We start from the raw sequence: 57,671 nt of genomic DNA, 5'->3' as shown, positions 1-57,671 counted from the left end.
CCACGAAATGCGTCCCATGCCGCTTTTTGCGATAATTCCGCGCCGGCCGGCGGCGGTCAAAATGAGCGCGCGGCCAGGAGCCACGCGGGTGATCACTGCCTGGGGCCCCGTGGTTGGCGGAGGCGGCGCTGATGAATAAAACCGCCGGCGCCACCGTCAACTGAAACGCTTCAGCTAGAATAATCAAAATTAGATAGCAGCGGAATAATTTTGCCAAATATGTGACGCAGATCCGTTTCCGCCGGTTAAAACGGTGTTTTTTTGTGCATTTGTCGGGGAAAAATTCAGATATTGACGATAAGGAACATCCACGTAATAATCGTTCGCACAGTTGCCCGCATGGCGCTGTCGTAGGCGTTACCGTCATCCAACGCGTCCTTTGCCGAGAGGATCCCAGCAGGGAGTGTCTCGGGGTCACTAAAGGCGCTTTATCATGACATCATCCCCTTTTTTCGCATTCGTCCGCCTGTCTCGTACCGCTGTCTTGCCGGGGCATTCCCCCGCGATTACCCTGGCTCTGGCCTTTCCGGCGTTACTTGCCGTCACCGCCCCTTATTTCGCCCGATCGCCCGCGGTGCGTCATGATTTTATATTTGTTCCGGACAGTCGTGCTCAGTCCCTGGCCGCGCGGGCAACCCGCCATCACGCGGGGACGCGTTTGCGCCCCGGCCGTTCTCCTCCTCGCCATTTGCAGGGTGAGTCGGGAGGCGGTCAGACCATAAGCATACGATCACAATACAATACAGGAGCGACGAATGATGAAAATGACCGGCAACACTATCCTTATCACCGGCGGCACCAGCGGCATCGGCCGCGGGCTGGCCGATGCCTTCCACGACCTGGGCAATAAGGTCGTCGTCACGGGGCGCCGGCAGGCCCTGCTTGATGAAATCACGGCGGGCAGGCCCGGCATGGTCGGGATGTCCCTCGATCTTAACGATCCGGCCTCCTTGTCCCGCCTCGCCGGCGACGTGCGCGCGCGCTTTCCTGAGCTCAACGTGCTTATCGCCAACGCCGGTATCTCGCGGGCGGAGGACATGACCGCGGCCGGCTGGGATGTTTCCGACGCCCGGGACATCGTGGAAACCAATATCATGGGCGTGCTGCGCGTTACCGCCGCGTTTCTGCCGGTGCTGCAAGGGCGGCCGGACGCGGTCATCATGGCCACCAGTTCCAACCTAGCCTTCGTACCCCGCGCCGATTTCCCGACGTATTGCGCCAGCAAGGCCTTCCTGCACTCCTGGTTACAATCGCTGCGCCATCAGTTGCGCCATATTCCCATCGATGTGCTGGAACTGGCGCCGCCCTACGTACAGACCGGGCTCACGGGCGATCGGCAGGCTCGCGACCCGCGCGCGGTTCCGCTCGCGGCTTATGTAGCGGAGGTCATGCAATTGCTGGCCTCGGGAGATCACCCCCGGGGCGAAGTGTTGGTCGAGCGCGACAGGGCCCGGCGCTGGGCCGAGCGGGAGGGTCGCTACGACGCCACCTTTGCCGCCATGAACCCGGGCTGAGGCCAGCGGGATAGCGGCGTGCCGGCGGGGGCTTAGCGCGCCCGCCGGCGCGCCAATAAAAAAAGGCACCCGCAGGTGCCTTTAAGCGTCGTGACGAGGAGGCCAGCAGGCTACGCCAGCAGCGTGCGCGCCTTGTCCAGCACGTTTTCGGCGGTGAAGCCGAACAGGGTAAACAGCTCCTCCGCCGGCGCGGATTCGCCAAAGCTGGTCATGCCGACGACGGCGCCGTTCAGGCCCACATACTTGTACCAGTAATCGGCAATGCCGGCCTCGATGGCCAGCCGCGCGCTCACCGCCTTCGGCAGCACCGCTTCGCGGTATGCCGCGTCCTGCAGATCGAATACCTCCGGCGACGGCAGCGACACCACCCGCACCCGGCGGCCTTCGGCGCTGAGCGTTTCCCACGCCGACACGGCCAGCGACACTTCCGAACCGGTGGCGATAATCAGCAGCTCAGGCGTGCCGTCGCAGTGTTTCAGCACATAACCGCCGCGGGCGATATCGGCCAACTGCTGCGCGCTGCGCGGCTGCTGCGTCAGGTTCTGGCGCGAGAACACCAGGGTGCTCGGACCGGTGGCATGCTCCACCGCCTGCTGCCAGGCCACGGCGGATTCCACCTGATCGCACGGGCGCCAGGTGCGCATGTTCGGCGTCAGCCGCAGGCTCGCCAACTGCTCCACCGGCTGATGCGTCGGGCCATCTTCGCCCAGCCCGATGGAGTCATGGGTATACACGTAGATGGAGCGGATTTTCATCAGCGCCGCCATGCGCACCGCGTTGCGGGCATACTCCACGAACATCAGGAAGGTGGCGGTGTAGGGCACGAAGCCGCCGTGCACCGCGAGGCCGTTGGCGATCGCCGTCATGCCGAACTCGCGTACGCCGTAGTGAATATAATTACCCGCCTTATCGTCGCCCAGGGAGACGGATTTCGCCCAGAGCGTCAGGTTGCTCGGCGCCAGGTCGGCCGAACCACCCAGCAGTTCCGGCAGATCCGGGCCAAAGGCGTCCAGGGCGTTCTGCGAGGCTTTACGGCTGGCGATATTGGCCGGGTTGGCCTGCAGTTTTTCGATATACGCCCGGCTCTTCGCCTGCCAGTCGGCGGGCAGGCGGCCTTCGGTGCGGCGGATGAACTCCGCCGCCAGCGCCGGGAACGCGCTGCGGTAGGCGGCGAACTTATCGTTCCAGGCGGCTTCTTTGGCCGCGCCGGCTTCTTTGGCATCCCATTGGGCGTAGATATCCTGCGGGATCTCGAACGCCGGAGAGTTCCAGCCCAGCTGCACGCGCGTGGCGGCCACTTCCGCCTCGCCCAGCGGCGCGCCGTGCGCTTCATGGGAGCCGGCCTTGTTCGGCGAGCCAAAACCAATCACCGTCTTGCACATCAGCAGCGACGGCCGGTCGGTTACCGCGCGCGCCTCATCAATCGCCGCTTTCAACGCCGCGCTGTCGTGGCCGTCGACGCCGCGCACCACATGCCAGCCATAGGCTTCGAAACGCGAGGCGGTGTCGTCGCTGAACCAGCCTTCCACATGCCCGTCGATGGAAATGCCGTTGTCGTCGTAGAACGCCGTCAGCTTGCCGAGCTTCATGGTGCCGGCCAGCGAGCAGACCTCGTGGGAGATGCCTTCCATCATGCAGCCGTCGCCCATAAACACATAGGTATGGTGGTCGACGATGTCATGGCCCGGACGGTTAAACTGCGCCGCCAGGGTGCGCTCGGCTATCGCCATGCCCACCGCGTTGGCGATGCCTTGTCCCAGCGGCCCGGTGGTGGTCTCCACGCCGGCGGTATAACCGTATTCCGGGTGGCCCGGGGTCTTGGAATGCAGCTGGCGGAAGTTCTTCAGCTCCTCGATGGGCAGGTTATAGCCGGTCAGGTGCAGCAGGCTGTAAAGCAGCATGGAGCCATGGCCGTTGGAGAGGATAAAGCGGTCGCGGTCGGCCCATTTGGGATTGGCGGGATTATGGTTGAGGTAGTCGCGCCACAGCACTTCGGCGATATCCGCCATGCCCATCGGGGCGCCGGGGTGGCCGGATTTGGCTTTTTGCACCGCGTCCATGCTTAACGCGCGGATGGCGTTAGCCAGCTCTTTTCGGGATGTCATGAATTACTCCGTTTCGGATTGAATAGTGTCTCGTTGCCCAAGCCATCATAAAATCAATCACTTAACTTCAGAGACTGTGAAAATATCGATAAATGTACCCTAAAAAGGTCATAATTGTATATGCAGGAATGCGCGATAAATAGGGGATAATCCCCTGATCGTACGGCACGACGATGCGATGGAAAAAACATCATCATTCATGCCGTAAAATCTGTTAACAGACTCACAATTTTTCTTAATATCTTATGGGAAAACAAAATAATGACCCTCTCTGTACTGCCCTGGGCCGGCTTAAGCATTATCGCCATCACGCTGCTGAGCGGTTGTGAAAATCTCGACCAGAACACCCTGATGCAATCGGGCGGCCAGGCGTTTGTGGCGGCCACCCTGAGCGATAGCCAGGTCAAGGCGCTGAGCGCCGAATCCTGCGCGCAAATGGACCAGAAGGCGCAAATCGCCCCCGCCGGCAGCCCCTACGCCCAGCGCCTGGCGACCGTTGCCGCCGCGCTGGGGGATAATATCGCCGGCACCCCGGCCGACTATAAGGTTTACCTGACCAAGGACGTCAACGCCTGGGCCATGGCCAATGGCTGCATCCGCGTCTACAGCGGCCTGATGGATCTGATGACGGATAATGAAGTCGAGGCGGTGGTCGGCCATGAAATGGGCCACGTCGCGCTCGGGCACAGCCGCAAGGCCATGCAGCTGGCCTATGCCACCACCGCGGCGCGCACCGCCGCGGCCTCTGTGGGCGGGGTCACGGCGGCGTTATCGCAATCGCAGCTGGGCGAGCTTGGGCAGGCGTTGATCGGCGCGCAGTTTTCCCAGCGCCAGGAAAGCGAAGCGGACGACTATTCCTTTGATTTGCTGAAAAAACGTCATATCGACCCGCAGGGGCTGGTGACCAGCTTTGAAAAGCTGGCCAGCATGGAAAAGGGGCAAGGCGGCAGTATGTTTGATTCCCATCCGACGTCGCAGGCGCGGGCGCAGCATATCCGCGATCGCATCGCGGCGGACAAATAAAGGGCGGGATGGCCGCCCGGTCCGGCGCACCCCGGGGAGGGCGCGCCCGTCAGCGCGGAGTTACCGCGGTTTTTTGGCCGCCTGGATATAGAGCATTTCCAGCGCCAGCGTGGCCGCCGCCAGGGCGGTGATTTGCGAATGATCGTAGGCCGGCGCCACTTCCACCAGATCCATGCCGACGATATTCAGGGGCTGCAGGCCGCGCAGCAGCTTCAGCGCCCGATCGGTGCTCAGGCCGCCGATCACCGGCGTGCCGGTGCCGGGCGCGAACGCCGGATCCAGGCAGTCGATATCAAAGGTCAGGTAAACCGGCAAATCGCCGACAATCTGTATGACCTGGGCCAGGATATCGTCGACGCTGCGATCGTTGACCTGCCCCGCGTCCAGCACCGTAAAGCCGTTATCGCGATCGTATTCGGTACGGATGCCGATCTGCACCGACCGGGTGGGATCGATCAGGCCTTCGTTGGGCGCATGGTAGAACATGGTGCCGTGATCGAACTTGCTGCCGTTGCTGTAGGTATCGGTATGGGCGTCGAAATGCACCAGCGCCATTTTGCCGAAATGCTTATGATGCGCGCGCAGCAAAGGCAGCGTGACGTAATGATCGCCGCCAAACGAGAGCAGGCGTTTGCCCGCCGCCAGTAAACGCTCCGCGTGCTGCTGGAGCTTATCGCTCAGATCCTGCGCATCGCCGAAATCAAACACCACGTCGCCGCAGTCGACCACCTTTAAACGCTGGCGCACGTCGAAGTCCCACGGCCAGCGGCAGCCTTCCCAGGCCAGGTTGGTGGAAACCTGGCGGATCGCCGCCGGGCCGTGACGGCCGCCGGAGCGGCCCGAGGTGGCCATATCGAAGGGAATGCCGGTAATCACCCAATCGGCATCGGCGTCATAGGGGTTGAATTCCAACGGCAAACGCAAAAAGCCAAAGGCATTGGAAACCAGGGAATTATCGTATTGATGGCCCAGGGTGCTCATAGTCCGTCCTTTCTTATTCATCTTCCAGGTAAGTGTAGCCATACAGGCCGGCCTCGAACTCTTCGAGGAACTCCGCCTGCAGCGCGCCGTCCAGATCGGTCTCTTTCACCTGATCGCGGAAACGGGTCAACAGTACCGCCGGATCCAACTGCACATACTGCAGCATATCGGCTACTGAATCGCCTTCATCGGACTCATTAAGCTCCACGCTGCCGTCTTTAAACACAAAGACGTCCACCGCGGCGGTGTCGCCGAATAGGTTATGCATATTGCCGAGGATTTCCTGATAGGCGCCGACCATGAAAAAGCCCAGCAGCGGCGGGTTATCCACATCGTACGGCGGCATCGGCATGGTGGTGGCGATGCCGTCGCCATCGATATAGTGATCGATGGTGCCGTCGGAGTCGCAGGTAATATCCAGCAGCACGGCGCGGCCTTCAGGCGGTTTATCCAGCCCCTCCAGCGGCAGCACCGGGAACAGCTGATCGATGCCCCAGGCGTCCGGCATCGACTGGAACAGCGAGAAGTTAACGTACAGCTTGTCGGCCATGCGCTCCTGCAGTTCATCGATAATCGGCCGGTGCGCGCGGTTGCTCGGATCGAGCTGCGTCTGGATCATGCGGCAAATATTCAGATAGAGCTGCTCGGCCCAGGCGCGCTGGCTCAAATCCAGCATGCCGTGGGTATATTGGGTATGGACGTCGTGCAGGTCCATCTGGCTGTCGTGCAGCCATTCGCGCAGCGAGCGGCGGTTTTGCGGTTCCTGCATTTCCTGCCAGGTCTGCCACATGCTTTCCAGCGGGCGCGGCGCGTCCTCGGCGGGCGGCAGCGGTTCGCTGAACTCGTTGCGCTCCACGCCGATAACGTTCGACACCAGCACCGTATGGTGGGCGGTGACGGCGCGGCCGGACTCGGTAATCACCGTCGGATGCGGCAGGTCATATTCGTTGCAGGCATCGCCGATACCCCAAATCACATTGTTGGCGTATTCGTTCAGGCCGTAGTTGGCCGAACAATCGGACTGAGAACGGGTGCCTTCGTAATCGACCCCCAGGCCGCCGCCGACATCAAAGCATTCGATATTCACGCCCAGGCGGTGCAGTTCCACATAAAAGCGCGCCGATTCCCGTACGCCGGAGGCGATATCGCGGATATTGGACAATTGGGAACCCAAATGGAAATGCAGCAGTTGCAGGCTGTCGAGCCGTCCTTTGCTGCGCAGCAGTTCCACCAGTTGCAGCACCTGGACCGCCGCCAGCCCGAATTTGGATTTTTCGCCGCCGCTGGACTGCCACTTGCCCGAGCCCTGCGAGGCGAGACGGGCGCGCACGCCCAGGCGGGGCACCACGTTCAGGCGCTCGGCTTCTTCCAGCACCAGCTTGATTTCGGTAAGTTTTTCAATGACCAGGTAAACCTTATGGCCCAGCTTTTCGCCGATCAGCGCCAGGCGGATATATTCGCGGTCTTTATAGCCATTGCAGACAATCACGGTGCGCGTCATGCCGGCATGCGCCAGCACCGCCATCAGTTCCGCCTTGGAGCCGGCTTCCAGCCCCAGCGGCTCGCCGGAATTCACCAGGGATTCAATCACCCGGCGATGTTGGTTAACCTTGATGGGATAAACCAGGAAATAGTCGCCCCGATAGCCAAAGGATTCGCGGGCGCGCTTAAACGCCCCGTTAATGGAACGCAGGCGGTGTTGCAGGATCTGCGGAAAGCAGAACAGGGCCGGCAGCCGCTGCCCGTCATTCTGCCGTTCCTTCACCAGCTCCGCCAGGTCGACCCGCGCCTCGGGGAAATCGGGATCGGGGCAAACGCTGATATGGCCAAGCTCATTGACATCAAAATAATTATTGCCCCAATACGCGACATTGTAGGTACTCATCATTTTGCTGGCATCGCTGTCATTCATGGCTACCTCCTGCATGGAACGCAAGTTTTCATGGGGTGCGGACCGGTGGGACCCTTGGTGCTTATGATCATCAGACATGACGTAACTCTCTCCCGGGGTTCCAGTTGGCGTTCCCGTTCATCAATGTTGGAGCGTGGACACCACCGTCGGTGGCATAGTTGTTGTGCGTAAACCCGCAGCCCGCCAACGGCAATAAGCGCCGCCGGACGCAATCGGCATCCGGTACATCAGTACAGTAATTGTAAAACACCTTGATGAACTCCGTGAGACGGGGTGGTGGATCGCCCAAAAAATAGGGTCCGCATGAAAGACCGCATGGCCCGGGTCCGGTAATGAGCAACCGTCAACCGGCCCTGGAATCCTGGGAAGCGCCCGCATGTCGGCGGCCTGGCGGGCAACATCGGCCATAACAGAGCGGAAATGCTGGAAAAACAGGGTGCGCCGGACAAGCCGGGCGAGCGGAAGCGTGGTCGGGGTTGACCGGAAAATAACGAATCATTAACTGTGCCACCTCCCGCAAATGCCGGCCATCGGCGGCTTACGCCGTGCCGGGACAGATAAAAAGTTACCGGATGTAAATGAAAGACATTCACCTTACCGTTGCTTATGCGCGCGAATTTATACAGCCTGCCCCGCGAAAAAGCAAAATTTAAATCAGCCCCGGGCGCGATTACCGCACGATCGGGCGCCGCCGCGGCCTGCGCGGAGGCGCCAGGGCGAAAAAATCGCTGGTAATTCGCCAAGCGGGTGTCCTAGAATAGCCATCCAGAAGTTAATCCATCTAAACTGGATAGCTTACTTATACTATTACTTACTGTGAGTACTTACTGCTAACGACGTTATCCGCGGGACGTTGCAGGACGCGTAACGCCATCATCGGAAAATCGCTTTTCCCTTATGGCTGAATCCCAGCGCTACGCAGTCATTCCTAACCCGTATGTTAAGGTAAAGAGACCGATGGCTAAACACCTATTTACGTCCGAATCCGTTTCAGAAGGACATCCTGATAAAATCGCGGATCAGATTTCCGATGCCGTGCTTGACGCGATCCTGGCCCAGGATCCCAAGGCGCGCGTGGCCTGCGAAACATTTGTCAAAACCGGTATGGTGCTGGTTGGCGGTGAAATCACCACCAGCGCATGGGTGGATATAGAAGAACTGACGCGCAGCACCATTCGCGATATCGGCTATATCAATTCGGATATGGGTTTCGACGCCAATTCCTGCGCCGTCCTCAGCGCCATCGGCAAGCAATCGCCCGATATCAACCAGGGCGTGGATCGCAGCGACCCGCTCGAACAGGGCGCCGGCGACCAGGGGCTGATGTTCGGTTACGCCACCAACGAAACCGAAGTATTGATGCCGGCGCCGATCACCTACGCCCATCGCCTGGTGGCGCGCCAGTCCCAGGTGCGCAAAAGCGGCACCCTGCCCTGGCTGCGTCCGGATGCCAAAAGCCAGATCACCTTTGCGTATGACAACGATAAAATCGTCGGCATCGACGCGGTCGTGCTCTCTACCCAGCATTCAGAAGACGTCTCCCTGCGCGATTTGCAGGAAGCGGTCATGGAAGAGATCATCAAGCCGGTCCTGCCCGCCGAATGGCTGTCGTCCAGCACCAAATATTTTATCAACCCCACCGGCCGGTTTGTTATCGGCGGCCCCATGGGCGACTGCGGCCTGACCGGGCGTAAAATCATCGTCGACACCTACGGCGGCATGGCCCGTCACGGCGGCGGCGCGTTTTCGGGCAAAGATCCCTCCAAGGTCGACCGTTCCGCGGCCTACGCCGCCCGCTACGTGGCAAAAAATATCGTCGCCGCCGGCCTGGCCGATCGCTGTGAAATCCAGGTTTCCTACGCCATCGGCGTGGCGGAACCCACGTCCATCAGCATCGAAACCTTCGGCACAGGCAAAGTCTCCATTGAAAAACTGACCCAACTGGTACGCGAGTTCTTCGACCTGCGTCCCCACGGCCTTATCACCATGCTGGATCTACTGCAGCCGATTTATCGCGAAACGGCGGCCTATGGTCACTTCGGCCGCGAGCATTTCCCCTGGGAAAAAACCGATAAGGCCGCGCTGCTGCGCGATGCCGCCGGTTTATAAGCGGGATAAGATAAGTCGTACCGCCGGAGATTTCTTCGACTACACTACTTAACGGTGATCTGATGATCGCCGTTTTTTTTTAGCCTTTCTGAAAGCGATTACAGAACAATAAAATCAATTTTATCATCAAGTTAATTGGGATTAAATTTTCGATTTTTTTTTGCTACCGCTTCATTTTCAGCTATATGTTATATATCAACCGGACCGACGCGAAAGTTGTTTCTAAAACATCATTTTAGATTGATAAGCGGCATGGCCCTGGCTTTTAGTGCTGTTAATTCAGGATAAGTCTGTGTAAACGATTACATAGTTGTGATCTGGCGCACACTATATCCGCATACGTTTATTTAACATTCATAATTAATAATTGTGTAGTTTTAGGGAGGTACTATGAGTACTGCCAATGTGAGTACTGCCAAACCCCGGTCAGGCAGATCTCATGCCCGCATCACCTTTTTCGTCTGCTTTATGGCGGCGCTTGCCGGACTGCTGTTCGGCCTGGATATCGGCGTTATTGCCGGGGCATTGCCGTTCCTGTCCGATGAGCTGCAAATTACCGCGCATCAGCAGGAATGGGTGGTCAGTTCCATGATGTTCGGCGCCGCGGTCGGCGCGGTAGGTTCGGGCTGGCTGTCAGCCAAGCTCGGGCGTAAATACAGTTTGCTGATCGGCGCGTTATTATTCGTCATCGGCTCGTTATGCTCGGCGTTTTCCCCCAATGTTGAACTGCTGGTGGTTGCCAGGATCATCCTCGGGCTGGCCGTCGGCGTCGCTTCTTATACCGCCCCTTTATATCTGTCGGAAATCGCGCCGGAAAAAATTCGCGGCAGCATGATTTCCATGTACCAGCTGATGATCACCATCGGCATCCTGGCGGCTTACCTGTCGGATACCGCGTTCAGCTATAGCGGTTCCTGGCGCTGGATGCTGGGCATCATCACCATCCCGGCGGTTTTGTTGTTTATCGGCGTATTGTTCCTGCCCGGCAGCCCGCGCTGGCTGGCGGCGAAAGGCCGCTACATCGAGGCGCAGAAGGTGCTGAACATGCTGCGCGACACGTCCGAGCAGGCCAAGAAAGAGCTGGAAGAGATTCGCGAAAGCCTGAAGGTAAAACAAAGCGGCTGGGCGCTGTTTACCAATAACGGCAATTTCCGCCGTGTGGTGTATCTCGGCATTCTGCTGCAGGTGATGCAGCAGTTCACCGGGATGAACGTCATCATGTACTACGCGCCGAAGATCTTCGGCATCGCCGGTTTCTCCAGCACCACGGATCAAATGTGGGGCACGGTGATAGTCGGCCTGGTCAACGTTCTGGCCACCTTTATCGCCATCGGCCTGGTTGACCGCTGGGGCCGCAAGCCGACCCTCAAGCTGGGCTTCCTGGTGATGGCGGTGGGTATGGGCGTATTGGGCGCGTTGCTGCATATCGGCGTTGAAACCGACTTCCGCAAATACTTCGCCATCATTATGCTGATGATGTTTATCGTGGGTTTTGCGATGAGCGCCGGTCCGCTGATTTGGGTACTGTGTTCCGAAATCCAGCCGCTGAAGGGCCGGGATTTTGGTATCACCGTTTCCACGGCCACCAACTGGATCGCCAATATGATCGTCGGCGCCACCTTCCTGACCATGCTTGATGTACTGGGGAACGCCAATACGTTCTGGGTTTACGGCGGGCTGAACGTGCTGTTTATTCTCCTGACATTCTGGCTGATTCCGGAAACCAAGAATATTTCGCTGGAACATATCGAGCGCAACCTGATGACCGGCAAACGCCTGCGCGAAATCGGCGATAAATAATCGTCGGTTCGTCCAGCCGGTGAACGAGCCGGCTGGCGGCGGCGGAGCAGCGCAAGCCGCCCCGGCGCCGGCGGCAATCCGCCATACCTCCGCGCCGTGCCCGGCTTTCCCGCGGCATGGCGCCAGCGTCCATCCCGGCTAAACCCAGCCTTTCCCAACCTATTGCGTCGCTTGCATCTGTTAACCGCGCCGGTTAATCTTGCCGTTATGAAACCGAACCGCATCCCCATCGCCCTTCACCAGGCCGTTATGTCATGTCTGCGTGCCAAGCTGCGCCAGGCAGGGGACTATTTCAACACCACCTTCCCGGAGCCGCTGTTGAATTACCAGCAGCGCGGCACCTCGGCGGGCACCGCGTGGCTGGATAAATGGGAAATCCGGCTCAACCCGGTATTGCTGCTGGCCAACCAGGACAGCTTTATCGACGAGGTGATTCCCCACGAGCTCGCCCATCTGCTGGTGTTTCGCCAGTTCGGCCGCGTGGCGCCCCACGGCAGCGAGTGGCGCTGGATGATGGCAAGCGTGCTGCATACCGAGCCCCGCCGCACCCACGGTTTCGACCTGGCGACGGTGCGCACCAATACCTACCGCTACCAGTGCGGATGCCAGCGCCACGAACTGACGGTGCGCCGCCATAACCGCATCGTACGCGGCGAGTCGGTGTACCGCTGCCGCCAATGCGGCGCTGTGCTGCGCTTTGCCGGCGATAACGATGCCGAAAACGTGATGGAATAACAGCGGCGCCGGGCTCAGCCGGCGCTAAAGAACCCCTCCAGCTCGCGGGCCACCGCTTCAGGCTGCTCTTCCGGCAGGAAATGCCCGCAGTGGGGCACCACCACCCCTTGCACATTATCGGCAAAGGCCCGCAGGGGGGCGGCCATATCGATGATGGACCCCTGATCGGCGCTCAGCGCCAGTACCGGCATCGCCAGCCCGCCGTTCCCGCTCAGGCGCCGGTTCTGCGCCGCGGACAGCGCCGCCTCCCGGTAATAGGCCAGGCCGGCGCGCAGCCCGCCGTCTTGCTTAAAGGCGCGCAGGTACTCATCGATATCCTCCTCGGTAAAAGACTGTGGATTGGCGGTCTTGCGCCGCAAGAACCAGTCCAGGTATTCCCGCTCGCGTCCGGCAATCAAAACTTCCGGCAGGTCCGCAATGGCGTGAAAGGCAAAATGCCAGGTGCGCCAGGCCCGGTCCGGCGCCGTGGGCAGCGCGTCGGGCAGGGTGATGCCCGGGATGCCGGCATCAAGCAGCGCCAGACGCCGCACCTCGTCGCCAAACATCAGCGCGTAGGGATAAGCCACCCAGGCGCCGATATCGTGGCCGGCCAGGAAATAGCGCCGGATACCCAGCTGGCGCAGCAAGCCGTGCACGGCGTTCGCCAGGCTTTCAGTGTCATAGCCGGCCTGCGGGCGATCCGAATCCCCCTGCCCCGGCAGGTCCGGGACAATCACGCGATAGCCCCGCGCCAGCAGCGGCATGACTTTTCGCCAGGCGTACCCGCTTTCGGGAAACCCCGCCAACAGCACCGCCACGGGGCGCGGATCGGCGGCGGACGTTTCCGCGCGCGTCTTTACCGCGTCGCCGCCCGTGCCCTCGGGCAATGCTGTATCGCTCGTATCCCCGCCGGCGCTATGGCCGTTATCGACATAGTGGATCCTTACCCCCGCCACGGTGGCGAAGCGATGGACAAATCCGGCCAGATCCGCGTCCGGACGCGACGCGGCGACGGCGGCCGCTATTCTGAAGCCAGGTTTCAGGGACGGTGATGGTATAGAGTCAGTCATAACATCTTCCTATAGGGTTGCAGGCAGGCTCCCAATATAGGAAACGATCATTTCCAAATCAAGCGATATCGATTGGCAGCGGCGCGGAAAACCGCGCCGGCAGGATTTTTTTGCCGCTTCGATTTGCCTGCAACCCCGGGATTGGTTAACCTGCGTTTTTCCTTTTAATGAATCCGAAGATGCAACACAGAATTGTTTGGTTCCTTTGTTTTTCCCTGTTGCCGATCGCCGGCGGCGTCCTGGCGCAAAACATCAATAACTTCAGCCAGGCGAAAGCGGCGGCGGTAAAAATCAACCAGGATGCGCCGGGTTCCTTTTATTGCGGCTGCAAAATCGACTGGCAGGGAAAAAAGGGCACCCCGGATCTGGCATCATGCGGTTACCAGGTGCGCAAAAGCGCCCTGCGCGCCAACCGGATCGAATGGGAACACGTGGTGCCGGCCTGGGAATTCGGCCACCAGCACAGGTGCTGGCAGGAAGGCGGGCGCAAAAACTGCGCCAAAGATGCTGACTATCGGCAAATGGAAAACGACCTGCACAACCTGCAGCCGGCGATCGGCGAAGTCAACGGCGATCGGGGCAATTTCCAGTACAGCCAATGGCGCGGCGGCGAGGGACAGTACGGCCAGTGCGCCATGAAAATCGATTTCAAGAATAAACAGGCCGAACCGCCGGCGCGTGCGCGCGGCGCCATTGCGCGCACCTATTTTTATATGCGCGACCGTTATCATCTGAATATCTCGCGCCAGCAAACCCAGCTGTTCGAGGTCTGGGATCGGCAATATCCCGTCACCGCCTGGGAATGCGAACGCAACCGGCGCATCGAAAAGGTACAGGGCAACGCCAATCCCTATATTCAGCGGGCTTGCCAGTCGTAACACTGCTGCCTACTATGTGATGACGCGCGCCGCGCACCAACCAGGACGAAAACGATACCAGCATGCGAATACCGCGTATTTACCATCCCGGGCCGCTCCCGGCCAAGGGCACCGTGGCGCTCGATGAAGACGCCGCGCACCACCTGACGCGCGTACTGCGCATGTCCGAAGGACAATTACTGCATCTGTTCGACGGCAGCAATCATATCTTCGAAGCGGAGATTGCCGCGGCGGGCAAGAAAAACGTCACGGCCACCATCATCGCCTCTCGTCCGGCCAATTTCGAGTCCCCGTTGCAACTGCATTTAGGACAAGTCATGTCCCGGGGCGAGAAGATGGAATTTACCATCCAAAAATCCATCGAACTCGGCGTCAATGTGATTACGCCATTGTTTTCCGAGCGCTGCGGGGTCAAGCTGGATGACGACCGCATGGCGAAAAAAATCCAGCAATGGCGGAAAATCGCCATCGGCGCCTGCGAGCAGTGCGGCCGTAACAGTCTGCCGCTGATCCGGGAAGCCATGGACCTGGAGGCGTGGTGCGCCGAGCGGGATGAAGGATTAAAACTCAACCTGCACCCGCGCGCCGCGCACAGTATTAATACGCTGCCGCTGCCGGTCGATAAGGTACGGCTGCTGATTGGCCCGGAGGGCGGCCTGTCCCCGGAAGAAATAGCCATGACCTCACGCCATGGATTTACCGAAATCCAGCTGGGGCCCCGTGTTTTGCGCACAGAAACCACAGCGCTCACCGTCATTACCGCACTGCAGGTGCGTTTCGGCGATCTGGGGTAAAGGAGAAACAAATGTTAAAGCTCGGCATCGTGATGGATCCCATATCCTCCATCAATATCAAGAAAGACACCAGTTTCGCCATGCTGCTCGAAGCGCAACGCCGCGGCTGGCAGATCCATTACATGGAAATGAGCTCGCTGTACCTGCGCGGCGGCGAGGCGCGCGCCACCACGCGCCTGCTGGCGGTAAAACAGGATTATGACCAATGGTATAGTTTCCACGGCGAGCAGGATATCGAGCTTGGCGATCTCGACGTGATCCTGATGCGTAAAGATCCGCCGTTCGATACCGAATTCATTTACGCCACTTATATACTTGAACGGGCGGAAGATAAAGGCGCGCTTATCGTCAACAAACCGCGCAGCCTGCGCGATTGCAACGAAAAGCTGTTTACCGCCTGGTTCGCCCACCATACGCCGGATACCCTGGTCAGCCGCCGCGACGATCATATCCGCGCGTTCTGGCAGGAACACGGCGACATCATCCTCAAACCGCTGGACGGCATGGGCGGCACCTCGATATTCCGGGTAAAAAAAGAAGACCCCAACCTGTCGGTCATCATTGAAACCCTGACCGGCTACGGCCAGCACTTTTGCATGGCGCAAAACTTCCTGCCGGAAATCAAGGACGGCGACAAGCGGGTGCTGGTCGTGGACGGCGAACCGGTGCCCTATTGCCTGGCGCGCATTCCCAAAACGGGTGAAACGCGCGGCAACCTGGCTGCCGGCGGACGCGGCGAGGCGCGGCCGTTGACGGAAAGCGATTGGAAAATCGCCCGTGACGTCGGCCCGATCCTGAAAGAAAAGGGGCTGATTTTTGTCGGCCTGGATATTATCGGCGATAAGCTGACGGAGATTAACGTCACCAGTCCGACCTGCGTGCGCGAAATCGAAGCCGCGTTCCCGATTTCCATTACCGGTATGCTGATGGACGCCATCGAAAAACGCCTGGGCAAAAACTGATTTTATGCCGGCTGCGGGCGGATTTCGCTTGCGGCCAGTGACTTATCCCTGATTTAGCCGCATACTGCTGTTCGACTATTTATTAAACTACTCACCCTAAAAAGACAGAATGAATTTACAGCATCACTTTCTTATCGCCATGCCCTCTTTGCAAGACCCTATGTTCAAACGCGCGGTGATCTATATCTGCGAGCATAACGACGACGGGGCCATGGGACTCGTCATTAATAAACCCGTCGAGCAGTTCACCGTCGAGAGCGTGCTGCACAAACTCAAGATCATGCCGGCCGAGCGCGATCCGGCGATCCGCCTGGATAAACCGGTGTTTGCTGGCGGCCCGCTGGCGGACGATCGCGGGTTTATCCTGCATACCCCCTGCGAGGGATTCGGCTCCAGCATCGGCATCTCCGCTGAAACCATGATTACCACGTCCAAGGATGTGCTGGAAACCCTCGGCACCGCGCAGCAGCCGCAGGATGTGTTGGTGGCGCTGGGCTACGCCGGCTGGGACAAGGGGCAGTTGGAGCAGGAATTATTGGAAAACGCCTGGCTGACCATCCCGGCCGACAGCGATATCCTGTTTCGCACGCCCATCGCGTCGCGCTGGCGCGATGCGGCCAGGAAGCTGGGTATCGATATTCATAATATCGCCAACGAAGCGGGCCACGCCTGATGACCAACCGGACCATGATGGCTTTTGATTTCGGCACCAAAAGCATTGGTGTTGCCATTGGCCAGGAAGTCACCTGCACCGCCCGTCCCCTGGCGGCGTTTAAGGCCCAGGATGGCGTTCCCGACTGGCTGGCGGTGGAAAAACTCCTGCGCGAATGGCAGCCGGACGTGATTGTGGTGGGACTGCCGCTGAATATGGACGGCACCGAGCAGCCGCTGACGCTTAAGGCGCGTAAGTTCGCCAACCGGTTGCATGGCCGTTTTGGTTTTGAGGTGGTGCTGCACGATGAGCGCCTGAGTACCGTGGAAGCACGCGCCGACCTGTTCGAGCGCGGCGGCTACCGCGCGTTGAACAAGGGCCGGGTCGACGCCGGATCGGCGGTGGTGATCCTGGAAAGCTGGTTTGAACAGCTGCTGGCCGTGCGCCACCCCCATGCCAGGTAAGGGATTTCCGGTAATGCCTGCCGGGTAATCCGGTCAGCAACGTCGCTCACTCCAGATAAAAAACCGGCCGCAGCTCACGGCTTACCGGGCTGTTGTCCGCATTGGCCGGCATCACGTCGGTCATTTGGCGCCACCAGCGCTGGCACACCCCGGTGGCGGCCACTTCGTTCCACCGCTGCTCGGACTCCATTTCCACATACGCAAACAGCAAATGGCGCTCCTCGTCCATGAAAATGCTGTAGTGGTGGGCGCCGTGGGCTTTAAGGGTGTATTCCAATTCCGGCCAGATCGGGTTATGACGCCGCCGGTACTCCTCGTGGGCGTCGGGATTGACCTGCATGACAAAGGCCTTTCTGATCATAATCAATGCTCTTATCAATAATGAGGGTGAACCGGCGCGGGCGCGGCACGCCGAATACCGGGCGCGTGAACATCCGCCGCGCCGGTACCGGCGCCTTACTCTACATCCAGCGCCGACGCCATCGGCGTCACGCCGAAACGCTGCCCCAGGGCAATCAGCTCGTCGCGGCTGATGGTCTGCTTTTTGCCGCCCATGGCGCGCACCTTGACCATGATTTCGGCCGATTTTTCCGCGGTGTCAATCAGGCCAAAGGCGTCGTCCAGGGTCGGCCCGGTGGCAAAAATACCGTGGAACGGCCACAGTACCAGCGAATGGGAGCGCATCTGCGCCGAGGTGGCGTTGCCGATGCCGTCGGTGCCGGGCACCATCCAGGGCACGATGCCCACGCCGTCAGGGAACACCACCAGGCATTCGGTGCTGCCTTCCCACAGTTCGCGGGTAAAATGCGCGCTGTCCAGTTTCAGCACAAAACTCAGGGCAATCAGGTTGGTGGCGTGGCAGTGCATAATCACCCGGCCGCTGCCCTGCGTCACTTCCTGGCGCACCACGTGCGACTGGAAATGGGACGCCAGTTCCGACGTCGGCAGGCCGCCGGCGGTCAGGCCCCACAGAATGCTGTAGCCGTTGCCCGCGGCGTTTACCTGCAACAGCACCAGGTTATCCGACGGCGATAGCTGGACATTGCGAAAAAACTTACCTGAACCGGTGACCAGAAAATAGGTATTGGCCAGCTCCGGCACCGGCTCGGTCAGCGTTTCGGTGCGCGGCCGGGGCGTGAATTCCCCACGGTACGGCGCCACGTCTTCGGGGGTCAGGCGCAGGCTAACGTTGCCGCCATTACGTTCATCCCAGCCTTTAAGCCACATGTCGGTGGTGGCTTTGACCATTCCCTGTACAAACCAGGAAGTCAGTATTGTTTGCATAGCGTCTTATCCTTTGCGTGTTGTTAACGTTGCGCGTTCATATTCACGCACCGTCTGCAGCCAATCGCCGCCTACCGGCACATTGTGCAATTGGCAATATTTGTCCCATACCGCCTGCCAGGGCAGCGATTTTTGTTCTTCCAGCAGCGCCAGGCGCGCCGTATAGTCGCCCTGCTGCTCAAGTTGGCGCAGTTCTCCGGTCGGCTCCAGCAGCGCCCGCAGCAGCGCTTTTTTCATATTGCGGGTGCCGATGACCCACGCGGCGATGCGGTTGATGGAGGCATCGAAGAAATCCAGGCCGATATGTACGCGGTTAAACAGTTTCTGGCGCACGATTTCCGTGGCGATGGCCTGGGTTTCGTCGTCCAGCAGCACCACATGATCGCTATCCCAGCGTACCGGGCGGCTCACGTGCAGCAGCAGGCGCGGCACAAACAGAATGGCGCTGGAAATCTTATCGGAAATCACCTCGGTGGGATGAAAATGCCCGGCATCGAGGCACAGGGCGGTACCGCGGCTGGTGGCATACCCCAGATAAAATTCACTGGAGCCGACGGTATAGCTTTCCGCGCCGATGCCGAACAATTTACTTTCCACCGCGTCGATATGGTGATTGCGGTCCAGCTTTTCCGCCATCACGGCATCCAGCGCCTCCAGCAGCCGCTGACGGGGCGCCAGGCGATCGATGGTCAGGTCCTTCATGCCGTCCGGGATCCAGATATTCATCACCGACGGCGTGCCCAGTTCACGGCCGAAATAGGCCGAGACGCGGCGGCTGGCCTGGCAATGTTCAATCCAGAACTGGCGGATGCCGTCGTCCGCGTGGGACAGGGTAAATCCGTCGGCGCTCAGCGGATGGGAAAAACAGGTGGGGTTGAAATCCAGTCCCAGATGATGCTCCCGCGCCCAGCTGACCCAGCGGGAAAAATGCTTCGGCTCGATTTCATTGCGCTCCACCTTGCCTTCGGCCTCCAGATAGATGGCGTGCAGGTTCAGGCGTTTTGGTCCCGGGATCAGGCTGAACGCCTGCTCCAGGTCGGCGCGCAGCTCCTGAGCGTTATGCGCTTTGCCGGGATAGTTGCCGGTGGCCTGGATGCCGCCGGTGAGCGCGCCGCCCGTGTTTTCAAACCCGGCCACATCATCGCCCTGCCAGCAATGCATGGATACCGGCAGGGTATCGAGTAATTCGAGCGCGCCCTCCACATTGACATTGATATCCGCAAACCGCTGTTTGGCCAGGAGCCAGGCTTGTTCAATGGATTGACTCATAATAAAATTTCCTCTTTCAGGTGGCAGAGCGCCAAAAAACGTTGCCAGTGCGTGGCGAAATCGGGATCGGGATTAGGGGTGTAATGGCGTAATGGGAAATTGGCTTCCACCACGCCGCGCCAGTGGGCGACGTCGGCCACCTCCCCCAGCGCCATCAGCTGGCAACCAATATTGCCCAGCGTCGAGGCCTCCACCGGCCCGGCGGTCACCGGTATCCGGCAATTGTCGGCGCAAAGCTGGTTAAGCAAAGGGTTCAGGCTGCCGCCGCCGACGATATGCAGCCGGCTTAGCGGGACGCCGCGAAGCCGGCCCAGTTCAAGCAGTACCTGGCGGTATAACAGGGCCAGGCTGTCGAAAATACAGCGCGCAAGCGCGGCGGCATCCTCCGGCGCCGGCTGTTGCTGTTCCCGGCAGGCCTGGCGAATGGCCTCCACCATTGACGGGGGATTAACAAATCGTTCATCGTTGGGATTAATAAGGCTCCGGCAGGCCGGCCGGGCCGCGGCGGCGGCCAGCAAAGCCTCCAGGTCCGTTATCGCCAGCTCGCTGCACACCCGCTGCAACAGCCATAATCCCATAATGTTTTTCAGAACCCGGTAGCGCCCGTTGACGCCGCCTTCGTTGGTGATATTCATCGCCAGCGCACGGTCGTCGTTAAAGGGACGATCGCTGTCGATACCCATCAGCGACCAGGTACCGGAGCTGAGATAAGCGCAGTTATCGCCATGCAGCGGGGCCGCCACCACGGCGCTGGCGGTATCATGGGACGCCACGGCGATAACCGGCACCGCCTGGCCGCCCGGGCTGATCCAGTGTCCCGGCGTATTGCCGGGCTGCGTGGGCGTGCCCAGCCAACGCCGGGGAATCGCGAGGTAATCGAGCAGGGACGGATCCCAGTCCCCGGTGGCAAGGTTAAGCAATTGGGTCGTGCTGGCGTTGGTGTATTCCCAGTTCAGCGCGCCGGTAAGGCGAAAGTAAAAATAATCCGGGATCATCAAAAGATGCGCCACCTGATCGAGGCCGGCGGGGTGCTGTTGGCGCCAGGCTTTCAGTTGGTACAGGGTGTTGAAGGACAAGAACTGAATGCCGGTGAGCCGGTAAATATGCTCACGCCCCAGTTCATCCAGCACCGCGGGCATAATGCCGTCGGTGCGGTGATCGCGATACGATACCGGGCAGCTTGCCCGTTCGCCCTGCGCGTTCAGCAGCACGTAATCCACCCCCCAGGTATCGATACCGATACTGTCGATAACGGTGCCGGCGCTATCCAACGCGGCCAGGCCAAACAGGATTTCCCGTTCCAACTGGTCCAGGTCCCAGCAATCGTGCCCGTCGACTGAAATAAAGGTATTGGGGAAGCGGTGAATTTGCTTAAGCGTGACGTTTTGCGTGGCTGAATGCCATTGAGCCAGCATGACCCGTCCACTGGACGCACCGAGGTCGACAGCTACGCTATTTCGTACGGCCATAGTGAATATTCCTCTTTCATTCTATGACCGGCAGTGTATTCACAATAATGACGGGCCACCTTCCGGTGAATGCCAACATGGAAGTGCCGGTGGCAGAATAGTAAAGATGAACGTGAAACCGATCACAAAAATAGCATTACCTCAATAACGCAATATTTACGCGGGCAATGAAGGGCATTATTCCCCAGCGCCTGTGATCTCAGCCGCAATTTTGAATATTCACCCGGCCAATCTTTAAAAAATAACCTGAATGTCAGCGATGGCGGTCATTTATTCAAGGTGAAGCCATGGCCAGTCGCCATACTATAAGCACCGAATAACGGTGAGGTGCTGAAGATGACGCTACTTTGCGGTGATGATTTTTTTATTTCCAAAGACGCGACGGTCACCATTGAGCCGCGCGTGCCCCAGGCCGCCTTCCCTGAGCATTATCACGATTTTTGGGAAATAGTGCTGGTGGAGAAAGGCTCGGGTATCCACGTGTTTAACGATCAGCCCTATGTGTTGAATAGCGGCACCGTCTGTTTTATCCGCGCGGACGATCATCATTTATTTGAGAATGTCGATGAGCTGATAATGACCAATGTGCTTTATCGTTCACCGCAGGGCTTCCGGTTTTTAACCGACATCAGCCGTTTCCTGCCGGCCCAGAATCTGCCGGACAGCCAGGTTAACTGGCAGATTAACCATGCGGGCATGCAACAGGCCAAACAGTTTATCCAAACGCTTGCCGAGCTGACGACGGATACGTCGCCCGAAGGCATCGCGGCCAGCGAAGGGCAATTTTTGCAGCTCTTGATTATGCTGCGCCATGGCTGTTTCCAAAGCCAGGGCGAGGGCGATCGCGAGCGGCGCCTGCGCGACCTGCTGCGCTGGCTGCAGCATAATTTCTGCAACGACATCGATTGGATGGCGCTGGCCGAGCAGTTTTCACTGCCGCTGCGTACGCTGCATCGCCAGTTAAAACAGCAGACCGGCATGACGCCGCAGCGTTATCTTAACCGGCTGCGTTTGCTGGAAGCGCGCAAGCGCCTGCTGGAGAGCGACAAAACCATTACCGAAATAGCCCACGCCTGCGGTTTCAGCGACAGCAATCATTTTTCCACCCAGTTCCGGCGCGAATTTTCCCACTCGCCCAAAATGTTGCGTAACGGTGAACACTGAACGCCGGTAGCCGGCGGAAAAATATGACAATTGTCGCCAGTCTCAAGTTTTTAGGTAACCCGTTATGCCATGATCCCTCTCTTGCCCAGGCGTTGAGGGGGTCTGATGGTGTCTAACCTGAAGCTGAGTACCACCGACTATTTCCTGTCGGACAAAAATGCGATTACGGTGGCGGATCGTCATCCGCAGCCGATATTCCCCACGCATTACCATGATTTTGACGAGTTGGTGATTGTTTGGCGCGGCAATGGCCTGCATATCCTCAATGATGTGCCCTATGCCATTACCTGCGGCGATCTGTTTTACGTCAATGCCCGCGATCGCCATAGCTATGAGTCGGTCAATGAGCTGGAGCTGGATAATATACTGTATTGCCGCGGCCGGCTGACCCTATCCACGGATTGGAACGCCTTGCTGCCGGGCGAGGAAGCGACGCAGGAACAACGCTACTGGCGGCTTAGCACCCCCGGCATGTCGGTATTGCGCCGTGAGGTGGACGCGCTGGCGCGGGAATGCATGAAAACCGATCCGCTGTCCGTCCTGCTGAGCGAAGCATTATTCCTGCAGGTGGCGCTGCTGTTGAAGCGGTTTCGCCACGCCCCCGACAGTCCGCTGCTTTCCGACGCCGAACAGCTGGACTTGCTGCTGATGGCGCTGCGGGTCAGCATCGAACAGCCTTTCAGGCTGGACGACTTTTGCCATCGGCACCAGCTTAACGCCCGTAGCCTGAAGACGGTGTTCAAGCAGCAGACCGGCATCGGGGTGAATCAGTATTTACGGCAATTAAGACTGTGCAAAGCCATGGATTTGCTGCGCCATGGACAACAGACCATCGGCGAGGTGGCGTCACGCTGTGGTTTCGACGACAGCAATTATTTTTCCGTGGTGTTCAATCAGTCTTTTGGCGTCTCGCCACGGGAATATCGCCAGCGGTTCCAGAAAAACCAGGACGGCAAAAAGCCTTTTAGCGCGGTAAACCCACCCTCTATTGCTTTGAAGTGAAGTACCACACCGCCAGCGCGATCAAAATAAAAATCCAGGTGACTTTTCTCATTTTTTTTCCGTGATTTGCCGTAGTTTGGCGCTTATTTCAGGCCATACCTGTCATGCGCGCTGGTTTTTGGCGATTTTATACTACCACCCCGCTTTTGCAATGGTTATACCCGCGCCGCCCTAAGCCCATCACATATTTTACTGGTAGAGATATTTGCCCGAGGTCATGCGCCGGTAGCTTTGTTCAAACGTCTGCATGCCCTGTGCGTTGCCGGTCTGCAGCAAGCCCGGCAGCAAATGGGTTTTGCCGTCGCGAATAAGATTGCGCACGGCGGGCGTGGCAATCATCAGCTCGAACAGCCCCATGCGCCCGCCCTGCTCCCGGGGAACCAGCTTTTGCGCCATGATGCCAAGCAGGCCGGCGGCCAATAGGCCACGGGCAAAGGCGCGCTCATTGGCGGGAAAGACATCCAGGAGCCGGTCCACCGCCTGGGCGGCGTGGCGGGCATGCAGCGTCGCCAGGACCAGATGACCGGTTTCGGCGGCGCGCAGGGCCAGCCGGATATCCGCCTCGTCGCGCAGTTCCCCCAGCAGGATCACATCCGGGTCTGCGCGCATGGCGGCCCGCAGCCCGGCATTGAAATCCTGGCAATGGCCGCCGATCTCCCGCTGTTGGATCAGGCTGCGCCCGGCGGCATGGATATACTCGATGGGATCTTCCAGGGTAATAATATGGACCTGACGCTGCAGGTTAACATAGTCCACCATGGCCGCCAGGGAGCTTGATTTGCCGCTGCCGGTGGCGCCGGTGACCAGCAGCAGCCCCTGCGGCTGCTTTAGCAGCCCCTTGACCACGGGTGGGATGCCCAGCTCCGCCAGCGACGGGCTTTGCGTCGGTATCAGGCGAAAGGTGGCCGACGTCCCGGTGCGCTGGCGAAAAAAGTGGCAGCGCAGCCGCTGGCGGCTGGAGAGCGTGGCCGCGCAGTCGGCCTGCCCATCGCGCGCCAGCTGCCCGCGCCCGCGTTCATCCAGCAAGCGGTCGCCGCAGGCGATGACCCAGTCTTCCCGTACCGGCGGCAGCTGGTCCAGACAACACAAACCGCCGTCGATACGCACGATCGGCGCCTGGCCGGGACAAAGGTGCAGATCGGACGCATTATGCTTTACACTAAGGGCCACCAGTTCATCAATATCCATATGACCTCCTGAAACCATGAGTACTATCGAGCAGAATCTACAGCAGGTAACAGAACGAATCTCGGCGACCGCGCGTCAGTGCGGCCGCGATCCGCAAGAAATTACCCTGCTCGCCGTAAGTAAAACCAAACCTGTGACGGCTATCGAAGAAGCCATCCGGGCGGGGCAAACCGCCTTTGGCGAAAATTATGTCCAGGAAGGCCTGGAGAAAATCAGCTACTTCCGGCAAAAAGCCGTTACCCCGCCGTTGAGCTGGCACTTTATCGGTCCGCTACAGTCGAATAAAAGCCGGCTGGTGGCGGAGCATTTTGACTGGCTGCATACCCTGGATCGCCTGCAGCTGGCGCAACGCCTGAACAACCAGCGCCCCCCGGCGCTGGCGCCGCTCAATGTGCTGATTCAAATCAACATCAGCGGTGAAGAGAGCAAGTCGGGCATTGCGCCGCATCTCATGGCGGATCTGGCCGCCCAGGTGGCGGAGCTGCCCAGGCTGAGGCTGCGGGGCCTGATGGCCATTCCCGCCCCGCAGGCGGATTATCAGCGCCAGTTGGCGGTTTTTCAGCAAATGGCGGCGCTATTTGCGGATTTGCGCCGCGGCCATCCCGGCGCCGATACGCTGTCGCTGGGAATGACCGACGATATGCCCGCGGCCATCGTCGCCGGCAGTACCCTGGTGCGTATCGGCACCGCGATTTTCGGCGCCAGGGACTATCGCGCACCGATGGCATAACCCATTACCATGAGGAATAGCATGCAACAGCGTAAAATTACCTTTATCGGCGCGGGCAACATGGCCCAGGCCATTATCGCCGGCCTGGTCGCCACCGGTTACCCGGCGGGTTTGATCACCGTCTGCGCGCCGTCGCAGGCCAATCGCCAACGGCTTGCCGCGCGCCTGGGGGTGAATGAAAGCGCCGATAACCTGGCGGGCGCCAGGCAGGCGGAGGTGGTGGTGCTGGCGGTGAAACCCCAGCTGATGGCCGAGGTTTGCGCGCAGCTGCGCCAGGGAATGGATTTTTCCGGCAAACTGGTGCTTTCCATCGCGGCCGGTGTTAACGTTAGCCGGTTTTACGCCCTGCTCGGCGAGACGGTGGCCATTGTGCGCATCATGCCCAATACGCCGGCATTGGTCGGCAAGGGCATGAGCGGCCTTTATGCGCCGGACCAGGTCGACCGGGCGGATCGCGATTTCACCGCCGATCTGATGGGCGCGGTGGGCAAGGTGTGCTGGGTGGACGAGGAAAGCGGTATAAACGGCGTCATTGCCGCGGCGGGCAGCGCGCCGGCCTATTTTTTCCTGTTGATGGAAGCCATGCAGCAAGAGGCGGTAAGGATGGGCTTTGACCAGGAAACGGCCGGCCTGCTGGTAAGACAGGCCGCCGCCGGCGCCGCCGCCCTGGCCGATGCCAACAGCGCGACCCCGTTTGCCACGCTCCGGCAGAATGTCACGTCCAAAGGAGGCACCACCGCCGCCGCATTACAGGTATTCGAACAACATCAGCTGGCGCAAACCGTAGCCGAGGCCATGCAGGCCGCGGTGGCGCGCGCTGAAGAAATGGAAAAATTATTCTGATTTTTTGCCGTAATCGTGCATTTTAACGCTATTAAGGATATCACCCTCTTATGCTGACGCTGACGTTTCTGGTCAAGACGCTATTTGATTTTTATATCATGGTGCTGCTGCTGCGCATCTGGATGCAGTGGACCCGTTGCGACTTTTATAATCCGTTTTCACAATTTATCGTTAAAATCACCCAGCCGGTCATCAAACCCCTGCGCCGGGTTATTCCCTCCATCGGCCCCATCGATACGGCGTCGCTGCTGCTGGCGTTTATCCTGGCCACGCTGAAGTTTCCGCTGGAAATGCTGATCCAGCTCGGCGGCGTGACGCCCGACCCGCTGTATTTGCTGGTGGGACTGTTGACGCTGGTGAAATCAGCCGGGCAGCTGATTTTCTGGGTTATCATCATCCGCTCGCTGATGAGCTGGATAAGCCAGGGGCGCAGCCCGATGGATCAAGTGCTCTACCAGCTTAGCGAACCGCTGATGGCGCCGGTACGCCGCATTATACCCGCCATGGGCGGCATCGATTTCTCCGCCATGGTGGTGATCCTGATCCTGTATTTATTCAACTATATGGGCATGGACCTGTTTCCGACGCTCTGGTACCGGCTGTGATCTGCGCCTGGCTGGACGCGGGCGACGTGGTATTGCGACTTTATATCCAGCCGAAAGCCAGCGGCGATCGGATAGTCGGCCCGCACGGCGACGAGATCAAGGTCGCGATCACCGCGCCGCCGGTGGACGGCCAGGCCAATGAGCATCTTACCCGCTTCATCGCCAAACAGTTCGGCGTGGCCAAGAGCCGGGTTATGATTGAAAAAGGCGAACTGGGCCGCCATAAACAGCTGCGGATAACCGAGCCGCCCCGCCTGCCCGCGCTTATCGCGCAACTGCTGGCGGACGACGCCGCCGGCGCCTGAGGCATGTACCGGCATCCCCGGCGCCGGGCTTGCCCCGCCTGGCGCGAATGACCCCTTTTGTGGACAGATGATATGCAAAAAGTAGTACTGGCCACCGGCAACGCCGGCAAAGTGGCCGAACTGGCGGAATTACTGGCGGATTTCGGCCTGGACGTGGCGGCGCAAACCGCCCTGGGCGTCGACTCCGCCGAGGAGACCGGCCTGACCTTTATCGAAAACGCCATCCTCAAGGCGCGTCATGCGGCGGCGGCCACCGGCCTGCCGGCCATCGCCGATGATTCGGGCCTGGCGGTGGACAGCCTCGGCGGCGCGCCGGGCATTTACTCCGCCCGCTACGCCGGCGCGGCGGCATCCGATCGGCAGAACCTGGAAAAACTGCTCGATGCCCTGAAGGACGTGCCAGACAACGAACGCGGCGCCTGTTTTCACTGCGTGCTGGTATATCTGCGCCATGCGCTTGATCCCACGCCCCTGGTTTGCCACGGCATCTGGCGCGGCGTCATCAGCCGCGCGCCGTCAGGCACCGGCGGTTTTGGCTACGACCCGGTATTTTACCTGCCGGATGAAAAGCGCACCGCCGCCGAGATGACCCGCGGGGAAAAACAGCGCGTGTCCCATCGCGGCCAGGCGCTGGCGCAGTTGCTGGGCGCCCTGCGTGATGCTTAGTTTGCCGCCGCTGAGCCTGTACATCCATATTCCGTGGTGCGTACAGAAATGCCCCTATTGCGATTTCAATTCCCATGCGTTGAAAGGCGACGTGCCGCATGAAGAGTACGTCGGCCACCTGCTGGCGGATCTGGATCAGGACGCCGCCTATACCGGCGGCCGGGAAATCGGCACCATTTTTATCGGCGGCGGCACGCCCAGCCTGCTGAGCGCGCGGGCTATGCAGCTGTTGCTCGACGGCGTGCGCGCGCGGCTGCCGGTGAGCCCCGCGGCGGAAATCACCATGGAGGCCAACCCCGGCACCGTGGAGGCCGACCGCTTTCACGGCTACCAGCAGGCGGGGGTTAACCGTATCTCCATCGGCGTGCAAAGTTTCCAGCCGGAAAAACTGGTGCGCCTCGGGCGCATCCACGATGCGCAGGAAGCCCGGCGCGCTGCGCAGCTGGCCGCCGGCCTGGGGCTGCGCAGCTTTAACCTGGACCTGATGCACGGCCTGCCCGATCAAACGCTGGCGCAGGCGCTGGACGACCTGCGCCAGGCTGTGGAACTCGAACCGCCCCACTTGTCCTGGTATCAGTTGACCATCGAGCCGAATACGCTGTTCGGCTCGCGTCCGCCGGTTTTGCCCGACGACGACGCGCTCTGGGATATCTACCAGCAGGGAAATGCGCTGCTGTTTGCCGCGGGCTACCGGCAATATGAAACCTCGGCCTATGCCAAACCCGGTTTCCAGTGCCACCACAACCTCAACTACTGGCGTTTTGGCGATTACCTGGGGATCGGCTGCGGCGCCCACGGCAAATTAACCCAGGCCGACGGCCGCGTGCTGCGTACGGTGAAAGTGCGTCATCCGCGCGGCTATATGCAGGGTAAATATCTGGACAAGCGCTATGCGGTGGTGCCGGCGGATTTGCCGTTTGAATTTTTCATGAACCGTTTTCGCCTGCTGGAGCCGACGCCGCGCGCAGAGTACGCCGCCTTTACCGGGCTGGATGAAAGCACGGCGCGCGAAGCGCTGGATCACGCGCTGGCCGGGGGCTATATTACCGAAAGCCCGTCAGCGTGGCAGGTGACGGAAAAAGGCAAGCTGTTCCTGAACCCGCTGCTCGAGCTGTTTATGGAATGACGGGGGCCGCCCCGCGCCGATAATTCAGGCGCCTCCGGCCGCAGGAAGAGCGTCCCTGCGGCACGGTGTCGCCGGGCGCACGGTGTGCAGCCTATACGCCGGCGTTGGCAGGCAGGCCGCGATTGCAACCGTCCGCCGGGCGCGTTATTCCGGCAGGGATTTCAGCAGGTCGCTGCGCTGGCGCTCCAGATGGGTCACCCGCTGGCAGACCTGATCGCCGAATTGCTTGAATTCCTGCTCCTGGTTGCTCCACTCCGCCTGAATGGCTTTTTGCAAGCCGCCCAGATTGCCCATCACCGACTGCAGCGGGCTGTTGCCGGTGGCGGCGTTCATCGTCTGCTTAACGCCCATCTCGTTGAGGCTGTCCTGCACCACGCCGCCCATGCTTTGCTGCACGATGCGCTGGCCGTCCTGCTGCACCTGATCAATGGCCTGATGATGGAAGGCCAGTCCTTCGCTGCGATGCTCCAGAATGCGGTTCATCTGCTGCTTCAGCTGTTTATCAAGCGTGGTCAGCCGGTTACGCACGTTGCTGTCGCTGCCCAACTGCTGCACGATAACCCTGTCCAGCGCCACGCGGCCTTTCTCCAGATGAGCCTGGGCGCCGTTGTCAATCCAGGGCAGCTGTTGACGTATCTCCGCCTGGTAATCCACCGCCTGCTGGCGCGCCCGCGCATCCAGCGCCACCTGCTGGCCGTTACGCACCACGTCGCCGTTGCGGCTGATGGTCACGTTGCCGCTGGCGCCCACCACCTGCACGGTCTGCGCGGTGATAAAGATATCGTCCTGCGGTTTTACCTGGCACTGATAATCCGCCTGCGCCTGCCAGGCGGTTAACATCAAGATACCCAGAACTGCTTTGCGCAACATACGTTCTCCTGAAAATAAAGGTCAAACATCAGACACTTTTTTCGAACATTAAATCCCAAACCCCGTGGCCTAATCGCTGGCCCCGCTGCTCGAACTTGGTTAACGGCCGGAATTCGGGACGTGGGACGTAGTCCCCTTGTTCGGAAAGATTATGGAAATGCGCCACGTCGCTCATCACCGCCAGCATATGCTCGGCGTAGGGCTGCCAGTCGGTGGCCATATGGAACACGCCGCCGGCCCGCAGCTTGCGCCGCACCAGCTCGGCAAACGGCGTCTGCACGATGCGCCGTTTATTATGACGGGCCTTATGCCAGGGATCGGGAAAGTAGAGTTGCACCAGGGCCAGGCTCTCGTCCGGGATCATATGCTCCAGGACTTCAATGGCGTCGTGACACATCACCCGCAGGTTGCTGATGCCCGCTTCGCGCGCGCTCAGCAGGCAGGCGCCGACGCCGGGCAGATGCACCTCGATACCCAAAAAATCCTGTTCCGGATGCGCCGCCGCCATCTCCACCAGCGACGCGCCCATGCCGAAGCCAATCTCCAGGGTGAGCGGCGCCTCGCGCCCGAACAGGGACGCCGGCGCGATCGGCTCGGGCCGGTATTCGACGCCCATGGCCGGCAACAGCGTATCGATTGCCAGCTGCTGGCCTTTGGTCAGGCGACCCTGGCGGCGCACAAAACTGCGGATGCGGCGCAGCGGCCGTCCCTGGTCGTCAAATTCATGGGAGATAACGTCATTGCTCATAGTAGTTTCGTTTTAGGCAAATTGATTGGCAATCGCGCATTATGCAAAGATAGCGTTGATTAGCAAGTGGCCGGTACCGGAAAGTTCCTGTTTACAGTATGGCAACTCTGTGCTGGAATCGCTGCCTGATATTTCGAGCCAAGACCTGCCGGAGAGTAATACCCCACCGATGAGACAAGCGCAACTGTTCGCGCAACAAGTGCTGGAATGGTACCGGCGCTTCGGGCGCAAAACACTTCCCTGGCAGCAGGACAAGACGCCGTACAAGGTCTGGCTGTCGGAGATCATGTTGCAACAAACCCAGGTCGCCACGGTTATCCCTTATTTCCAGCGCTTCATGGCTAAATTTCCGACGGTCGGGTCGCTGGCGGCGGCGCCGCAGGATGAAGTGCTGCATCTGTGGACCGGGCTGGGCTATTACGCCCGCGGGCGTAATCTGCACAAAGCGGCCCAGCTGATTGCCGACCGGCACGGCGGCGTCTTCCCCACCGCTTTTGCAGACATCACCGCCCTGCCCGGTATCGGCCGTTCTACCGCCGGCGCGATATTATCACTGGCGCTTGGCCAGCATTATCCTATTCTTGATGGCAATGTGAAACGTGTTCTGGCGCGTTATTTTGCCGTCGGCGGCTGGCCTGGCAAAAAAGAGGTCGAGCAGCGGCTGTGGAGCCTGAGCGCGGAAGTGACCCCCGCCGAGGGCGTCGGGCAGTTCAACCAGGCCATGATGGACCTGGGCGCGCTGGTGTGCACGCGCACGCGGCCGAAATGCGAGCTGTGCCCCCTTCATACCGGCTGCGAGGCCTATGCCGCCCACAGCTGGGCGCTCTATCCGGGCAAGAAGCCGCGCCAGGCGTTGCCGCAAAAAACCGCCTGGTTCCTGATGCTAAAGTCCGGCCAGCGGATTTGGCTGGAACAGCGCCCGGGCGCCGGCCTGTGGGGCGGATTATTCTGCTTCCCGCAGTTTACGCAACGCGGGGAACTGGCGGCCTGGCTGCAAAGCCGCGGCCTGGATATCGATCAGGGCGAGCAGTTGACGGCGTTTCGCCATACCTTCAGCCATTTCCACCTGGATATCGTCCCGGTGCTGTTAAATACGGACGGCGCGCAGCGCTGCATGGATGAAGGCGCCGGACTCTGGTATAACTTAGCGCAACCGCCATCGGTGGGACTGGCCGCGCCGGTCGAGCGCCTGTTGCTGCAAGCGGGTAAATTGCCGGTAGGCGCGCCACGGCCACCGGTCTTGGGCCATCCCGCCAACAAAGAGGAACAATAATGAGCAGAACCATCTACTGTACTTTTCTCAAGCGAGAGGCCGAAGGCCAGGATTTCCAGTTTTATCCGGGCGAGCTGGGCAAACGCATCTTTGACAATATCTCCAAGGAAGCCTGGGCGCAGTGGCAGACCCGGCAGACCATGCTGATTAACGAAAAAAAACTCAGCATGATGAACGTCGCCGACCGTAAAATACTGGAACAGGAGATGATTAAGTTTCTGTTTGAAGGCCAGGATGTGCATGTCGAAGGGTACACGCCGCCTAAACCATAATGATAGATGAGCGCTCGCAGGCCCATTATGCCTTTCTTGTCCTGACACGGCCCGTAAGATGAAGAAAATTGTAGCATTGCTGGTGATTGCGCCCCTGTTGTTCTCGTGTTCCAGTCATAAAACCGAAGACAACGAGGCCTATGTTAAAGATACCAATGGTTTTGATATTCTTATGGGGCAGTTCGCCAATAATATTGAGAATATTTGGGGCATCAACGAGGTCCTGATTGCCGGACCGAAGGATTACGTTAAATACACCGATCAATACCAGACCCGCAGCCATATTAATTTTGACGCCGGGACCATTACCATCGAGACCATTGCCGGCGATCCGGCGTCGCATTTGCGCCAGGCGATTATCAGCACGTTGCTGATGGGCGACAACCCCGGTTCCATCGATCTCTATTCCGACGTCAATGATATCCAGATCAGTAAGCAGCCCTTCCTGTACGGCCAGGTGGTGGATAACAACGGCGATCCCATCCGCTGGGAATGGCGCGCCGCCCACTTTGCCGATTACCTGCTGCAAACCCGGCTGCAGCAGCGCACGTCCGGCCTGCATCAAATCTGGTCGGTGACTATCCAACTGGTGGCTAACCACCTGGATAAACGCGCCCATAAATATCTGCCGATGGTGCGTAACGCCTCACAGAAATATGGCGTGGATCAGTCGTTGATCCTGGCGATTATGCAAACCGAATCCAGTTTTAACCCCTACGCGGTCAGTCATTCGGATGCGCTGGGCCTGATGCAGGTCGTCCAGCACAGCGCCGGACGCGACGTGTTCAAAATGAAGGGCAAATGGGGCCAGCCAAGCCGTAGCTACCTGTTCGATCCGGAAAACAACATTGATACCGGCACCGCCTATCTGGCGCTGCTGCAGTCCAGCTACCTGGCGGGGATTGTCAATCCCACCTCCCGGCGCTATGCGGTGATTACCGCCTATAACGGCGGCGCGGGCAGCGTGCTGCGGGTTTTCTCCAGCGACAAGAACCGCGCGTTCTCGGTCATCAACAACCTGGATCCGGATGAGGTTTACCAGAAACTGTCCACCCAGCACCCGTCCGCGGAGTCGCGGCGGTATTTGTATAAGGTGAGCAGTTTACAGAAACACTACCGCTAAGTGATAAACCCCTCCGCGGCCCGATAACGCGGCCGCCGGGGGGCTAGTTGCCGATAACGTGGCCGTACAGGCGCTGTAGGCCATCCTCTCCCCGCACCGCGTAAACCCCCTGCAGTTCCGGCGAAAAGCCCGGCAGCAGGTTTAACCCCTCCTCCAGCGCCAGGAAATAGCGCTGCGCCGCGCCGCCCCACACTTCGCCGGGCACCACGCACAGCACGCCCGGCGGATACGGCAGCGCCCCTTCGGCGGCAATACGTCCTTCCGCCTTGCTCACCGGCACCAGTTCCACATCGCCGCGCACAAAGGCCATGTTGGCTTCCTGGGGATTCATCGCCACCTGGGGCAGGTAGTCATGGCGGAACATTTCCCGCTGCAGCTGCTTCACATCGAAGCTGACATACAAATCGTGCATTTCCTGGCACAGGCGGCGCAGGGTATATCCCTGGTAGCGGTCGGGATATTTTTCGCAGATGCTGGGCAATACGTCGCCCAGCGGCGCATCCTGTTCGATATAGCGCTCGAATTGCACCAAAGCCGCCGTCAGCCGGCGCATTTTCGGCGCGTCCTCCGCCGGCGTCAGCAGGAACAGGATCGAATTAAGATCGCACTTCTCCGGCACGATATTATTTTCGCGCAGATAGGTGGCAAGGATGGTGGCCGGTATCCCAAACGCCGAATAATTCCCGCTCACCCGGTCGATGCCGGGCGTGGTCAACAGCAGTTTGCAGGGATCGACAAAGTACTGGTTTTGGGTGTAACCGCTAAAGGCATGCCAGGACTCTCCCGGCACAAAATTAAAGAACCGCACGTCATGGGCCATGGCGTCGGTGTCGTGATCCTGCCAGCGCTTGCCGCCGACGCGATCGGGGATAAAGGGCTTGATAAGGCGGCACTGCGCCAGCATGTCCTTGCGTGTATCGATGCCAAGCTTAACGCAGTCCAGCCACAGGCGCCTGCCGGCGGCTCCTTCGTGCATTTTGGCATTGATTTCCAGCGCGGCGAACAGCGGGTAAAACGGACTGGTGGACGCATGAAGCATAAACGCGTTGTTGAAACGCTTATGGTTGCAAAAGCGTTTCTGCCCTTTGATATGCGCGTCTTTTTTATGGATTTGCGACGTTTGCGAAAAGCCGGCCTGCTGTTTATGCACCGACTGGGTAACAAAGATCCCGGGGTCATGTTCATTGAGATCAAGCAGCAGCGGTGAACACTGCTCCATCATCGGGATAAACTGCTCGTAGCCGACCCAGGCGGAATCAAACAGAATGTAATCGCACAGATGGCCGATTTTATCCACCACCTGGCGGGCGTTGTAGATGGTGCCGTCATAGGTGCCAAGCTGGATGACCGCCAGGCGGAACGGACGCTGCTGCGCGGCGCGCCAGGGAGCGATTTCCTCCACCTGGCGGCGCAGGTAACGCTCGTCAAAGCAATGGGCGTCGATACCGCCGATCAGTCCGAACGGGTTGCGCGCGGTTTCCAGATAGACCGGCGTCGCCCCCGCCTGTATCAGGGCGCCGTGATGAACCGATTTATGGTTATTACGATCAAACAACACCAGATCGCCGCGGGTCAGCAACGCGTTGGTGACGACCTTATTGGCCGACGAGGTGCCGTTAAGCACAAAATAGGTTTTATCCGCATTAAACACTTTGGCGGCAAATTTTTGCGCTTCCTTCGCCGAGCCTTCATGGATCAGCAGATCGCCCAATTTAACATCGGCATTGCACATATCGGCGCGAAACATATTCTCGCCGAAAAATTCATAAAATTGGCGCCCGGCGGGATGTTTGCGGAAAAACTGGCCGCCCTGGTGGCCCGGGCACGCAAAGGTGCTGTTGCCCATGGCGACATATTGCGTCAGGGTATCAAAAAATGGCGGTAGCACGCCCTGCTGGTAGCGAGCGGCGGCGGCTTCCAGTATCGGCCCGTGGTCTTCCGCGCCGCTCAGGATAAGCAGGCCGGTCTGCGGCGGCAAGGCGACATCAGCGGCGTGCTCCCCGCTCTCCACGGCGATAAAAGCCGGAATCGACAGCCCGGTATTGCGCAAAATGCTGAGCACGCCCGCGCGCGCGTCCGCCACGGAAACGACCAGGGCCGCGACATCGGTAAAATCGGTGCTATCCAGCGGCACGATATCCCGCGCGGTAGACAAACGATCGGCAAAGGCCGCACTGGCCGCTATTTTTAATAATTTCATGTCACCAATCCCAAAGGTTAAGGATGAGTGTATGTGCCTGAGAGCACGCGATGGGAGAACAACGTATCTTCCCGCATAAGATGTCTTCGCTATTTTCGGTTGTAAAAACAGCGCGTTATCGGAAATACTGGTATTAACAGCGGCCGATAAGCATCAGTAAAAGCAGAGCCAATCTCTGTTTTTACGACTGCTTAACAGGAAGCCGGGATATACCCTCACCGCATGGTGAGCAGGGGTGTACTTCGGAGGCGAAGATCGTTTGGGCAAATATCGGATAACACCAGGCATTGATGCCCGACGCTATAACGCAGCAGCATGGAATGTATCATACCGGCGGCTCCCAAAGACCTTGCAGCAGTGATAAGAGAAATTTGCGCAATAATTGCATTTTTTTACGCCGGGTTCAAGCAAAAATATTGCCAATAAGCAAAAGCAAATTTGATATTAACCATATGATAAACAATAAATTTATATTATTCAGTTAAATTATGACATATCTTATTTCTCCACCGCCTTAAAGTCATCGCGTTATACGCCCATAACCCGGGCTCCAGCGAAGAGGAATGCATGGATAAAGTCTTCCTGTACCTGGCCTGCTTACCTGCCTCATTCGCCATCCCATAAGAAATACCGCGGCCCCTGGCCCGTCAGCGCCGGCCAGGATGGTGTGATTGACAATAAACAGCGCTTCAACTTTTTCCATTCGCCAACCAGGCATGATCATAATGACCAATAAAATACGTTTATCGCCACGTATAAATACCGGCGCCATAATGAGAAATAGTCTTAGCGTATTTTTGCTATAGAAAATAATGAAATAATCGCATCCGGAAAAAGGACGCTATCCCGTATTAACCTGGTTTTTTACGCCGCCAACCCGGATACGCCCGCGGGCGGCACAACGCTGACTGCGTGAAAACTCGCCGATCGAGCGGATAAAGATGATAAAGCCGTTGACGTCATCCCGGCGATACGGTTTAATGCGCCCCGTTGCCCGGATAGCTCAGTCGGTAGAGCAGGGGATTGAAAATCCCCGTGTCCTTGGTTCGATTCCGAGTCCGGGCACCATTTTTGATTAAACCAGCTTAGCAGCTGGTTTTTTGCTTTCTGGCATCGGGACTCTCCATCGAACGGCGTTCGATGACTCGCCTCATCCATGAGGCTCGCCCTGCGGGCCAGCGCTGACGCGCTGTGCAAAAACGCTCCCGGCGTTTTTGTCCGAGTCCGGGCACCATGATTTAAAGAAACCAGCCTAACGGCTGGTTTTTTGCTTTCTGGCTTACGGACTATCCATCGAACCGAGTTCGATAACTCGCCTCATCCCTGAGGCTCGCCCTGCGGGCCAGCGCTAAAGCGCTGTGCAAAAACGCTCCCGGCGTTTTTGTCCGAGTCCGGGCACCATGATTTAAAGAAACCAGCCTAACGGCTGGTTTTTTGCTTTCTGGCTTACGGACTATCCATCGAACCGAGTTCGATAACTCGCCTCATCCCTGAGGCTCGCCCTGCGGGCCAGCGCTAAAGCGCTGTGCAAAAACGCTCCCGGCGTTTTTGTCCGAGTCCGGGCACCATGATTTAAAGAAACCAGCCTAACGGCTGGTTTTTTGCTTTCTGGCGTCTGGACTCTCCATCGAACGGCGTTCGATGACTCGCCTCATCCATGAGGCTCGCCCTGCGGGCCAGCGCTAAAGCGCTGTGCAAAAACGCTCCCGGCGTTTTTGTCCGAGTCCGGGCACCACCATTTCTTTTTTATGCTTTCTTATGAATCCTTATATATCTTAAATTCAATAGGTTAGCGTAATAACCCTTTCCGATACGTTTTGATTTATCCCTAGGTATCCGGAAAATGTGGGGTCAAATTGCGGGTCATTCAGTTCGATGAATGGAGAGGCCCTCACATGGCTCTGACTGACAGTAAAATCCGCGCTGCAAAAATCTTGGTAAAATCCTACAAACTCACCGATGCCCAGGGTCTGTATCTACTGGTATCCACCAGCGGCTCGCGTCTGTGGTATTTCCGCTACCGCTTCGGCGGCAAAGAATCCCGCCTGGCCTTAGGCACCTATCCGCAGGTAACCAATTAACACTAGCGGAGGCCCGGTCAAAGGCCTCCGGACTGATGCCGCCCAGATGGTTGTGTCGGCAAGTACGGTCTTTCAGCTCATATCTTAATTTTCACGCTGTCTGAACTACAGGTAAGTATGTCCGGTTCAGAAATCAACTGGTATACTGAGGCATTAAAAAACCCATAAACTATTGATATGCCAGTATACCTTTCAGATAATTTTATTAAGTTCCCCCATGGTGACTTTACAGCGCATCGCTTTGACTTTTGTATAGAGGCACATAATTTCATTGTGTTGTTTGCCGAGGTGATAACCTCAGATCCTGAGTATCACGACTACCGAAGTGATGAAGCCGGATTTAAAATTCCCACACGTTGTTGTGACGTAAAATTTGACCGGCTCGAAAATTTTGAAAGCGGCAATTTTTATGAACCGCCATCCAAAAGCCAGTGTTCCAGAAGGCTAAATTTTACCGACGAATTAGCGGAAGCGCTGGAAACAATCATAACGCTACATCACAACGTTTATCGAGCCAGGGCATACCTTGCAGTTGCAGAGACGCCGAAGCTAAAACGCTTCTATGACCGTGTTTTACAGCAATCGCCACATAGCAATCGCCACATGATGTAGTATATGAAGTGAACGCCGGACTTGGCGAAGGAGGAATGGGTTATGCACTCAAAACACGATATTTCAACCATTAAACGGATGACAATGGCCGAGCGTAAAGCTGAAGCCATGCGCCAGCTTAAGGCTTCTTTTGAACGTGCGGCGGGCAATGGCACGTTGCGTAGCCGTGATGCAAACGCCGGTTGACTATACGCTTGCGCTGAAACCTGCTACAGCGTGTTTTTTATACCTGCTTTTTGTTAATTCCTTCAGCACCGGGCATTACCCTTAAAATTATATGCCACTAAGCGGGTCAATCTGCGGATCTTGGCAACGGGGGGAGGAAAAATTTATGATGGAATACAAATCAATAGTGAACTAAATGTTACCGAGTCCGGGCACCATGATTTAAAGAAACCAGCCTAACGGCTGGTTTTTTGCTTTCCACCATTCAGTATTCCGGAACCCTGTTTAACTCCTCGATAAATTTTATCCCGTCTACGGTGCGTATCCAGCGCGGCGCGCGCAGTTCATCGGCGAAATACACCACCAAATCAAACAGCAGCCCGGCCAGAAACGGCTCCATCTCCGGCGATAATTTACGCTCCGCCAACAACCGCGCCAGCGCCTGGCCGTATCCGCAGAGCAGATCGGCATCGGGCTCAAAGCGAGGCGAGGTTATGGGCAGGTCATCCACGGTCAGGCTTGCCATCAGATGAGGCGGAATGGCATCGTCCAACGTGGGCCGCAGCTGCGCCAGGCAACGGTCAAGCCGTGCGCTGAGCGCCTGGCGCTGCGCCGGATCGTCGCTTTGCAGCAAAGCGTCGGCCAGGTTTTCACAATGGCCGGCTAGAACGGTGAAATCAGTGGTCGAATCGAACGGGATGGAAAGTAACGCGTGAGTGGGGATCGTAGCCATAGGGCGGCCTCCAGTGAGTAACGAATTACTTCCACTACCGGAGAGGTCAATCTCATAGGTGGTGGAACCGAACGGAGTTGACCTTACCGGCCTCACTGACACCGGCGCGTCTTGCGACGCCCCCGTCCGGCCCACCATTGAGGTGTAGCAGAACGCACGACATAAAAAAAGCGCAGACGCGCCTTATGTCGTCAGTGAAGTATTTCAGGAGGTCAAGCCCGGCGCCTGATTTTGCAGGCGCGGCTAAAAGATACCGTTAACGGTGATTAACCGCAAGTGATTTTCAGGCAAGGGAATGGTCGTTAAAAATCCATTTAACCATTGTTTATCATATGATTATGTTTGAAACATTCAAGCTGCCTTTTTCGTCGTTATCTCGGAAGTGGGAATGTCCACTATCCCAGGTGCAGCCCATTGCCAATAGTAGCCTGTCCGTCAAAACCGGGTAGGATCACTCCAGTTCAACCTTTATAATACGGCCATTCAAGGGAGATTTTTTCAGTACTCGTTAACAGAAACGCCGGTTTTAACCGGCGTTTCTGTTAACGAGATAATAATTATGCAAAGCAGTAAAAATGACCGTTACCTGGCAATCATTCAGGATAAAACTCCGGGTCCATAAATTGTTCAAAAGACCAGGGGCAAGAAGATGGGAAAACGGTGCGCTTGATATTGGTTTCACGCTCCGCGCTGATCACCGCATCGCCGTAGGCATCTTCGATAATTTCCGGAAGATGATGTTTTAGGCTGGGGCTTTTTTTCAGGCGGCGCTCAATCTTACGGCGCTGCTCCTCAATGGTCAGTTTCCAACTCCGTCCTTGTCTTTCCGCCTGGAACTGCCATTTCAACAGGTGGATGAATAGAACTTCAAGACGAGACTCAAGCTCATTTTCCGCACTTGTTCCCATCGACTCAATTTCCTCAAGCAAATTTTTGGTATCCAGTTCGGCGAGACGACCTGAACGCAATAAACCTGCCTGTTCCTGAGTCCAGCCATAAAAGTCACTGTCATAACGGGTTGTCATAGTTACTCCCCTGAATTTCAGGATATTCTGCGGATACCCTGAGTTTGTCAGAGAACAATGCGCCAGTCAAAACCGGTGCATAGGTTTAAAATTAATCAATATTCCACCCTACCTGCTGCTCTTACGTCAAACGCCGTGCGCTGAGCGCCTGGCGCTGCGCCGGATCGTCGCTTTGCAGCAAAGCGTCGGCCAGGTTTTCACAATGGCCGGCCAGAACGGTAAAATCAGTGGTCGAATCGAACAGGATGGAAAGTAACGCGTGAGCGTGAGGAGGGATCGTTGCCATAGGGCGGCCCCCAGTGAGTAACGAATTACTTCCACTACCGGAGAGGTCAATCTCATAGGTGGTGGAACCGAACGGAGTTGACCTTACCGGCCTCACTGACACCGGCGCATCTTGCGACGCCCCCGTCCGGCCCACCATTGAGGTGTAGCAGAACGCACGACATAAAAAAAGCGCAGACGCGCCTTATGTCGTCAGTGAAGTTATGCAGGAGGCTAATCCCGGCGCCTGATTTTGCAGGCGAGGATAAAAGATACCGTTAACGACGATTAACCGCAAGTGATTTTCAGGCAAGAGAATGGTTGTTAAAAATTCATTTAACCATTTTTTATCAAATAGTTACCTTAGAAATATTTAAGCTGCACTATGCTCCGTATCTCGGCAGTGGGTTGCCGATATCGGCATGGCGGCGATCGCTAAACACAGAAGAATTCATTTCTTCATCTAGACATGAGTGCGAAACGTGTTCCTGATTAACCACTGTTCAACCATCCCTGTAAATAATTTTATCCTATTATCCTTATGATTATATTAGTATAATTGTGGGTAGTTGCAATACTGGGCGCACGCTTACCCAGCAGATGCAACAACCGGCAAAATCACTGTCTCCCCCTTGTGTATATGGCATATTATCGGAATGTTGTATATATTGTAGATATAAGATATATAGTTAAACTATCACAAGGAGTCAGATCATGATCACACGAGAAAAAGGCTCTTCTTTTAAAGTCATGGCAATCCCCGCAGACAATATCTCGTACTTTAAAACTGATGACGGACATGCTGACATGACTATTACAGTGCCGGACTTCTATGATGACCAGGAAGATCAGACAGAGCTGTACTATGTACTGAAGCGTCCTCCCTCCATTGATGACGTAACCTTTAAAATTGCGCTTGATGCCGCTTTCCGTGCCGTAACCGGGATGAGCCAACGTCCCAAGACCTCACAGACAGCAACCGCTTCAGTAAAGGTTAAGACCGGAGGCAGGCAAAGGAGCGCAGGGACGACCAACACAGAACGTCTGGAGAAACTTAAAAAGATCATCCTGAATGACAGCGAGTGGCTACCTGCCCAGGAAGTTTCACGCCGAGGGGGAGCCAGTGCCAATGTGAAAAACCCCAGCGGGTTACCAAATCGCTGGAAGCGGGCCGGAAAGATTTTTGCCATAACATCGGAAGGTAGGGACCTGTATCCGGCTTATGCGCTGGATATCGGTGGACAACCCCTGCCACTGATGAAAAAGATCATAGAACTGTTCGGGGAAACAAAAACACCATGGTCTCTAGCCGCTTGGTTTGGCACCCCCAATAGCTGGCTGGGTAATAAAAAACCCAAAGACCTCCTGACCTCAGCGCCGGAGCGGGTATTGGAAGCCGCATTACGGGCTAAGGAGGGGCCTGTCCATGGTTAAAAAAATCAAAATCCCCGGAAAAACCGATATCCTTTCGGCCAGGCTGACAACCTGGCCGAAAGGAAAAATCATCGAGCGCATCCACCCATCGCAGTTTGGTGCGACAGAATTTAACCCGGGAAAAGGCAAAAGTAGGTTCAGTCCCATTATAGACAGCGAAGGCAATAGCATCCCGACATTGTACGGTGGGGAAAATCTGCCGGTCGCACTGATGGAGACGGTGTTACATGACCTCCCCTCACCCTGCGAAGATGCGCCTGTAGAGCTATCCACTCTGGACCAGCTTGCCCGCAGCCAGATTTCTTCCAAAAAAGATATTCAGCTTGTTGACCTAAACCCCCGGTTCATGAAAAAAAACGGCATCACGCAAGGCGATTTGCTCGGCTCTTCCGCAGATAACTACCCGGAGACGCGTAGATGGGCCGAAAAAATCCATGGCGACAATCCTAAGGCTCAAGGACTTCAGTGGCCTTCCAAACAGCACGGCGATAAGGCCATTATGTTGTTTGGAGATCGCGTAGATATCCACGATCTCGACGTTACTATTGATTCCGAACCTGCCGCAACGTCAGCAGGCGTTAATAACGAACTCACCGTCCTAGCCGATGAAATGGCTCTGGTTCTTGTCCCCAGACATTTCACATAGATAATACAAAACTACGCGTGAATAACAATATCATGACGATTTAGAGATGCTTTAACGGAATATTCACCGCCGTCATATTGCAGACCACATCAGGGCTTTTGCGGCCAAACTTGGAAGATCGCACCAGCGGGATCCGCTGCTGCGCGGCGTTGCGCATTGCCTGGCTGACGCCGCGCAAAACCCGACTTATGGGCTAGCGCTAACCGTCAAAACGAGCGACTAACCCGCGCCCACACCCGCGGCGTACGATCCACGTCGCTTTGTGCATCGGCATTACCCAGCTTCCATGCCGCGACCGCCATCAAATGCCAGTTGCCGGCAGACAATGTCGAGCCCACGCCCGTAGCGGAAAGGCTGCGGTGATTTTCGCCGTCAACCCACGTGTCTTTGTTCAGCCGCACTTCGCCATGGTCGACGAAGGTGAACAGCTGCGCGATCTCGGTCAGGGCGTAACGCAGTTCGACGTTGGCCACATAACCTTGGTCGCCCTGTGCTTCGCCTTCTGGATAAGCCCGTACGCCATACGCGCCGCCGAGACTGATTTTTTCAGAGGAGTCAAGGTTGCCGCCGGCCCATTGGCCTTGGAGCTGACCATAAAGACTGATCCGATCCGTCAGGCGCTGCAGGCGCACGACGCTGGGATTGATCTTCTGAAAGGTGCCGCGAGTCTTGGCAGTTTGATCGTCCAGCACTTTGTCTTGCTGGTTATCCAGCGTCAGGTTGCCTTGGCTCCAGGCCAACGAGAACGCATTCGAACCGCCACCCAAAAAATTGTCGCGGGCGGTGCCGTTGAGGCTGGCGGTCACGACATGCGAGTGTTTGTTGCTTTTGTAGTCGTAAAGATCGATGTCATCTTTTAAGCGTTTGTCATCGAATTGCAGTTGCGCAGTCAGGCTGAAATCCCGGGTGCGAATCAATGGCTGCTGCACAAACACGCTGGCAATCTTCGCGTTGCCAGAGGCATCAAGATGGTCGAAATTCTTGGCCAGCTGATAATTCATGTCCGAGTAAGCGACACCGATTTGCGTCGCCCACGGACCGATCGGCAACTGATACGCCACCCGGTAGTAACGCTGATCTTCATCAGAGCCCATGATCCGCATGCTGGCCTGATCGCCAATGCCCAACGGGCTGGCGAGGTTCAGCGTGCTGCCAAGGCGGTATTCACCGGTGAAGCGGTTGCCATAGTTATCCAGATCCACTTGGCCCGACACCATCGGCGCCGAGCGGGCATCCACCACCAGGTCGCTGGCGCCCACGGCTGTGCCGGGTTTCAGCGTGGACCGGACTTCGACGCCGGGGGTTTCCTGAAGCAGCAACAGACTGCGCTCCAGGGTGCCGGCGCGCACCGCTCCCCCGTTTTTCAGCGCGTGGAGCGGTGCCGCCAACGTGCCGTCGCTGATGCGCGACGCGTTATTGAGCGTCACTTCGCCAAAATGACCTTCGAGCACGGCGATGGTGACGATGCCATTTTCCACGTCCTGGGCCGGCAAATAAGCCCGCGCCAACGGGTAACCTTTGTGTCGGTAAAACAGGGTGATACGCCCGGCAGCTGCCTGCAACTCACTAAAGCTGACCGTGCGATTTCGCAGGTCGGCCAGCAATGGCAGCAGATCGGCGCTGCCGATCGCCTGATTGCCGGTCAGCTTGAATTGCGCGACCTGCATTGTCGGCCCGCTGGTCGTCGGGTTGGTGTCCGGCTTGTCGGGAAGGTTCAGATCCAGCGTCTGGCGCGGCGGTAACGCCGGCGGTTTCGTTTGGATCTCACGGATCGATTGACCCGCGTCCGGCGCAATTTCAGCCTTGGCCGCACCCGCAGTTAACGTCAGGAGAGCCAGGGCAATGGGAGTAAGGCGGATACGCATGAATCAAAGTCCTTCTGGAAGGCGCAAGCCTTGCTCAATTACGCTATAGAGGTTGTCGGACGGCAGTTGCACCGCCAGAGGCGTGGTGGGGGTCGGCAATTTACGCAGAGGCTTGGTGGTCGCCGCCGCTACGTTTTCGGGGGCGCTGAGCAATTGGAGTAGCACCTCCAGAGACGTAGAGGGTGACGGCAATTCGTGCAGCGGCGTGGTGGGCGCCGCCGCTACGTTTTCGGGGGGGCTGGGTAATGGGTTTAGCGGCGTTACACCGATATTGAACACACCGTCAGTGAACGCGATGGCGTAATTGCTGTTGTTCAGCGTGCCTTGTTCAATCCTGTATTGACCGACGGTTTCGCCCGCACTGCGCGTCAGATTGCCGTTGAGGTGGTCACCGTTAACCAGATTGCCATTGGTGGTCCACGTCAGTGCCGGATCGCTGGCGTTGACGATTTTGCCAAGGTTGTTGGCGGTAACGACCAGGGCGCGGGGATCGACGGTCCATTGGCCATCGGATGTTTGGGTCACGGTGTAGTTGCCATTGGCGAGGACCCCCTGCACGCTCAACACATAGGTGCCGACGTGGGTGGTGTCGCTAATGCCTGTGCTGCTCAAGCCGCTCAGTACCGATGCACTTTGGCCGTTGACCAGGCCGCTGGCGCTTAGGGTCGGCTGGACATGAGGCGCGCCGTACGTTGAGCTGCCACTGTTGACCGCCACGGTGATGTTTCTGGGATTGACTGTCCAGTTGCCATTGCTGCGCTGATCGATCACGTAATTACCGTTGCTCAGCGTACCGACCACATGCAGCACATTGCTGCCTGCGTTATCGGCGCTGGTGATGGCGAAATCGTTGCTCAGACCCAGTCCGCTATCAAGATCACCGTTGACCAGGCCCGTGACGCTGATGCCCGGTTTATCCGCGGTGACATCGCCGTACGTTGAGCTGCCGCTGTTGGCCGCCACGGTGATGTGTCTGGCATTGACTGTCCAGTTGCCATTGATGCGTTGATCGATCACGTAGTTACCGTTGCTCAGCGTACCGACCACATGCAGCACATTGCTGCCTGCGTTATCGGCGTTGGTGATGGCGAAATCGTTGTTCAGACCCAGTCCGCTATCAAGATCACCGTTGACCAGGCCCGTGACGCTGATGCCCGGTTTATCCGCGGTGACATCGCCGTACGTTGAGCTGCCGCTGTTGGCCGCCACGGTGATGTGTCTGGCATTGACGATTACGTTTCCGGTGTTCGCGAGTGCGACCAGGTAACCACCCAAACCGCTTAACGTATTTTGGATTTCCTGGATGGCGTAACTGCCCACATTCGCGGTAGCCGCCGTTCCCATCGAAGACATCGCTAACGTGCCGGCCACCACGTTAGCCAAGGTATCGGCGGCGAATGCTCCAGCGACACCGGCACTCACGCCAGAGGTGGTATACGCGGAGCTGACGTCTGCCTGGTCGCCGTAGGTCTTGCTGACGTTTGCCACGGTGTAGGTGACCGTCGGTTGATAGCGGAACACGTACCGGTTGCCGATTACGGCGCTTGCTGGAAGGGTATTTATGTTGGCATTCCAGATAGCCGTATTGTTGCTGTTTAGCCCGGCAAACGTATCGGTGGTTGGGGTATTGGAATAAATCACCCAGTGGTGTCCGGCGACGGCCGAGGCGGTAACGGCGTTACTGCCGGCGTTGTTGATAAAGGCCCCCGGGGTGGACAACACCACATCTGACCCGCTGACATGCCCGCCCTGTGCGATGGTCAAATCACCTGCGACGCTCAGGGTGCTGCTGCCGACAGCGCTCAGGGATTGGTCAACAATGAAACTCCCGGCCTGGGTGAGTTGCACATCATCGGTGGCGTTCAGGCCACCGCCATCGAGGGTAAACAGCTTGTTGGCGCTGTCTACGCCGCCGCTGGCCGCGTTCAAATCCGTCAGCAGCGAGGACAGTGAGTTTTCATCGCCAATGAGTACCAGCGTGTTAGCCGTCAGATTGATGTTACTGGTCGTATCCGTAACACCCTGAGTGAAGGTATTAGCCAGATTGCCGCCGCTTTGCGCGTAGGTGAACACATTCGTGTTCGCCAAGGCGCCGGGCGCGAGCAGACTGTAATAGTAACCATCGGCGCCGATGGACGAGGTACCGGCCACCGCGCCGTTAATCACGGTGGCGACTTGGCCAGCCGCATCGCTGTTTTGAGCAAAGCCGGAAATGGCTTGCGGTGTGCCGTGCGGATAGTGGGATGTCAAATAGGGGTAAAGACCGCTGGCGGTGGCCCAAACGGTATTATCGAAATCAGAAGGTAATACGCCCTGTAATTGTGCGGTGGTTAACCCGGTGACACCGGAAGCGACACCGCCGCCAATCCCAACAGCATTGCCGCTGGTCACGCTATTCCAGTAAACGTGGGTAACCGTACCAGCGGCTTGATTGTAGCCAATGGCGCCGCCAACGTTAATGCCCGCCGTCCCCCGCACTTGGCCGGTGGAATAACTGGAGGAAACAGCACTGTCGTTATAGCCTGCGACCCCGCCCACAATATTATCAGCTTGGACATTGCCGAAATTGTAGCTATTTGTGAGCGAACTGGACGTATCGTTAAGGCCAACAACACCGCCGACAAAACTGTCGCCCGATATGTTGCCCGTATTGTAGCTGTTGGAAATCGTACCCTGGTAGCTGTTGCCGGCTACCCCGCCAACACGCGTGTTGCCCGATACGGTCCCGGTGCTATAGCTGTTGGTGATGGTGGCGCTTTCGTTAGCGCCCACTACCCCGCCAACGTAGTCACCCGTACCGCCATTGACGTTGCTGGAACTGTGACTGTTTGTCACCAGGGCACTGCCGTTATAGCCGGTTATTCCGCCTGTCCAGCGGGTGCCCGTCACAGTGCCCATGCTGTAGCTGTTTGCAATCGTCGAGCGATATCCATTCAAGCCGGCGATTCCCCCGATCATAATGCCGGAGGATGACGTTGACACCGTGCCGCTGAAATAGCTGTTTAATATAGAGGAGAAACTATCGTTCATCGAGACGATACCGCCGACGTAAGATCCGCCGCTGATAGCGCCATTCACTAAACCCAGGTCCCGAACCGTTGCCCCCTGATTGTAACCAAACAGCCCCGTGTAATTTGCGTACGGAGCCGTGATGGTCAAGTTCGATAGCGTATGGCCCAAGCCTTCGAAGGTGCCGGAGAAGGGTGAATCATCATCATTATCATAGCTCCCCACAATGGCGTTCGTATAGGTGACGCCACTCGCGTCCTGATTACGCGCCAAGGCGTAATGGCCGGCTAATCCGCCCGCCGCAGTTTGGTTTGTAATTGCGCTGGACGAAGCTGGATCCCCGTCGATTCCGTCGATGTCGGCCATGCTGTAAACCAGCGTGTAAGCCGAACCGTTGATGTTCAATCGCTGCCCGCTGCCTTGCGGTGCCGTGAAACTGGCCGAGACGCCATCGGCGAAACTGAGATCGCCGCTGCCGCTGCTGGCGCCGTTCCTGTTGTTATTCGTCACCAGTACCAAGCCGCCTGCACCGGTGACGGAGACGTTGGCATTGATGGCAATGGAGTGGAACGAGTCCAGCGTTAGGGTATTTGGCGAACTCCAGCTCAAGGGGGAATTAACGGAAATATCACCGGGGCCGGTTGCCGTGGAGGCCGCAGATCCACCGGTCGTGGAGGCGGTGGTGCCGGTGGTTTGCAGGGTGACGTCGGTGTTCAAGAGCGCGGCGTTGATTGTGGCCGCTGAAACGTCATCAACGATCAGGTCTTCAGGATCCACCAGCCAATCACCCGTTTTGCCATTCGTCGCCGAGGTGCTCACCTGGATGCCAGTGAAGTCAACGCTGTGGCCGGAGGTTTCTACAGACCCGCCGTCACCGCTGTGCGTACCGCCCCTGGCCGAAAAATTGCCCCTGGCCACGGTCGTTCCGTCGGACCAAACGACAATGTCGCCGCCTTTTCCCGTGGTCCCGGCGTCAGCCTTGAGGCTGCTGCCGGCATCCACGCTGGTACCTTGTGCGTGAGCCAGGGTGCCTTTGCCTTGAGCTTCGCCGCCGATCTTGATGCCGCCGCCACCGCTGGCGCCCGAGGCATTCAGGGTGGCGGACGCGAGCGCAATGTTCTGGCCGGTGATTTGAATCGCGCCGCCCGTGCCTTGGGTTGCCGAGACATCTAAGGTGCCGGCGATGTGCGCCAGACCGCTGTCGCCGCCGCCGAGGGAGATCTTGCCGTTCTTGTTCTGCAAGCCCCGCGCTTCAATCACACCGGTGTTGTTGACCACCGTCCTGAGCAGCGCATTGCTGGCCGCCGCGGTCATAATGACCTGGCCACCGTCGGCTTGAATCAACTGGCGGTTTTCCGCCAACGCATTCTTGGCCGCTTCATCGACCTGGACATTAAGCAAGCCATCGCCAGCGAAGTCCAACGTCACCGCCTTGCCGGCGGCCAATGCTACGGTACCCAGTTTCGCAACAATCACGCCCTGGTTGCTGACGGTGCCGCCGAGTAACGCCACGGCGCCACCGTCGGCTGCGGTAATGGTGCCCTGGTTGACGACGCTGGCGTTGCCGCCATCACCCTTGAGCGCGTATTTGCCGTTGGCGAAATCCCGGTTCGAGAGGGTGAGTGTCGAAGCCACCAACCCGCCGACACTGACGGAGGCACCCTGACCAAACAGCACGCCATTGGGGTTGATCAAGAACACCCGGCCATTAGCGTTAAGTTGGCCCATGATCTTCGAACCGTCAGCACCGATCACCCGATTCAGGGCGATCGAATCAGCGCCGGGCTGAACAAAGGTCACTTTGTTGTCTTTGCCAATATCAAAACTCTGCCAATCCATCGCCATTTTTTGGCTGGACTGGTTGATCGTCAGTTGATGATTGGCCGCCGTGCCAATCTGGCCGCTGCCGAGAACGACATGACCGCCAGTGGGCAAATCTGCGGCCATGCTGACAACAGGCATGCAGAAAATACTGCATGAGATCAGGGCAATGGCAAACGGTAGCGGCTTGAGCGCTCCGTTACATGGGGTTGAATGATCATCGACCTGAATCGCACCGACTTCACTGCGTTTGCCACGGCGAGTGGCAAGCTCACTGACGACCACAAAGGCATTACAGCTGTGGTTCCAGATCACGCTGAAGATGCGATTCATAGGTACTCCTTGCTTAAGCGGGTAGAAATGCATGCTGACTAAGCTGTATTAGCGCCAGAGGCCGCGCTATCGTTGACGCACATTGGAACGGCAGGCGCCGGTTGCGCCTGCATCACAACCAACGGCAGGGATGGGGAGAATCTTTATCAATAAAAACGTTTAATTACGTGGATAAGATTATTTTTGCGAGTTGCGTCGAAGAAGGAGAAATCAGGCGGCCAAAACCCCTTGCAAATTGAACCGTTCGGGGATGCCGGGCGTTAACCCGCCAATTTTCTCTGTCGGCAACCTAAATACCGATGGCGCAACCGTTGCCGGCTGACTTGCGGTATAACTACACAACCGGACCGCGTTACACCACCTGGTGCAGAGGGTCCGAGTGGTGGTGGAAAATCCGCCATTGCTCTTCTTCCCGGCGAAACAGAACCGTGACGCGCCGGCATCTTACCGTCGCATCTCTCATGTTGGTTACGCGTTCCCGCAAAATGACATAGCCGAGCATCCCGTCGTTAACGGCTGCGATGGGTTCCTCCTGATAGTCAGGCTGCCATCCCCGGTAGTTGGCGGCTGCACGGATTATCGCCGCGCAGACCGCATCGTACCCCGTGCAGAGGCCGCCGTAGGCACCCATCATGGTGACGTCCGGCGCACGGGACCACAGTTGTTGATAGGGCGTATGCTCGCCGACAAGAAGACGTCCGACGGCGGCATGCAGCTCTCCCAGGATGTCCTCCCATGATGGTGGCTTCATGGCAGTAGTCCGATGGTCTTGCGAACGAACGGCTCGACTGCGGCGCGCCAAGCCTTGGGATTGTCGAAGTGCAGTACATGTCCTGCGTCCGGCACCAATACAAACTCACCTGCCGGGAGCACATCCGCCATGCGGCGTGAACCCTCGGCGGGGAAATAACTGTGCTCCCCCGCGACCACCAGCGCCGGGCAGTGAACCTGGCTCAGCTCGGGGGTATGATCGCGGTTATTCCAGTGTGCCCGGCAGGCAAGAACATTGCGCGTACCCGCAAGGGGCCAATAACCATCCCGCCGCTCAGCGAACACCTCGACAAAATAGTCTCCTTCAGCCGGGTGCACTCGTTCGGAATGCGCGCCGATCATGTATTGACCAAAATAGTCCCCGCCGAAATAGGCGTGGATAGCGGCAATACTGTCGAATGGGACCGGCCACTCATCCAGCCATGCCTGCCAGCGTGCCTGGACATCGGGCACCACGGCGGCCATATCGCCGATAACCACGGACCGGACCAGTTCAGGATGCTTGCCCGCGAGTTGCCACGCGGTGAGCGCGCCCATGGAATGACCGATGACCACGGCAGGCGCGAGGCCATACGCATTAATCACCGCGGCGGCGTCCTCGACATGCGCGTTGCGGTCGTAGGGCCCTTCGGGCGCGTCGCTTAAGCCGTGGCCGCGGGCATCGTATCCGATCACTTTTCCATGTTCGGTCAGCCACTGCGCCGTTGTTGACCAGGTCGTTGCCCGGCCCATCATGCCGTGGATAAGGAGAATCCCTCCGCCCTGCCCGCCGAAGTCGATTGCGGCCAGTTGAGTGCCGGCAAATCCGGCAATGTTGCTGCGCTTCCAGCTCATAGGCTTATCCTCTTTTTCCGGTGTTGATCATCAGCGATGTGGGGCCATGGAATCCCAGGTTCGTATTCCAGACGGGTTCGGTTTGCTGACTCACGTCGAAGGAAGGGTAGCGCGTGAGCAGTAGAGAAAGCGCGATTTGCGTCTGTTGGCGCACCAGCGTCGCGCCGATGCAGGCATGCGGGCCGGTGCCAAAGGAAAGATGCCGGTTGGGGGTGCGGCGTAAATCAAGGGTTTCAGGGTGATCAAAAACCGCCGGATCCCGGTTCGCGGAACCGACATAGGGCAGCACCAGTTGCCCCTCCTCGATGCGGTAACCCTTGTAGGTGAATGTCGTGGCCGCCCTGCGGCCAATGTACTGCACGGGCGTACCGTATCGAAGGAACTCCTCTATCGCCAGCGGCAATTGTTCCAGATCCGCCGCCAGCGCGCGCCGTTGGGCCGGATGCTGGTGCAGCGCCCAGACGGCATTGCCAATCAGATACCTTGTGGGCTCCAGCCCTGCGAACATCAGCAGCATGCACTGCGCGGTCGCTGATTCGATATCGAACTGGAATCCCTTGCCGCTATCGCTCATTAAACGGTTAAGTATCAGATCGTCGCGGCGGGATGTTATCGCGTCACCAGCAAGCGCGCGTAAATAACGCCCGAATGCGTGGAGACTTTTCTGGCCGCGTTGTACCTCTTCCACACTCAGATCGCTTGCGCCAAACAGGTACGCGATATCATCGGACCAACTCGCCAGTTGCTCATGATCACCGTCAGCCCCGCCCAGCAGCCGCGTGATCACTATTGCGGGTAACGGACGGGCAAAATCGGCAATCAGATCGACACGGTCCCGCTCCCGCCATGCCGCCATGAGATCCCCGGCAACATTGCGGATAACGCTGGACAAGGAACCTTTGCTGAGCAACGTTGGACACGACCAGTCCAGCCGTTGTCGACGCTGCGCATGGTCATGTCCATCAAAGAAGGCTAACCACTTGCTGAGAACGGGAATCATGTCGGCAAACTGTGCTCGATCTTCGTCGGGCAACGCCAATAACGGCAAGGCGGACCGATCATTGGTCAGTCTCGGATCCGTTAACAGCGCCTTGACGTCAGCGTAGCTGAACAGCAGCCACGATCCGCCATACATCGTCGAATAGTGAATGGGCTCTTCCCGCCGAATTTTGTCGTAGTACGGATAGGGGTCCGCCAACAGCTGTGGGTTACTTAATGAGAAGTCTTTTATTTTGAATGGGTCAGTAGCACCTGAGCGATGTAATTCCATTATTAGCACCTCGTAAATAAGGCATAGACTCCTGCGAACCGTAAAGCGGCACTCCGGCGAAAATATGTTAAAAAATAGCGCCAAGGAACTTATTACATTTACTACAGATTACGTCTTCTGATTAAATTAACTCTTGTGCTAATAAAGCAAGAACACGCATGGGCCAAAATCGCCCTTATAAACCTGACTTAAATGACAAGGCCCTTCGATTTAGCTAATGAATGATAATACTTATTAACCTAATTTAATTTCGTTAGAATATTTTTATTATATATGAATTTATATATTAAATTTTTTTAAGTTTATTTATAATAAATAAAAAAGCTTCCCAGCCCTCAATATCAAGACTGAAATATTCAGAATTCATTTATCTGTAAATAATATGTATACCTCAAGACAATTACCAATGGAAAAATAAGGTAATGCGATCCTCTTCAAATTTTATAAACTATTCTCTTTTAAACATAGCGTTAGCCAAGTCCCTGCTGCATTACCGGTTCGGCGTGCAACGTAGATGTGGGTGGCAGGCGGTCTGCATTGAGGTGGTGACTGGTCTGTCAGTTTTGGCGCCCATAGCGGCATCAAATGGTATGCCAGCGTATCCGGTACCGCATGGTTAGCTATGGAAAGCGACAAAGCCCCATTACAGCTGGAGGCCGGGGATGGTGTTCTGTTACCCAACGGCAGACGCGTTGTCTTGGCTCGGGATGTACCGCATCCCGCCGCGCAACTACGCCAGACAACAATATCAGGCTGTACAAGCGTGACAAAGGGGGGTGATGACAGGCCACGCCGCTTGCCCGGACCAGGACACAACACCTCAGTCAGGACAACCCGTATCGCCTGTCGCACGGTGAGCACGGGATTGTCCGGGACATACCCGCGGACGGCATGCCCGTGCGTCCGGCGCGCGCGTCAACCCGTTGCCGCCTGGTGGGGATTAATGCGCGCCGGCAATGGATAACGGATTACCACCGCCGTTTTGCCCCTTGCGCTGATATCCGCGCTTCACCTGGTCACACTTTGATATATCGGCCTGGGAATGAGCCGGTTAGGCCATCTTCCAGGCTGTAAACCGTTTCGCCCCGTAACAGGGTCCGGACAATCCGGGCGCCGATTGTCCGGCCGACATAAGCGCTGATTTTATTCCTGTACTCAAGCTCCTCCGCTTTAAGGGTATAGGGCGAGTTCGGCTTGATAAAGGCAAAGTCGGCATCCTTACCAATCGCAATGCTGCCTTTGGTATGCAAAGCAAAGCGGTCGGCAGGATTGGTGGCGATGAGTCTGGCAAATTGCGTCAATGGCATCCCCCGTTTTTGTACGCTTTCATCAAAAAAAATATCAACGTCATTTTGTACTCCGGCAATGCCGCCCCAGGCGTCAAACGCGTTGTTTCTGTTTTTCAGTTTTGCCGGACAAGGTGAATGATCAGAAGTGATAAAGTTTATATTGCCGGCCAGCACATGCCGCCATAAGCCATCCTGCGCCCTTTGGTCGCGAATAGGCGGCGAGCATTTTGCCAACGGGCCGATATCGTCCAACTCATCAGTCACAAAATACAAATATTGATTACAGGTTTCACAGGTAATATTAACCCCTTCCCCGCGCGCTTTGACCACCTCGTCCACGGCTTCAGGACTTGATATATGGCAAAAATTAATGGGACAGCCGGTCATCTTCGCAAACAAAACCGCACGCCGGATGGCTTCAACTTCCGCGAAAACCGGACGCGTGGCCACATAGGATGTTAACGATCCCTCGCCTTTTTTATAGGCAATTTTCGCTAGACGGTCTGTAATGGCGGCGTTCTCAGCATGAATCATCAAAACTTTGCCGGTTTTGGCTATTTGCCGCATGCCTTCATACAGGGAATAATCATCAACATTCAGAAAATCACCTTTAATGGAAGGATCGCCGCACGTTGCCATAAAGCATTTATATCCAACCACTCCAGAGTCGCTCTGCTCTTGGATTCCATTATTCTCTAAATTATAAGGAACCAAGCCACCATGAGACGCGACATCAATGACTAATTTCCCTTCTCCGGCAGCATATTTAATTTCCAGTGTTTTTTTATCGACGGTGGCCGGCAATTGGTTCAGCGGCATTTCGATGATCGTGGTAACACCGCCTTTGGCGCAGGCCCTGGTTCCGGTAACATACCCTTCCCAGTCGTTGCGAATGCCGCCCCCCGGTTCATTTATATGAACGTGCGCATCCACCATTCCCGGGCTTACCACCAGACCCTTTGCGTCAATCACGTGTTCAGCCCCTTTTAATGCCGAGCCGATGGCGGCAATTTTACCGTTTTTAATGGCGATGTCGGCAGGCACTTCGCCCTGTTCTAAAATAACTAAGCCATTAGCAATGATCACATCGTAATCACGCACTGCTGCCTGACGGGCAGGCAAGGCGGCGCGACTCTTTACCTCACCGGCGGTTACGGAATTGGGTGCTGTTCCCAACACCCCTATTGCCGCTATACCGGTAATTTCTTTTAAGAGATTTCTTCTATTTTCGGAAAACAAAGCGTCATTTTCCTGATTTTTTTCTTTCGCCTCCGCGCGCTTTCCTAACTTCGCTTTCATCCTTTATTTCCTTATTTTCCTTTTTCATAAAAAATAGCGTCATTAACCCTATTGCGCTATCTGGTTTTTATTGAGCAGCAGCCATAATGATGTTATTTCTTGTCATAGTGATAAGCGTTCAGAACGGCCAGGCTACTCAGTAGGTTCTATTAATCTGATAGGACTCAGTCAGCATAGCGGCAGTGTCGCCATAAACCAAAATATTAAGCCGGGCACGCGGGAATTGTGTTTTTAAACTATTCGACGCCATCGACGCCCGGTAAACAGGGCCGGGCTAAACGGAAGTGTTCATTTTTTTGCCCCTCCGCCGGGTAAACATTCTCCCGTACTTCTCACGGCATGGGTATAGCGTTAAGATTCTGTTTCACGCAATGGATGAGAGATGGATGATGAAGCTCCCCGACCTGAACCTGCTGGTCGCACTGGACGCCCTGCTGGAGGAAGGCAGCGTGGTGGGCGCCGCCCGGCGCATGAACCTGAGCCCGCCGGCGATGAGCCGTACCCTGGGCCGCATCCGGGAAACGCTGGGCGACCCGGTGTTCGTGCAGGCCGGCCGCAAACTGGTGCCGACCCCGAGGGCGCTGGCCATGCGCGAGCAGGTCAGGGCGGCGGTCGAGCAGGCGACACAGGTGCTGACGCCCAGCGCCGAGGTCGACCTGACAACCTTGGCGCGACGTTTCAACGTGCGCGCCACCGACGAGTTCGTCAGTATCCACTTGGGCCGTTTATTGGATGCGATGGCCACGAGTATGCCGCGCGCCATGCTGCGCTTCGCCCCGGAGGAAGACGATGTGGACGACGAGGCGCTGCGCAGCGGCCGCATCGATCTATTCATCAGCGGCTCGCGCAAGCTCGGGCCGGAGATCCGTGTGCAGTCGCTGTTCACCACCACCTATGTTGGTGTTGCCCGCGAGAATCATCCGATCTTCGATAACGACATGACGTTGCAGCAGTTCACCCGCTGGGAGCATATCAACGTTTCCCGGCGTGGGAAATCCGATGGTCCCATCGACGCTGTAATAGAGGCGCAGGACCTGCGCCGGCATGTCGCCCTGGTGGTATCCTCACCCTACACCGCCTTATTCGCTTTGCAGGAATCCGACCTGCTGCTGCTGCTGCCCGCGCATCTCGCACACAGCGCCTTCGCCGCCGGGCTACACATCCGCCTCTTCGACCTGCCGGTCCCCCTGAAGACGGTGCTTCTCACCCAGGCATGGCATCCGCGTCTGCAGAGCGACCCTGCGCATCAGTGGTTGCGGCGCACTATCCGGCTCTTGTGCCGGGAGGATGCGTCGCCTGCCGCCAAGCCGGGAAAGGTATAGCGCGCTGGCGGCGATCGGTGCGTTGAACGCACTCGTTGATTCACTTAAAGTCACTTTCCGTAAGCAATACCGGACCCTAAAGTAATGCAAATCGTTGCTTTAGCTTTAGGAAATGTTCATCGTGCCTTCTGCGACATTACCACCGGCATCGTCTGTCGCCCCCCTTCCCATCATCACCCGGCTGTGCGGCTGGCTGGCCCGGATTGATCTGACCACTCCGCGCGCCACCTACGTCATGCGATCGACGCTTGCCGCCTGGCTGGCGCTGATAGTGGCCTATCTGCTCGAACTGCAGGCGCCGTATTCGGCCGCTTCCACCGTGCTGCTGGTCATCAACCCGATCCAGGGCGCGGTTATCGGCAAAGGCACCTGGCGCGTGCTCGGTACGCTGGCCGGCATGTTGGCCGCCATCGTGCTGATGAGTGCCTTCGGGCAGATGCCGTGGCTGTTTCTGCTGGGCTTTGGCCTCTGGCTGGGGCTGAGCGTGGCGGCAATGACGCTGCTGCGCCACTTTCGCGCGTACGGCGTCGTGGTTGCCGGCTACACCGTGGGCCTGGCGGCCTATGGCGCCCTTGAGCATCCGCTGCTGACGTTTGCTAATGTGATCAGCCGCGGTTCTTCGGTGATGGTGGGAGTGGTCTGCCTGGGGCTGGTATCGATGCTGTTCAGCGCCCGTGGCGTGCGCGGCAGACTCGACGCCCAGTTGCGGCGGCTGGCGGCGGCCATCGCCGATACCCTGGCGACGCAGCTTGGGACGATCGGCAGCGGGAGCGACGCCGGCGCCGCCCAGGCCGCCTCGGCGAGACAACGCCTGATTGCCGAGGTCTATGGCGTGGACGACCTGCTGGCGCAGGGCAAGGCGGAATCGGCCGACCTGGCGCAGCGCGCCGTGACCGTGCGGCATGCGATGACGTCATTGTTCGCCGCGCTGGTCGGCGGCGTGCCGCCCCTGCCGGCGGACAGCGCCGGCGAGCGGACGCTGCGCGCCTTGCAACCGGCGCTGGAGCAGGCATGGCGCGAAGCGGGGCGCGCCGTGGCAGGCGGACCGCAGGGGGTGGAACCGGCGATACAAACGCTGCGCCGGGTACGCACGCACCTGGGCGCCACGCTTGCCGCGGCTTCAACCGCGGCGCCGGCCGGACAGGAGGCGCAGCTTATCACCGGCGACCGGCTGGTGGAGCAGATCGACGACTATCTCGCGGCGCTGGAGGGCATCGCCACATTACATCACCCACGCCCACGTGGCCCGCAATCGCCGATTCCTTTCCACCGCGATACCACCGCGGCGATGGAGAACGGATGTCGTGCCATGCTGACCCTGGTGCTGGGCGGCGGGTTCTGGATCCTTACCGGATGGCCGCATGGCAGTATGATGCTGGCGGGGCTGGCGGCCAGCTGCGCGCTGTTGGCGACGGCCCCCAATCCCGCGGCCGGCGCGGTCGAGTTCATCAAGGGCACCGTCGTGGCCGTGCCGGTGGCATTTCTTTGCGCGTTCATCGTGCTGCCCTGCATCGATGGGCTGCCGCTGCTGCTGGTGGTATTGGCCCTGTTCTGGCTGCCGGGCATCTACGCGACGACGATTCCCCGCCACGGGTTGGCCGGCGTGGCCTATCTGGTCGGATTCAATACGCTGGCGGCCGCGGCCAATCCTATGCGCTATGACCTTGCGTTGTTTCTAAACGGGTCGGTGGCGTGGATACTGGCAACGTTTTTCACGCTGCTGAGCTTTCGCCTGCTGCTGCCGCGCAATCTTGCCCGTGACCATGACCGGCTGCGCCGCCGT

General features: G+C 57.8%; 48 protein-coding genes, 1 tRNA gene and 2 pseudogenes (1 of these 51 running past the window's edge). 30 read left to right on the top strand and 21 right to left on the bottom strand.

Features of this window, described 5'->3' with window-relative positions:
- Positions 1-755 precede the first annotated feature (755 nt).
- Positions 756-1,514, top strand: coding sequence for an SDR family oxidoreductase (locus tag ACL2XF_RS24950; protein WP_410013583.1), 759 nt, complete (start codon positions 756-758; stop codon positions 1,512-1,514).
- 110 nt (positions 1,515-1,624) lie between these two features.
- Here ACL2XF_RS24950 and tkt read toward each other — a convergent pair whose 3' ends face one another.
- A complete protein-coding gene (gene tkt / locus ACL2XF_RS24945) occupies positions 1,625-3,619 on the bottom strand; it encodes a transketolase (protein ID WP_413727707.1) in 1,995 nt (664 codons plus the stop codon).
- A 261-nt stretch (positions 3,620-3,880) separates the two neighbouring features.
- Between tkt and ACL2XF_RS24940 the strand changes: the two genes are divergently transcribed.
- Positions 3,881-4,642, top strand: coding sequence for a M48 family metallopeptidase (locus ACL2XF_RS24940; RefSeq protein WP_410013581.1), 762 nt, complete (start codon positions 3,881-3,883; stop codon positions 4,640-4,642).
- Between the two features lie 60 nt (positions 4,643-4,702).
- Here the strand turns inward: ACL2XF_RS24940 and speB are convergent, their stop codons facing one another.
- Positions 4,703-5,623: an agmatinase gene (speB, locus tag ACL2XF_RS24935; protein WP_410013580.1), complete on the bottom strand. Its 921-nt coding sequence runs from the start codon at positions 5,621-5,623 to the stop codon at positions 4,703-4,705.
- A 13-nt stretch (positions 5,624-5,636) separates the two neighbouring features.
- Positions 5,637-7,613, bottom strand: a complete 1,977-nt coding sequence (speA, locus tag ACL2XF_RS24930) for a biosynthetic arginine decarboxylase (protein ID WP_410013579.1) — start codon at positions 7,611-7,613, stop codon at positions 5,637-5,639.
- 879 nt (positions 7,614-8,492) lie between these two features.
- Between speA and metK the strand changes: the two genes are divergently transcribed.
- From metK to ACL2XF_RS24915, 3 genes are all read left to right on the top strand, one after another.
- The gene (gene metK / locus ACL2XF_RS24925; RefSeq protein ID WP_410013578.1) at positions 8,493-9,644 is read left to right on the top strand and encodes a methionine adenosyltransferase; all 1,152 of its coding nucleotides are present in this window, start codon (positions 8,493-8,495) and stop codon (positions 9,642-9,644) included.
- 390 nt (positions 9,645-10,034) lie between these two features.
- Positions 10,035-11,444 (top strand): sugar porter family MFS transporter, encoded by a 1,410-nt coding sequence (locus tag ACL2XF_RS24920; protein ID WP_410013577.1) that lies wholly within the window; start codon positions 10,035-10,037, stop codon positions 11,442-11,444.
- Positions 11,445-11,651: 207 nt separating this feature from the next.
- Positions 11,652-12,179: a SprT family zinc-dependent metalloprotease gene (locus ACL2XF_RS24915; RefSeq protein ID WP_410013576.1), complete on the top strand. Its 528-nt coding sequence runs from the start codon at positions 11,652-11,654 to the stop codon at positions 12,177-12,179.
- 14 nt (positions 12,180-12,193) lie between these two features.
- Here ACL2XF_RS24915 and ACL2XF_RS24910 read toward each other — a convergent pair whose 3' ends face one another.
- Positions 12,194-13,228, bottom strand: a complete 1,035-nt coding sequence (locus tag ACL2XF_RS24910; RefSeq protein ID WP_413727706.1) for an alpha/beta fold hydrolase — start codon at positions 13,226-13,228, stop codon at positions 12,194-12,196.
- 179 nt (positions 13,229-13,407) lie between these two features.
- Between ACL2XF_RS24910 and endA the strand changes: the two genes are divergently transcribed.
- The 5 genes from endA (at position 13,408) to ruvX (ending at position 16,978) form a co-directional block, all read left to right on the top strand.
- Complete coding sequence (gene endA, locus ACL2XF_RS24905) at positions 13,408-14,106, top strand: deoxyribonuclease I (RefSeq protein WP_410013574.1); 699 nt, start codon at positions 13,408-13,410, stop codon at positions 14,104-14,106.
- Positions 14,107-14,168: 62 nt separating this feature from the next.
- A complete protein-coding gene (rsmE, locus tag ACL2XF_RS24900; protein ID WP_410013573.1) occupies positions 14,169-14,900 on the top strand; it encodes a 16S rRNA (uracil(1498)-N(3))-methyltransferase in 732 nt (243 codons plus the stop codon).
- Between the two features lie 11 nt (positions 14,901-14,911).
- A complete protein-coding gene (gshB, locus tag ACL2XF_RS24895; RefSeq protein WP_410013572.1) occupies positions 14,912-15,862 on the top strand; it encodes a glutathione synthase in 951 nt (316 codons plus the stop codon).
- Between the two features lie 109 nt (positions 15,863-15,971).
- The gene (locus ACL2XF_RS24890; RefSeq protein WP_410013571.1) at positions 15,972-16,535 is read left to right on the top strand and encodes a YqgE/AlgH family protein; all 564 of its coding nucleotides are present in this window, start codon (positions 15,972-15,974) and stop codon (positions 16,533-16,535) included.
- Positions 16,535-16,978 (top strand): Holliday junction resolvase RuvX, encoded by a 444-nt coding sequence (gene ruvX, locus ACL2XF_RS24885; protein ID WP_410013570.1) that lies wholly within the window; start codon positions 16,535-16,537, stop codon positions 16,976-16,978. Before ACL2XF_RS24890 ends, ruvX begins: the two co-directional genes overlap by 1 nt.
- 46 nt (positions 16,979-17,024) lie before the next feature.
- Here ruvX and rhaM read toward each other — a convergent pair whose 3' ends face one another.
- The 4 genes from rhaM to rhaB form a co-directional block, all read right to left on the bottom strand.
- Entirely contained in the window at positions 17,025-17,339 is a 315-nt protein-coding gene (gene rhaM, locus ACL2XF_RS24880; protein WP_413727705.1) for an L-rhamnose mutarotase, read from the bottom strand.
- 95 nt (positions 17,340-17,434) lie between these two features.
- On the bottom strand, positions 17,435-18,262 hold the full coding sequence (rhaD, locus tag ACL2XF_RS24875; RefSeq protein ID WP_410013568.1) for a rhamnulose-1-phosphate aldolase: 828 nt from the start codon (positions 18,260-18,262) through the stop codon (positions 17,435-17,437).
- Positions 18,263-18,268: 6 nt separating this feature from the next.
- Positions 18,269-19,531, bottom strand: coding sequence for an L-rhamnose isomerase (locus tag ACL2XF_RS24870; RefSeq protein ID WP_410013567.1), 1,263 nt, complete (start codon positions 19,529-19,531; stop codon positions 18,269-18,271).
- Entirely contained in the window at positions 19,528-21,000 is a 1,473-nt protein-coding gene (gene rhaB, locus ACL2XF_RS24865; RefSeq protein WP_413727704.1) for a rhamnulokinase, read from the bottom strand. The genes ACL2XF_RS24870 and rhaB overlap by 4 nt, the downstream gene beginning before the upstream one ends.
- 336 nt (positions 21,001-21,336) lie before the next feature.
- On the opposite strand from rhaB, the gene rhaS reads away from it, so the two are divergent.
- Positions 21,337-22,164 carry an HTH-type transcriptional activator RhaS gene (rhaS, locus tag ACL2XF_RS24860; protein WP_410013565.1) on the top strand — a complete coding sequence of 276 codons (828 nt, stop codon included), beginning with the start codon at positions 21,337-21,339 and terminating at the stop codon, positions 22,162-22,164.
- A gap of 105 nt (positions 22,165-22,269) precedes the next feature.
- Positions 22,270-23,166, top strand: coding sequence for an HTH-type transcriptional activator RhaR (gene rhaR, locus ACL2XF_RS24855; RefSeq protein ID WP_410013564.1), 897 nt, complete (start codon positions 22,270-22,272; stop codon positions 23,164-23,166).
- Between the two features lie 189 nt (positions 23,167-23,355).
- On the opposite strand, the gene ACL2XF_RS24850 is transcribed toward rhaR, so the two are convergent.
- Positions 23,356-24,354 carry a type IV pilus twitching motility protein PilT gene (locus tag ACL2XF_RS24850; protein ID WP_413721428.1) on the bottom strand — a complete coding sequence of 333 codons (999 nt, stop codon included), beginning with the start codon at positions 24,352-24,354 and terminating at the stop codon, positions 23,356-23,358.
- 16 nt (positions 24,355-24,370) lie between these two features.
- Between ACL2XF_RS24850 and ACL2XF_RS24845 the strand changes: the two genes are divergently transcribed.
- The 6 genes from ACL2XF_RS24845 to hemW all read left to right on the top strand — a co-directional run bounded on the left by ACL2XF_RS24845 (position 24,371) and on the right by hemW (position 28,629).
- Entirely contained in the window at positions 24,371-25,084 is a 714-nt protein-coding gene (locus tag ACL2XF_RS24845; protein ID WP_410013562.1) for a YggS family pyridoxal phosphate-dependent enzyme, read from the top strand.
- A 21-nt stretch (positions 25,085-25,105) separates the two neighbouring features.
- Positions 25,106-25,927, top strand: a complete 822-nt coding sequence (gene proC, locus ACL2XF_RS24840; RefSeq protein ID WP_413727703.1) for a pyrroline-5-carboxylate reductase — start codon at positions 25,106-25,108, stop codon at positions 25,925-25,927.
- Positions 25,928-25,977: 50 nt separating this feature from the next.
- Positions 25,978-26,532, top strand: coding sequence for a YggT family protein (locus tag ACL2XF_RS24835; protein WP_410013560.1), 555 nt, complete (start codon positions 25,978-25,980; stop codon positions 26,530-26,532).
- Positions 26,529-26,837 carry a DUF167 family protein YggU gene (gene yggU / locus ACL2XF_RS24830; protein WP_410013559.1) on the top strand — a complete coding sequence of 103 codons (309 nt, stop codon included), beginning with the start codon at positions 26,529-26,531 and terminating at the stop codon, positions 26,835-26,837. Before ACL2XF_RS24835 ends, yggU begins: the two co-directional genes overlap by 4 nt.
- Before the next feature lie 72 nt (positions 26,838-26,909).
- Positions 26,910-27,503 (top strand): RdgB/HAM1 family non-canonical purine NTP pyrophosphatase, encoded by a 594-nt coding sequence (gene rdgB / locus ACL2XF_RS24825; RefSeq protein WP_413727702.1) that lies wholly within the window; start codon positions 26,910-26,912, stop codon positions 27,501-27,503.
- Positions 27,496-28,629, top strand: coding sequence for a radical SAM family heme chaperone HemW (hemW, locus tag ACL2XF_RS24820; RefSeq protein ID WP_413728858.1), 1,134 nt, complete (start codon positions 27,496-27,498; stop codon positions 28,627-28,629). Before rdgB ends, hemW begins: the two co-directional genes overlap by 8 nt.
- Before the next feature lie 144 nt (positions 28,630-28,773).
- On the opposite strand, the gene ACL2XF_RS24815 is transcribed toward hemW, so the two are convergent.
- Both ACL2XF_RS24815 and trmB read right to left on the bottom strand, forming a co-directional pair.
- Entirely contained in the window at positions 28,774-29,499 is a 726-nt protein-coding gene (locus ACL2XF_RS24815; RefSeq protein WP_413721431.1) for a DUF2884 domain-containing protein, read from the bottom strand.
- A 28-nt stretch (positions 29,500-29,527) separates the two neighbouring features.
- Positions 29,528-30,247 (bottom strand): tRNA (guanosine(46)-N7)-methyltransferase TrmB, encoded by a 720-nt coding sequence (gene trmB / locus ACL2XF_RS24810; RefSeq protein WP_410013556.1) that lies wholly within the window; start codon positions 30,245-30,247, stop codon positions 29,528-29,530.
- A 169-nt stretch (positions 30,248-30,416) separates the two neighbouring features.
- On the opposite strand from trmB, the gene mutY reads away from it, so the two are divergent.
- Genes mutY through mltC form a run of 3 tightly spaced genes read left to right on the top strand, consistent with a single transcriptional unit; the run spans position 30,417 to position 32,915 of the window.
- Complete coding sequence (gene mutY, locus ACL2XF_RS24805) at positions 30,417-31,520, top strand: A/G-specific adenine glycosylase (RefSeq protein WP_413727701.1); 1,104 nt, start codon at positions 30,417-30,419, stop codon at positions 31,518-31,520.
- The gene (locus ACL2XF_RS24800; RefSeq protein ID WP_162366945.1) at positions 31,520-31,792 is read left to right on the top strand and encodes an oxidative damage protection protein; all 273 of its coding nucleotides are present in this window, start codon (positions 31,520-31,522) and stop codon (positions 31,790-31,792) included. Before mutY ends, ACL2XF_RS24800 begins: the two co-directional genes overlap by 1 nt.
- A gap of 58 nt (positions 31,793-31,850) precedes the next feature.
- Positions 31,851-32,915: a membrane-bound lytic murein transglycosylase MltC gene (mltC, locus tag ACL2XF_RS24795; RefSeq protein ID WP_410013554.1), complete on the top strand. Its 1,065-nt coding sequence runs from the start codon at positions 31,851-31,853 to the stop codon at positions 32,913-32,915.
- A gap of 43 nt (positions 32,916-32,958) precedes the next feature.
- On the opposite strand, the gene ACL2XF_RS24790 is transcribed toward mltC, so the two are convergent.
- Positions 32,959-35,115, bottom strand: a complete 2,157-nt coding sequence (locus tag ACL2XF_RS24790) for an ornithine decarboxylase (RefSeq protein WP_413727700.1) — start codon at positions 35,113-35,115, stop codon at positions 32,959-32,961.
- A gap of 992 nt (positions 35,116-36,107) precedes the next feature.
- Here ACL2XF_RS24790 and ACL2XF_RS24785 point away from each other — a divergent pair.
- The 4 genes and pseudogenes from ACL2XF_RS24785 (at position 36,108) to ACL2XF_RS24770 (ending at position 37,994) form a co-directional block, all read left to right on the top strand.
- Positions 36,108-36,183: transfer RNA gene (locus ACL2XF_RS24785), tRNA-Phe, on the top strand.
- A gap of 827 nt (positions 36,184-37,010) precedes the next feature.
- Positions 37,011-37,190, top strand: a pseudogene (locus ACL2XF_RS24780) (Arm DNA-binding domain-containing protein); the annotation flags it as partial.
- Positions 37,191-37,373: 183 nt separating this feature from the next.
- The gene (locus ACL2XF_RS24775; protein ID WP_413727699.1) at positions 37,374-37,808 is read left to right on the top strand and encodes a hypothetical protein; all 435 of its coding nucleotides are present in this window, start codon (positions 37,374-37,376) and stop codon (positions 37,806-37,808) included.
- A gap of 42 nt (positions 37,809-37,850) precedes the next feature.
- Positions 37,851-37,994, top strand: coding sequence for a hypothetical protein (locus ACL2XF_RS24770; RefSeq protein WP_413727698.1), 144 nt, complete (start codon positions 37,851-37,853; stop codon positions 37,992-37,994).
- A 244-nt stretch (positions 37,995-38,238) separates the two neighbouring features.
- On the opposite strand, the gene ACL2XF_RS24765 is transcribed toward ACL2XF_RS24770, so the two are convergent.
- The 3 genes from ACL2XF_RS24765 to ACL2XF_RS24755 all read right to left on the bottom strand — a co-directional run bounded on the left by ACL2XF_RS24765 (position 38,239) and on the right by ACL2XF_RS24755 (position 40,017).
- Entirely contained in the window at positions 38,239-38,706 is a 468-nt protein-coding gene (locus ACL2XF_RS24765; protein ID WP_413727697.1) for a hypothetical protein, read from the bottom strand.
- 593 nt (positions 38,707-39,299) lie between these two features.
- Positions 39,300-39,731 carry a DUF29 domain-containing protein gene (locus tag ACL2XF_RS24760; RefSeq protein ID WP_413727696.1) on the bottom strand — a complete coding sequence of 144 codons (432 nt, stop codon included), beginning with the start codon at positions 39,729-39,731 and terminating at the stop codon, positions 39,300-39,302.
- Between the two features lie 121 nt (positions 39,732-39,852).
- Entirely contained in the window at positions 39,853-40,017 is a 165-nt protein-coding gene (locus ACL2XF_RS24755) for a hypothetical protein (RefSeq protein ID WP_413727695.1), read from the bottom strand.
- Positions 40,018-40,709: 692 nt separating this feature from the next.
- Between ACL2XF_RS24755 and ACL2XF_RS24750 the strand changes: the two genes are divergently transcribed.
- Together ACL2XF_RS24750 and ACL2XF_RS24745 are read left to right on the top strand one after the other, a co-directional pair.
- On the top strand, positions 40,710-41,429 hold the full coding sequence (locus ACL2XF_RS24750) for a hypothetical protein (RefSeq protein WP_413727694.1): 720 nt from the start codon (positions 40,710-40,712) through the stop codon (positions 41,427-41,429).
- Entirely contained in the window at positions 41,422-42,075 is a 654-nt protein-coding gene (locus ACL2XF_RS24745; RefSeq protein WP_413727693.1) for an RES family NAD+ phosphorylase, read from the top strand. The genes ACL2XF_RS24750 and ACL2XF_RS24745 overlap by 8 nt, the downstream gene beginning before the upstream one ends.
- 206 nt (positions 42,076-42,281) lie before the next feature.
- Here the strand turns inward: ACL2XF_RS24745 and ACL2XF_RS24740 are convergent, their stop codons facing one another.
- The 5 genes from ACL2XF_RS24740 to ACL2XF_RS24720 all read right to left on the bottom strand — a co-directional run bounded on the left by ACL2XF_RS24740 (position 42,282) and on the right by ACL2XF_RS24720 (position 51,978).
- A complete protein-coding gene (locus ACL2XF_RS24740; protein ID WP_413727692.1) occupies positions 42,282-43,940 on the bottom strand; it encodes a ShlB/FhaC/HecB family hemolysin secretion/activation protein in 1,659 nt (552 codons plus the stop codon).
- A gap of 3 nt (positions 43,941-43,943) precedes the next feature.
- Positions 43,944-49,103, bottom strand: a complete 5,160-nt coding sequence (locus ACL2XF_RS24735; RefSeq protein ID WP_413727691.1) for an MBG domain-containing protein — start codon at positions 49,101-49,103, stop codon at positions 43,944-43,946.
- Between the two features lie 352 nt (positions 49,104-49,455).
- Complete coding sequence (locus ACL2XF_RS24730; protein WP_413727690.1) at positions 49,456-49,854, bottom strand: YybH family protein; 399 nt, start codon at positions 49,852-49,854, stop codon at positions 49,456-49,458.
- Positions 49,851-50,708: an alpha/beta fold hydrolase gene (locus ACL2XF_RS24725; RefSeq protein WP_413727689.1), complete on the bottom strand. Its 858-nt coding sequence runs from the start codon at positions 50,706-50,708 to the stop codon at positions 49,851-49,853. Before ACL2XF_RS24725 ends, ACL2XF_RS24730 begins: the two co-directional genes overlap by 4 nt.
- A 4-nt stretch (positions 50,709-50,712) precedes the next feature.
- Positions 50,713-51,978: a cytochrome P450 gene (locus ACL2XF_RS24720; protein WP_410013541.1), complete on the bottom strand. Its 1,266-nt coding sequence runs from the start codon at positions 51,976-51,978 to the stop codon at positions 50,713-50,715.
- Between the two features lie 556 nt (positions 51,979-52,534).
- Between ACL2XF_RS24720 and ACL2XF_RS24715 the strand changes: the two are divergent.
- A pseudogene (locus tag ACL2XF_RS24715) lies at positions 52,535-52,942 on the top strand (cupin domain-containing protein); the annotation flags it as partial.
- A 52-nt stretch (positions 52,943-52,994) separates the two neighbouring features.
- On the opposite strand, the gene allB reads toward ACL2XF_RS24715, so the two are convergent.
- Positions 52,995-54,566, bottom strand: a complete 1,572-nt coding sequence (gene allB / locus ACL2XF_RS24710) for an allantoinase AllB (RefSeq protein WP_410013538.1) — start codon at positions 54,564-54,566, stop codon at positions 52,995-52,997.
- Positions 54,567-54,952: 386 nt separating this feature from the next.
- Between allB and ACL2XF_RS24705 the strand changes: the two genes are divergently transcribed.
- Entirely contained in the window at positions 54,953-55,888 is a 936-nt protein-coding gene (locus ACL2XF_RS24705; protein WP_410013537.1) for a LysR family transcriptional regulator, read from the top strand.
- 121 nt (positions 55,889-56,009) lie between these two features.
- Positions 56,010-57,671, top strand: partial view of an FUSC family protein gene (locus tag ACL2XF_RS24700; protein WP_413727688.1) — the 5' portion only. It continues 459 nt past the right edge of the window; 1,662 of the gene's 2,121 nt are visible here — the first part of the coding sequence; it begins with the start codon at positions 56,010-56,012; its stop codon lies beyond the right edge, outside the window.

Source organism: Sodalis sp. RH19 (assembly GCF_047324215.1).
In the GTDB taxonomy this organism is placed as follows: domain Bacteria; phylum Pseudomonadota; class Gammaproteobacteria; order Enterobacterales; family Enterobacteriaceae; genus Acerihabitans.
This window is presented reverse-complemented; position numbering and strand designations above follow the sequence as displayed.

What these genes read in the sequence shown, in the direction of transcription:
- ACL2XF_RS24950 (WP_410013583.1), top strand. Translation starts at nt 756, where the DNA reads ATGATGAAAATGACCGGCAACACTATCCTTATCACCGGCGGCACCAGC.
- tkt (WP_413727707.1), bottom strand. Translation starts at nt 3,619, where the DNA reads ATGACATCCCGAAAAGAGCTGGCTAACGCCATCCGCGCGTTAAGCATG.
- ACL2XF_RS24940 (WP_410013581.1), top strand. Translation starts at nt 3,881, where the DNA reads ATGACCCTCTCTGTACTGCCCTGGGCCGGCTTAAGCATTATCGCCATC.
- speB (WP_410013580.1), bottom strand. Translation starts at nt 5,623, where the DNA reads ATGAGCACCCTGGGCCATCAATACGATAATTCCCTGGTTTCCAATGCC.
- speA (WP_410013579.1), bottom strand. Translation starts at nt 7,613, where the DNA reads ATGTCTGATGATCATAAGCACCAAGGGTCCCACCGGTCCGCACCCCAT.
- metK (WP_410013578.1), top strand. Translation starts at nt 8,493, where the DNA reads ATGGCTAAACACCTATTTACGTCCGAATCCGTTTCAGAAGGACATCCT.
- ACL2XF_RS24920 (WP_410013577.1), top strand. Translation starts at nt 10,035, where the DNA reads ATGAGTACTGCCAATGTGAGTACTGCCAAACCCCGGTCAGGCAGATCT.
- ACL2XF_RS24915 (WP_410013576.1), top strand. Translation starts at nt 11,652, where the DNA reads ATGAAACCGAACCGCATCCCCATCGCCCTTCACCAGGCCGTTATGTCA.
- ACL2XF_RS24910 (WP_413727706.1), bottom strand. Translation starts at nt 13,228, where the DNA reads ATGACTGACTCTATACCATCACCGTCCCTGAAACCTGGCTTCAGAATA.
- endA (WP_410013574.1), top strand. Translation starts at nt 13,408, where the DNA reads ATGCAACACAGAATTGTTTGGTTCCTTTGTTTTTCCCTGTTGCCGATC.
- rsmE (WP_410013573.1), top strand. Translation starts at nt 14,169, where the DNA reads ATGCGAATACCGCGTATTTACCATCCCGGGCCGCTCCCGGCCAAGGGC.
- gshB (WP_410013572.1), top strand. Translation starts at nt 14,912, where the DNA reads ATGTTAAAGCTCGGCATCGTGATGGATCCCATATCCTCCATCAATATC.
- ACL2XF_RS24890 (WP_410013571.1), top strand. Translation starts at nt 15,972, where the DNA reads ATGAATTTACAGCATCACTTTCTTATCGCCATGCCCTCTTTGCAAGAC.
- ruvX (WP_410013570.1), top strand. Translation starts at nt 16,535, where the DNA reads ATGACCAACCGGACCATGATGGCTTTTGATTTCGGCACCAAAAGCATT.
- rhaM (WP_413727705.1), bottom strand. Translation starts at nt 17,339, where the DNA reads ATGATCAGAAAGGCCTTTGTCATGCAGGTCAATCCCGACGCCCACGAG.
- rhaD (WP_410013568.1), bottom strand. Translation starts at nt 18,262, where the DNA reads ATGCAAACAATACTGACTTCCTGGTTTGTACAGGGAATGGTCAAAGCC.
- ACL2XF_RS24870 (WP_410013567.1), bottom strand. Translation starts at nt 19,531, where the DNA reads ATGAGTCAATCCATTGAACAAGCCTGGCTCCTGGCCAAACAGCGGTTT.
- rhaB (WP_413727704.1), bottom strand. Translation starts at nt 21,000, where the DNA reads ATGGCCGTACGAAATAGCGTAGCTGTCGACCTCGGTGCGTCCAGTGGA.
- rhaS (WP_410013565.1), top strand. Translation starts at nt 21,337, where the DNA reads ATGACGCTACTTTGCGGTGATGATTTTTTTATTTCCAAAGACGCGACG.
- rhaR (WP_410013564.1), top strand. Translation starts at nt 22,270, where the DNA reads ATGGTGTCTAACCTGAAGCTGAGTACCACCGACTATTTCCTGTCGGAC.
- ACL2XF_RS24850 (WP_413721428.1), bottom strand. Translation starts at nt 24,354, where the DNA reads ATGGATATTGATGAACTGGTGGCCCTTAGTGTAAAGCATAATGCGTCC.
- ACL2XF_RS24845 (WP_410013562.1), top strand. Translation starts at nt 24,371, where the DNA reads ATGAGTACTATCGAGCAGAATCTACAGCAGGTAACAGAACGAATCTCG.
- proC (WP_413727703.1), top strand. Translation starts at nt 25,106, where the DNA reads ATGCAACAGCGTAAAATTACCTTTATCGGCGCGGGCAACATGGCCCAG.
- ACL2XF_RS24835 (WP_410013560.1), top strand. Translation starts at nt 25,978, where the DNA reads ATGCTGACGCTGACGTTTCTGGTCAAGACGCTATTTGATTTTTATATC.
- rdgB (WP_413727702.1), top strand. Translation starts at nt 26,910, where the DNA reads ATGCAAAAAGTAGTACTGGCCACCGGCAACGCCGGCAAAGTGGCCGAA.
- hemW (WP_413728858.1), top strand. Translation starts at nt 27,496, where the DNA reads ATGCTTAGTTTGCCGCCGCTGAGCCTGTACATCCATATTCCGTGGTGC.
- ACL2XF_RS24815 (WP_413721431.1), bottom strand. Translation starts at nt 29,499, where the DNA reads ATGTTGCGCAAAGCAGTTCTGGGTATCTTGATGTTAACCGCCTGGCAG.
- trmB (WP_410013556.1), bottom strand. Translation starts at nt 30,247, where the DNA reads ATGAGCAATGACGTTATCTCCCATGAATTTGACGACCAGGGACGGCCG.
- mutY (WP_413727701.1), top strand. Translation starts at nt 30,417, where the DNA reads ATGAGACAAGCGCAACTGTTCGCGCAACAAGTGCTGGAATGGTACCGG.
- ACL2XF_RS24800 (WP_162366945.1), top strand. Translation starts at nt 31,520, where the DNA reads ATGAGCAGAACCATCTACTGTACTTTTCTCAAGCGAGAGGCCGAAGGC.
- mltC (WP_410013554.1), top strand. Translation starts at nt 31,851, where the DNA reads ATGAAGAAAATTGTAGCATTGCTGGTGATTGCGCCCCTGTTGTTCTCG.
- ACL2XF_RS24790 (WP_413727700.1), bottom strand. Translation starts at nt 35,115, where the DNA reads ATGAAATTATTAAAAATAGCGGCCAGTGCGGCCTTTGCCGATCGTTTG.
- ACL2XF_RS24775 (WP_413727699.1), top strand. Translation starts at nt 37,374, where the DNA reads ATGCCAGTATACCTTTCAGATAATTTTATTAAGTTCCCCCATGGTGAC.
- ACL2XF_RS24770 (WP_413727698.1), top strand. Translation starts at nt 37,851, where the DNA reads ATGCACTCAAAACACGATATTTCAACCATTAAACGGATGACAATGGCC.
- ACL2XF_RS24765 (WP_413727697.1), bottom strand. Translation starts at nt 38,706, where the DNA reads ATGGCTACGATCCCCACTCACGCGTTACTTTCCATCCCGTTCGATTCG.
- ACL2XF_RS24760 (WP_413727696.1), bottom strand. Translation starts at nt 39,731, where the DNA reads ATGACAACCCGTTATGACAGTGACTTTTATGGCTGGACTCAGGAACAG.
- ACL2XF_RS24755 (WP_413727695.1), bottom strand. Translation starts at nt 40,017, where the DNA reads ATGGCAACGATCCCTCCTCACGCTCACGCGTTACTTTCCATCCTGTTC.
- ACL2XF_RS24750 (WP_413727694.1), top strand. Translation starts at nt 40,710, where the DNA reads ATGATCACACGAGAAAAAGGCTCTTCTTTTAAAGTCATGGCAATCCCC.
- ACL2XF_RS24745 (WP_413727693.1), top strand. Translation starts at nt 41,422, where the DNA reads ATGGTTAAAAAAATCAAAATCCCCGGAAAAACCGATATCCTTTCGGCC.
- ACL2XF_RS24740 (WP_413727692.1), bottom strand. Translation starts at nt 43,940, where the DNA reads ATGCGTATCCGCCTTACTCCCATTGCCCTGGCTCTCCTGACGTTAACT.
- ACL2XF_RS24735 (WP_413727691.1), bottom strand. Translation starts at nt 49,103, where the DNA reads ATGAATCGCATCTTCAGCGTGATCTGGAACCACAGCTGTAATGCCTTT.
- ACL2XF_RS24730 (WP_413727690.1), bottom strand. Translation starts at nt 49,854, where the DNA reads ATGAAGCCACCATCATGGGAGGACATCCTGGGAGAGCTGCATGCCGCC.
- ACL2XF_RS24725 (WP_413727689.1), bottom strand. Translation starts at nt 50,708, where the DNA reads ATGAGCTGGAAGCGCAGCAACATTGCCGGATTTGCCGGCACTCAACTG.
- ACL2XF_RS24720 (WP_410013541.1), bottom strand. Translation starts at nt 51,978, where the DNA reads ATGGAATTACATCGCTCAGGTGCTACTGACCCATTCAAAATAAAAGAC.
- allB (WP_410013538.1), bottom strand. Translation starts at nt 54,566, where the DNA reads ATGAAAGCGAAGTTAGGAAAGCGCGCGGAGGCGAAAGAAAAAAATCAG.
- ACL2XF_RS24705 (WP_410013537.1), top strand. Translation starts at nt 54,953, where the DNA reads ATGATGAAGCTCCCCGACCTGAACCTGCTGGTCGCACTGGACGCCCTG.